This is a genomic window from Bradyrhizobium sp. C9, from assembly GCF_002532045.1.
Classification (GTDB): domain Bacteria; phylum Pseudomonadota; class Alphaproteobacteria; order Rhizobiales; family Xanthobacteraceae; genus Bradyrhizobium.
The window spans coordinates 1-56,357 of record NZ_NWTG01000021.1; the positions used below are offsets into that span (position 1 = coordinate 1).

Annotated in this window: 53 protein-coding genes and 1 pseudogene (1 of these 54 running past the window's edge); 25 read left to right on the forward strand and 29 right to left on the reverse strand. The window is 64.1% G+C overall.

What is annotated here, in order from left to right; translation table 11 throughout:
* Positions 1-124: 124 nt before the first annotated feature.
* Positions 125-601, reverse strand: a complete 477-nt coding sequence (locus CO675_RS30260; RefSeq protein ID WP_097675549.1) for a DUF3280 domain-containing protein — start codon at positions 599-601, stop codon at positions 125-127.
* 194 nt (positions 602-795) lie between these two features.
* Here CO675_RS30260 and CO675_RS30265 point away from each other — a divergent pair, with 194 nt between their 5' ends.
* The 6 genes from CO675_RS30265 (at position 796) to CO675_RS30290 (ending at position 5,628) form a co-directional block, all read left to right on the forward strand.
* Positions 796-1,977, forward strand: coding sequence for a lanthanide ABC transporter ABC transporter substrate-binding protein PedA1 (locus tag CO675_RS30265; RefSeq protein ID WP_097675439.1), 1,182 nt, complete (start codon positions 796-798; stop codon positions 1,975-1,977).
* A gap of 5 nt (positions 1,978-1,982) precedes the next feature.
* On the forward strand, positions 1,983-2,960 hold the full coding sequence (locus tag CO675_RS30270; RefSeq protein ID WP_097675440.1) for a YVTN family beta-propeller repeat protein: 978 nt from the start codon (positions 1,983-1,985) through the stop codon (positions 2,958-2,960).
* Entirely contained in the window at positions 2,957-3,772 is an 816-nt protein-coding gene (locus CO675_RS30275; protein WP_245452987.1) for a lanthanide ABC transporter ATP-binding protein PedB/LutE, read from the forward strand. Before CO675_RS30270 ends, CO675_RS30275 begins: the two co-directional genes overlap by 4 nt.
* Positions 3,769-4,617 (forward strand): lanthanide ABC transporter permease protein PedC, encoded by an 849-nt coding sequence (locus CO675_RS30280; protein WP_097675441.1) that lies wholly within the window; start codon positions 3,769-3,771, stop codon positions 4,615-4,617. Before CO675_RS30275 ends, CO675_RS30280 begins: the two co-directional genes overlap by 4 nt.
* Positions 4,614-5,231, forward strand: coding sequence for a hypothetical protein (locus CO675_RS30285; RefSeq protein ID WP_245452988.1), 618 nt, complete (start codon positions 4,614-4,616; stop codon positions 5,229-5,231). The genes CO675_RS30280 and CO675_RS30285 overlap by 4 nt, the downstream gene beginning before the upstream one ends.
* 100 nt (positions 5,232-5,331) lie before the next feature.
* Positions 5,332-5,628 carry a copper-binding protein gene (locus CO675_RS30290; RefSeq protein ID WP_097675443.1) on the forward strand — a complete coding sequence of 99 codons (297 nt, stop codon included), beginning with the start codon at positions 5,332-5,334 and terminating at the stop codon, positions 5,626-5,628.
* A gap of 36 nt (positions 5,629-5,664) precedes the next feature.
* Here the strand turns inward: CO675_RS30290 and CO675_RS30295 are convergent, their stop codons facing one another.
* Complete coding sequence (locus CO675_RS30295) at positions 5,665-6,219, reverse strand: PQQ-dependent catabolism-associated CXXCW motif protein (RefSeq protein WP_097675444.1); 555 nt, start codon at positions 6,217-6,219, stop codon at positions 5,665-5,667.
* A complete protein-coding gene (locus CO675_RS30300) occupies positions 6,216-7,097 on the reverse strand; it encodes a substrate-binding domain-containing protein (protein WP_097675445.1) in 882 nt (293 codons plus the stop codon). Before CO675_RS30300 ends, CO675_RS30295 begins: the two co-directional genes overlap by 4 nt.
* Positions 7,098-7,263: 166 nt before the next feature.
* On the opposite strand from CO675_RS30300, the gene CO675_RS30305 reads away from it, so the two are divergent.
* Together CO675_RS30305 and CO675_RS30310 are read left to right on the forward strand one after the other, a co-directional pair.
* A complete protein-coding gene (locus CO675_RS30305; protein ID WP_097675446.1) occupies positions 7,264-8,190 on the forward strand; it encodes a quinoprotein relay system zinc metallohydrolase 2 in 927 nt (308 codons plus the stop codon).
* A gap of 44 nt (positions 8,191-8,234) precedes the next feature.
* Complete coding sequence (locus CO675_RS30310) at positions 8,235-9,059, forward strand: quinoprotein dehydrogenase-associated SoxYZ-like carrier (RefSeq protein ID WP_097675447.1); 825 nt, start codon at positions 8,235-8,237, stop codon at positions 9,057-9,059.
* 25 nt (positions 9,060-9,084) lie between these two features.
* On the opposite strand, the gene CO675_RS30315 is transcribed toward CO675_RS30310, so the two are convergent.
* Positions 9,085-9,426: a hypothetical protein gene (locus CO675_RS30315; RefSeq protein ID WP_456665945.1), complete on the reverse strand. Its 342-nt coding sequence runs from the start codon at positions 9,424-9,426 to the stop codon at positions 9,085-9,087.
* 149 nt (positions 9,427-9,575) lie between these two features.
* Between CO675_RS30315 and CO675_RS30320 the strand changes: the two genes are divergently transcribed.
* The 4 genes from CO675_RS30320 to CO675_RS30335 are packed head-to-tail and all read left to right on the forward strand — an operon-like array spanning position 9,576 to position 12,343.
* Positions 9,576-10,508, forward strand: a complete 933-nt coding sequence (locus tag CO675_RS30320; protein WP_198964803.1) for an ABC transporter substrate-binding protein — start codon at positions 9,576-9,578, stop codon at positions 10,506-10,508.
* A gap of 2 nt (positions 10,509-10,510) precedes the next feature.
* A complete protein-coding gene (locus CO675_RS30325) occupies positions 10,511-11,248 on the forward strand; it encodes an ABC transporter permease (RefSeq protein ID WP_097675450.1) in 738 nt (245 codons plus the stop codon).
* Complete coding sequence (locus CO675_RS30330) at positions 11,238-11,948, forward strand: ABC transporter ATP-binding protein (protein WP_097675451.1); 711 nt, start codon at positions 11,238-11,240, stop codon at positions 11,946-11,948. The genes CO675_RS30325 and CO675_RS30330 overlap by 11 nt, the downstream gene beginning before the upstream one ends.
* 41 nt (positions 11,949-11,989) lie before the next feature.
* Entirely contained in the window at positions 11,990-12,343 is a 354-nt protein-coding gene (locus CO675_RS30335) for a hypothetical protein (RefSeq protein WP_097675452.1), read from the forward strand.
* A gap of 4 nt (positions 12,344-12,347) precedes the next feature.
* On the opposite strand, the gene CO675_RS30340 is transcribed toward CO675_RS30335, so the two are convergent.
* Positions 12,348-12,584 (reverse strand): hypothetical protein, encoded by a 237-nt coding sequence (locus CO675_RS30340; RefSeq protein WP_097675453.1) that lies wholly within the window; start codon positions 12,582-12,584, stop codon positions 12,348-12,350.
* Between the two features lie 211 nt (positions 12,585-12,795).
* On the opposite strand from CO675_RS30340, the gene CO675_RS30345 reads away from it, so the two are divergent.
* Positions 12,796-13,863 carry an efflux RND transporter periplasmic adaptor subunit gene (locus CO675_RS30345; protein WP_245452989.1) on the forward strand — a complete coding sequence of 356 codons (1,068 nt, stop codon included), beginning with the start codon at positions 12,796-12,798 and terminating at the stop codon, positions 13,861-13,863.
* Entirely contained in the window at positions 13,856-16,984 is a 3,129-nt protein-coding gene (locus CO675_RS30350; protein WP_097675454.1) for an efflux RND transporter permease subunit, read from the forward strand. Before CO675_RS30345 ends, CO675_RS30350 begins: the two co-directional genes overlap by 8 nt.
* 258 nt (positions 16,985-17,242) lie before the next feature.
* On the opposite strand, the gene pqqA is transcribed toward CO675_RS30350, so the two are convergent.
* Together pqqA and lanM are read right to left on the reverse strand one after the other, a co-directional pair.
* Positions 17,243-17,323 (reverse strand): pyrroloquinoline quinone precursor peptide PqqA, encoded by an 81-nt coding sequence (pqqA, locus tag CO675_RS30355; RefSeq protein WP_009031067.1) that lies wholly within the window; start codon positions 17,321-17,323, stop codon positions 17,243-17,245.
* A gap of 341 nt (positions 17,324-17,664) precedes the next feature.
* A complete protein-coding gene (lanM, locus tag CO675_RS30360; protein WP_097675455.1) occupies positions 17,665-18,063 on the reverse strand; it encodes a lanmodulin LanM in 399 nt (132 codons plus the stop codon).
* A gap of 179 nt (positions 18,064-18,242) precedes the next feature.
* Between lanM and CO675_RS30365 the strand changes: the two genes are divergently transcribed.
* From CO675_RS30365 to CO675_RS30380, 4 genes are all read left to right on the forward strand, one after another.
* Positions 18,243-18,488, forward strand: coding sequence for a hypothetical protein (locus CO675_RS30365; RefSeq protein WP_245452990.1), 246 nt, complete (start codon positions 18,243-18,245; stop codon positions 18,486-18,488).
* Between the two features lie 228 nt (positions 18,489-18,716).
* Entirely contained in the window at positions 18,717-20,381 is a 1,665-nt protein-coding gene (locus CO675_RS30370; protein WP_097675552.1) for a methanol/ethanol family PQQ-dependent dehydrogenase, read from the forward strand.
* A 13-nt stretch (positions 20,382-20,394) separates the two neighbouring features.
* Complete coding sequence (locus tag CO675_RS30375; protein ID WP_502693423.1) at positions 20,395-20,745, forward strand: c-type cytochrome; 351 nt, start codon at positions 20,395-20,397, stop codon at positions 20,743-20,745.
* Positions 20,742-21,677: a substrate-binding periplasmic protein gene (locus CO675_RS30380; RefSeq protein WP_097675457.1), complete on the forward strand. Its 936-nt coding sequence runs from the start codon at positions 20,742-20,744 to the stop codon at positions 21,675-21,677. The genes CO675_RS30375 and CO675_RS30380 overlap by 4 nt, the downstream gene beginning before the upstream one ends.
* 16 nt (positions 21,678-21,693) lie before the next feature.
* On the opposite strand, the gene CO675_RS30385 is transcribed toward CO675_RS30380, so the two are convergent.
* The 11 genes from CO675_RS30385 to CO675_RS30435 all read right to left on the reverse strand — a co-directional run bounded on the left by CO675_RS30385 (position 21,694) and on the right by CO675_RS30435 (position 31,847).
* Positions 21,694-22,602 carry a flagellin gene (locus CO675_RS30385; protein ID WP_097675458.1) on the reverse strand — a complete coding sequence of 303 codons (909 nt, stop codon included), beginning with the start codon at positions 22,600-22,602 and terminating at the stop codon, positions 21,694-21,696.
* Positions 22,603-22,618: 16 nt separating this feature from the next.
* A complete protein-coding gene (flgK, locus tag CO675_RS30390; protein WP_097675459.1) occupies positions 22,619-24,391 on the reverse strand; it encodes a flagellar hook-associated protein FlgK in 1,773 nt (590 codons plus the stop codon).
* Positions 24,392-24,418: 27 nt separating this feature from the next.
* Entirely contained in the window at positions 24,419-24,874 is a 456-nt protein-coding gene (locus CO675_RS30395; protein WP_097675553.1) for a flagellar protein FlgN, read from the reverse strand.
* Between the two features lie 19 nt (positions 24,875-24,893).
* A complete protein-coding gene (locus tag CO675_RS30400) occupies positions 24,894-25,145 on the reverse strand; it encodes a hypothetical protein (protein ID WP_349644042.1) in 252 nt (83 codons plus the stop codon).
* Positions 25,145-26,434, reverse strand: coding sequence for a flagellar hook protein FlgE (gene flgE, locus CO675_RS30405; protein ID WP_097675461.1), 1,290 nt, complete (start codon positions 26,432-26,434; stop codon positions 25,145-25,147). Before flgE ends, CO675_RS30400 begins: the two co-directional genes overlap by 1 nt.
* A 19-nt stretch (positions 26,435-26,453) precedes the next feature.
* Entirely contained in the window at positions 26,454-27,125 is a 672-nt protein-coding gene (locus CO675_RS30410) for a flagellar hook assembly protein FlgD (RefSeq protein WP_097675462.1), read from the reverse strand.
* 227 nt (positions 27,126-27,352) lie between these two features.
* Positions 27,353-27,874 carry a hypothetical protein gene (locus CO675_RS41900; protein WP_349644043.1) on the reverse strand — a complete coding sequence of 174 codons (522 nt, stop codon included), beginning with the start codon at positions 27,872-27,874 and terminating at the stop codon, positions 27,353-27,355.
* 93 nt (positions 27,875-27,967) lie between these two features.
* Positions 27,968-28,411, reverse strand: a complete 444-nt coding sequence (locus CO675_RS30420) for a flagellar export chaperone FliS (protein ID WP_097675463.1) — start codon at positions 28,409-28,411, stop codon at positions 27,968-27,970.
* Complete coding sequence (gene fliD, locus CO675_RS30425; protein WP_097675464.1) at positions 28,411-30,117, reverse strand: flagellar filament capping protein FliD; 1,707 nt, start codon at positions 30,115-30,117, stop codon at positions 28,411-28,413. Before fliD ends, CO675_RS30420 begins: the two co-directional genes overlap by 1 nt.
* Before the next feature lie 63 nt (positions 30,118-30,180).
* On the reverse strand, positions 30,181-31,005 hold the full coding sequence (locus CO675_RS30430; protein WP_050405219.1) for a flagellin: 825 nt from the start codon (positions 31,003-31,005) through the stop codon (positions 30,181-30,183).
* Between the two features lie 140 nt (positions 31,006-31,145).
* Positions 31,146-31,847 (reverse strand): RNA polymerase sigma factor, encoded by a 702-nt coding sequence (locus tag CO675_RS30435; RefSeq protein WP_097675465.1) that lies wholly within the window; start codon positions 31,845-31,847, stop codon positions 31,146-31,148.
* A 667-nt stretch (positions 31,848-32,514) separates the two neighbouring features.
* Between CO675_RS30435 and CO675_RS41650 the strand changes: the two genes are divergently transcribed.
* From CO675_RS41650 to CO675_RS30450, 4 genes are read left to right on the forward strand one after another with little or no spacing between them, the layout of a single operon-like run.
* Positions 32,515-33,504: a hypothetical protein gene (locus tag CO675_RS41650; RefSeq protein WP_245452991.1), complete on the forward strand. Its 990-nt coding sequence runs from the start codon at positions 32,515-32,517 to the stop codon at positions 33,502-33,504.
* Complete coding sequence (locus CO675_RS41655) at positions 33,461-34,861, forward strand: hypothetical protein (RefSeq protein WP_245452992.1); 1,401 nt, start codon at positions 33,461-33,463, stop codon at positions 34,859-34,861. Before CO675_RS41650 ends, CO675_RS41655 begins: the two co-directional genes overlap by 44 nt.
* 58 nt (positions 34,862-34,919) lie before the next feature.
* Positions 34,920-36,278: a hypothetical protein gene (locus CO675_RS30445; RefSeq protein WP_097675466.1), complete on the forward strand. Its 1,359-nt coding sequence runs from the start codon at positions 34,920-34,922 to the stop codon at positions 36,276-36,278.
* Positions 36,279-36,316: 38 nt separating this feature from the next.
* The gene (locus CO675_RS30450; RefSeq protein WP_198964804.1) at positions 36,317-37,042 is read left to right on the forward strand and encodes a formyltransferase family protein; all 726 of its coding nucleotides are present in this window, start codon (positions 36,317-36,319) and stop codon (positions 37,040-37,042) included.
* Here the strand turns inward: CO675_RS30450 and CO675_RS30455 are convergent.
* A complete protein-coding gene (locus CO675_RS30455) occupies positions 37,039-40,092 on the reverse strand; it encodes an ATP-binding protein (protein ID WP_097675468.1) in 3,054 nt (1,017 codons plus the stop codon). The two genes, CO675_RS30450 and CO675_RS30455, sit on opposite strands and share 4 nt — an antisense overlap.
* A 364-nt stretch (positions 40,093-40,456) precedes the next feature.
* On the opposite strand from CO675_RS30455, the gene CO675_RS30460 reads away from it, so the two are divergent.
* Complete coding sequence (locus CO675_RS30460) at positions 40,457-40,873, forward strand: hypothetical protein (RefSeq protein WP_245452993.1); 417 nt, start codon at positions 40,457-40,459, stop codon at positions 40,871-40,873.
* A gap of 105 nt (positions 40,874-40,978) precedes the next feature.
* Here the strand turns inward: CO675_RS30460 and CO675_RS30465 are convergent, their stop codons facing one another.
* From CO675_RS30465 to CO675_RS30475, 3 genes are all read right to left on the reverse strand, one after another.
* Positions 40,979-41,197 carry a hypothetical protein gene (locus CO675_RS30465; protein ID WP_097675470.1) on the reverse strand — a complete coding sequence of 73 codons (219 nt, stop codon included), beginning with the start codon at positions 41,195-41,197 and terminating at the stop codon, positions 40,979-40,981.
* A gap of 373 nt (positions 41,198-41,570) precedes the next feature.
* Positions 41,571-43,025, reverse strand: a complete 1,455-nt coding sequence (locus CO675_RS30470) for a short-chain fatty acid transporter (RefSeq protein ID WP_097675471.1) — start codon at positions 43,023-43,025, stop codon at positions 41,571-41,573.
* Positions 43,026-43,076: 51 nt separating this feature from the next.
* Positions 43,077-46,478, reverse strand: coding sequence for a molybdopterin-dependent oxidoreductase (locus CO675_RS30475; protein WP_097675472.1), 3,402 nt, complete (start codon positions 46,476-46,478; stop codon positions 43,077-43,079).
* A gap of 143 nt (positions 46,479-46,621) precedes the next feature.
* Between CO675_RS30475 and CO675_RS30480 the strand changes: the two genes are divergently transcribed.
* Positions 46,622-47,299 (forward strand): GntR family transcriptional regulator, encoded by a 678-nt coding sequence (locus CO675_RS30480; protein WP_097675473.1) that lies wholly within the window; start codon positions 46,622-46,624, stop codon positions 47,297-47,299.
* 38 nt (positions 47,300-47,337) lie between these two features.
* Here CO675_RS30480 and CO675_RS30485 read toward each other — a convergent pair whose 3' ends face one another.
* The 7 genes and pseudogenes from CO675_RS30485 to CO675_RS30515 form a co-directional block, all read right to left on the reverse strand.
* Positions 47,338-48,498, reverse strand: coding sequence for an acyl-CoA dehydrogenase family protein (locus CO675_RS30485; protein ID WP_097675554.1), 1,161 nt, complete (start codon positions 48,496-48,498; stop codon positions 47,338-47,340).
* 129 nt (positions 48,499-48,627) lie between these two features.
* Positions 48,628-49,395: a crotonase/enoyl-CoA hydratase family protein gene (locus CO675_RS30490; protein WP_097675555.1), complete on the reverse strand. Its 768-nt coding sequence runs from the start codon at positions 49,393-49,395 to the stop codon at positions 48,628-48,630.
* Between the two features lie 25 nt (positions 49,396-49,420).
* Complete coding sequence (locus tag CO675_RS30495) at positions 49,421-50,203, reverse strand: SDR family NAD(P)-dependent oxidoreductase (RefSeq protein ID WP_097675474.1); 783 nt, start codon at positions 50,201-50,203, stop codon at positions 49,421-49,423.
* 18 nt (positions 50,204-50,221) lie between these two features.
* Positions 50,222-51,472, reverse strand: a complete 1,251-nt coding sequence (locus CO675_RS30500) for an acetyl-CoA C-acetyltransferase (RefSeq protein WP_097675475.1) — start codon at positions 51,470-51,472, stop codon at positions 50,222-50,224.
* A 247-nt stretch (positions 51,473-51,719) separates the two neighbouring features.
* Positions 51,720-51,998, reverse strand: a pseudogene (locus CO675_RS41660) (helix-turn-helix domain-containing protein); the annotation flags it as partial.
* A gap of 1,234 nt (positions 51,999-53,232) precedes the next feature.
* Positions 53,233-54,030, reverse strand: coding sequence for a MetQ/NlpA family ABC transporter substrate-binding protein (locus CO675_RS30510; protein WP_097675556.1), 798 nt, complete (start codon positions 54,028-54,030; stop codon positions 53,233-53,235).
* A 34-nt stretch (positions 54,031-54,064) separates the two neighbouring features.
* Positions 54,065-55,390 (reverse strand): O-acetylhomoserine aminocarboxypropyltransferase/cysteine synthase family protein, encoded by a 1,326-nt coding sequence (locus CO675_RS30515; RefSeq protein WP_097675477.1) that lies wholly within the window; start codon positions 55,388-55,390, stop codon positions 54,065-54,067.
* Between the two features lie 402 nt (positions 55,391-55,792).
* Between CO675_RS30515 and CO675_RS30520 the strand changes: the two genes are divergently transcribed.
* A protein-coding gene (locus tag CO675_RS30520) for an LLM class flavin-dependent oxidoreductase (protein ID WP_097675478.1) crosses the window boundary here: on the forward strand, positions 55,793-56,357 show its start. It continues 839 nt past the right edge of the window; only the first 565 of its 1,404 coding nucleotides appear in the window; its start codon is at positions 55,793-55,795; the stop codon falls past the right edge of the window.

A 56,357-nucleotide genomic window follows, 5' to 3' on the forward strand; every position in this document is an offset into this window, starting at 1 on the left:
ACACGACACTTCACGAGCTACAAACAGGCGACAGATCACGAGCTACTGACACGTTCAACCAGACGAGTTGACACGTCAGGCAACTCAGGGTTATTCTTCTAATATTCCGAAATCATCCAAGCGCTCATCGCGCTTGCGGCGCGCCGTAGTTCGGCGCGAGCAGGCGGTTGCGCACGAGGTAATCGGTGGCGCGCGACCAAGATTCGTCGGTATTGCCGCGCATGTCGGCGCTCACTGCCGCCACCAATTGCCCGGAATGGACGTCGCGCAGATAGAGATTGATGTTGAGGATCAGGTTGGAGACCTTCTGCACCACACCGGTCATCGCAAGGTCAGCGCCCAGCTCGCCGGCCAGCTTCACGTCGCATCCGCCGCAGGCCTGAAGATTGCTGCCGTGCGCCGCAGCATTGACCGGCGCGATATCGAGCACGCGGAACTTGCCCGAGTCCGCGAGCTCCTTGCGCACCTGGTCGCCGGTCCGCAGCAGGCGCGCCTGCTCATCGGCCTGCGGCCCGTTCACCTCTCCCTGCAAGCTGGTGTCGATCATCTCGAGGTCGAACACCGCGAGCTTGGGCGGCTCGGCGCGCGCCGCAGCAGACATCAGCAGCAAGGACATGACGAAGGCGAACACTGATCTCATGATTGTGAACCAGTCGAATTTGTAATCTCGCAACGACAAAAAGCGGGGTTGCAAGCCGGGCCAATTCCGGCATCTTGCACGTCAACGCATGGCCAGAAAAGCGGTAGCTTCTCGAACAAGCCAATGCCGAATGAAGAAAGACTACGGGAGGAGTTATGTTCCGATGGCTGATCGGCACGATCGCGCTCAGCATGGTAGCGACCGGAGCGCTGGCGGCTGATCCCGTCGAAATCCATATCGGCTATCTCGGCCATGCCGGGGTCAGATCGACGCTCTCGCTGATCCAGCAACCGGCCGACAATGACGGCATCGCCGGCGCACGCCTGGCGATCGAAGACAACAACACGACCGGAAAATTCCTCAACCAGCGCTTCGTGCTCGACGACGTGAAGGTCAAGGACGGCGACGATGTCGCCAAGGTCGCGACCGATCTCGCCGGCCGCAACGATTATATCATCACCGACCTGCCCGCCGAAGCCCTGCTCACGGTCGCCGACGCGCTGCGCGACCGCGGCACCGTGCTGCTGAATGCAGGCGCGATCGACGATCGGCTGCGCGAGCAAGACTGCCGCGCCAATGTCATCCATGTCGCACCGACCCGCTCGATGCTGGCGGACGCGCTCGGCCAATACCTGGTGTGGAAGCAGTGGAAGCGCTGGCTGCTGGTGACCGGCTCGCACGATCAGGACAAGCTGTACGCCGACGCGCTGCGCCGCGCCGCCACGCGCTTCGGCGCCAAGATCGTGCAGGAACGGACATTCGAGGACACCGGCGGCGCGCGCCGCACCGACTCCGGCGTGACGCTGATCCAGCGTCAGATGCCGGTGTTCACGCAGCAGGCGCCGGCCTATGACGTGCTGGTCGCCGCCGACGAGAGCGAAGTGTTCGCGAACTATCTGCCCTACCGAACCTGGGACCCGCGCCCCGTGGCGGGCTCGGCGGGCCTGGTGCCGACCAGCTGGGATGCCGCGCATGACCAATGGGGGGCGGTCCAGATCCAGAACCGCTTCGTCAAGCTGAACATGCGCCGCATGACGGCGCTCGACATGCAGGCCTGGACAGCCGCACGCATGATCGGGGAAGCCACCTCCCGCACCAATTCGGGCGATCCCAGGAAGGTCATCGCCTTCCTCAAGGGCAAGGATTTCTCGATCGCCGCCTTCAAGGGCACGCGATTGACCCTGCGAGACTGGAATCTGCAGCTCCGCCAGCCGATCCTGCTGGCCGATGGTCGTATGGTCGTTTCGGTCTCGCCGCAGGAAGGTTTCCTGCATCAGGTCTCCGAACTCGACACGCTCGGTGTTGACCGGCCTGAAACGAAGTGCAAGCTGCAGTGAGGGAGATGAAACGCATGTGGCGCCGCTGTCTGTTGACCGGGATGCTCGTTTGGCTTGCCGCGACACCGGCGTCCGCCTTCGTTGCCTACGTCTCCAACGAGAAGGGCAACACCGTCACGGTCATCGACACCAACAGCTGGACGGTGACCAAAACCATCAAGGTCGGCCAGCGGCCGCGCGGCATCGAGTTCTCGCGCGACGGCAAGTTCGTGATGGTCGCGGTCGGCGACGACGACACGATCCAGGTGATCGATACCAAGACCCAGGAAATCGTCGACACCTTGCCCTCCGGCCCCGACCCGGAATTATTCACCCAGGATGCGGCCGGCAAGACCATGTATGTCGCCAACGAGAACGACAACACAGTCACCGTGATTGATCTGGAGAAGCGTGCCCGGCTCGGCGACATCCAGGTCGGCGTCGAGCCCGAGGGCATGACGATCAGCCCGGACGGCAAGATCCTGATCAACACCTCCGAAACCACGAACATGGCGCATTTCATCGACACCACGACGCGCCAGATCGTCGCCAATGTGCTGGTCGATTCGCGGCCGCGCTTCGCCCAATTCAAGCGTGACAGCTCCGAATTGTGGGTCTCTTCCGAGATCGGCGGCACGGTGTCGATCATCGATCCGGTCAAGCGCGAGGTAACCGGCAAGATCACCTTCGAAATTCCCGGCCTGCGCAACGAGGCGATCCAACCGGTCGGCATCGGCATGACCAAGGACGGCAAGACCGCGTTCATTGCGCTCGGCCCCGCCAACCGCGTCGCTGTCGTCGACGGCGCGACCCACAAGGTCCTCAAATATCTCCTGGTCGGCCAACGGGTCTGGCATATGGATTTCACGCCGGACGAAAAATATCTGATGGTTACCAACGGCGTCTCGAACGACGTCTCGGTGATCGACGTCGCGGCCCAGAAGGTGATCAAGACCATTCAGGTCGGCGAATTGCCCTGGGGGATCACGATCGCGCAGCCATGACCGCAACCGACGCCCATATCGCAAGCCAGCCCTCGCCGGATGCAGGCCCTGTAGCGGCCGTGCAGCCGGCGCTGTCGATCGGCAATGTCAGCCACAGCTACGGTCCGCGGCGCGCCCTGATCGATGTCAATTTCACGGTTCAGCCTGCGAGCTTCACCGCATTGCTGGGCCTCAACGGCGCCGGCAAGAGCACGTTGTTCTCGCTGGTGACGCGGCTGTTCGGGATCCAGAACGGCCAGATCAAGATCTTCGGTCACGACATCAGCCGGACGCCGGGTGAGGCGCTGCGGCTGATGGGCGTCGTATTCCAGCCGCGCACGCTCGATCTCGATCTGTCGCTGACACAGAACCTGCTCTATCACGCCGCGCTGCACGGCATCTCGCGGCGCGAGGCGCGGCTGCGCAGCGCCGAGGTGCTCGGCCGCATCGGCCTTGCCGACCGCGCCGCGAGCAAGGTGCGCGATCTCTCGGGCGGCCAGATGCGGCGGCTCGAGATCGCCCGGGCACTGCTGCACCGTCCCAGGCTGCTGCTGCTCGACGAGGCCACCGTCGGGCTCGACGTCAAGGCGCGCGCCGACATTCTCGATCATGTCCGCCAGCTCGTCACCGAACAGGGCATCGGCGTGCTCTGGGCAACGCATCTGTTCGACGAGATCATGCCGGGCGACGACCTCGTGGTGCTGCATCAGGGCCGGATGCTGGCGCACGGGCCGATGTCGCGCGTGATCGCGGACGCCGGCGCCCAGGACGTCAACACCGCGTTCATGCGCCTGACCGGAACGGCAACCCTCACCGGAAAACCGCCAACATGAGCAGCACGGCGGTCACGCCTGAGCGAAGCGGCTTCTCGGTGTCGGAATACATCGTCTGCCTGAACGGCATCGTATGGCGCGAGGCGCTGCGCTTCCTGCATCAGCGCGAGCGCTTCGTCTCGGCACTGGTTAGGCCGCTGGTCTGGCTGTTCATCTTCGCGGCCGGCTTCCGTCAGGTGCTCGGCATCTCGATCATCCCGCCCTACGAGACCTACATCCTCTACGAGGTCTATATCGCGCCCGGCCTGATGGCGATGATCCAGCTCTTCAACGGCATGCAATCGTCGCTGTCGATGGTCTATGACCGCGAGATGGGCAACATGCGCACGCTGCTGGTCAGCCCGCTGCCGCGCGGCTACCTGCTGTTTTGCAAGCTGCTCGCCGGCACCGCGGTGTCGCTGCTGCAGGTCTACGCCTTCCTGCTGATCGCGTGGTTCTGGGACATCACGCCGCCGACCATCGGCTACCTCACGGTGCTGCCGGCGCTGGTGCTGTCGGGCCTGATGCTCGGCGCATTGGGCATGCTGATCTCAGCCAGCATCAAGCAGCTGGAGAATTTCGCCGGCGTCATGAACTTTGTGATCTTTCCGATGTTCTTTGCCTCGTCGGCCCTCTACCCCCTCTGGCGCGTGCAGGAAGGCAGCCCGATGCTGTATTATGTCTGCCAGTGCAACCCGTTCACGCATGCGGTGGAGCTGATCCGGTTTGCTCTGTACGGCAAGATGAACTGGGTTTCGCTCGCAGTGGTCGGTGGCTGCACGGTGGTGTTCATGATCGGCGCGATCCTGGCCTACGATCCATCGCGCGGCCTGGTGCGCCGCGGACCCGGCGGAGGCGAGGCATGACAGATTGGCGGCCAGTACTCGGCGCGCTGCTCGCGATGGTTCTGTCGAATCAGGTCGCGTTCGCTGCCGACCCGCGTTACCCGGACTGGCCCTGCCAACAGGCCAAGGTGCCCGAGATCTCGCTCGCCGCGGTCTGGGCCGGGCCGCCGCTCGGCGATGCCGAGACCAAGTGGCGGGACAATCCGAAGATCAGCCAACTTGCGACCAAGCTCGCCGCGCGCCGCGTTCCGCTCGAGGATGCACAGAAGGAGATCACCGAGTTCCTGTCGGCCGCCGCGGCCGACAAGGCCAATGCGGGAAAACTGCTGTTCGCGGGCCTGTTCGATACGCTCAACGGCCAGCGGGCCTCGGTCATGAACGGGCTGGAGCGCGTGATGCGCAAGCAGCGCGAGGCCGCAGAAAAGATCCGCGACGACACGGTCAAGCTGCAGGCGCTGCAGGACGCCACGCCGCCGGACCAGGCCAAGGTGGACGAGCTCGGCAATCAGCTGGTCTGGGAGACCCGGATATTCGAGGACCGCGGACGCGTCGTAAAGTTCGTCTGTGAGGTGCCGACCATCATCGACCAGCGGCTGTTCGCGCTGGGCCGTACTATCCAGCAGGAACTGGATTGAGGCCTGCGGCCGATCGCCCCCGCGATCATTGACTTGCCGCCGGAACAAACTGCGCTGCCCGCTCGTTGTCTCCAACTATATCTGAAGTTGGGAGACCACGATGAGAGCAGCCAAGATCGTCATGACCAGCCTCGCCGCTGCGAGCCTGATCACCACAGCGGCTTTGGCCCAGCAATCCATGTCGGGAATGGTCACCAAGATTGACCGACTGAGTGGAACCATCTCGATCCAGCAGACGCAAAGCGGCACGGTGGGCGCGGCCGGCGGCGCTATACAGGAATACAAGGTGCCCAAGGGACAGTCGCTGGAGGAGCTTCACGCCGGTGACAAGGTGACGTTCACCACGTCGGACGGCGACGGCGGCAAGGCCATCAACAAGCTCGACAAGCAGAAGTAGTTCGCTGGAGCGTTTCGCAGCCGTGTGAGGACGCGCTCACTGCTCGCCCTCGCGTGGCTCGGGCTCCGCGTCCGCCAGCGGCAGATTCGCGCGCTCCCACCCGTCGGTTCCTTCCGGATACCACGCCACGTTGCGGTAACCGTAGGACAGCACGCGCTTGGCGGCGTTCCACGACATCCAGCAATTCTCCTGGCAGTAGATCACCAGCAATCTGGCCTTGTCGTCGCCGGAGGCGTGGGCCAGGCCGCGTCGCAGATAGTCCTCGGTCGACGCCGCGAGCTTGCCGTAGCCGGTGTCGGGCAGCCAGATGCTTCCGGGAACGTCGCGATGCGGCCGCTCGCGCCACACCGTGCCGGCCGGCAGATTAGGCTTCGGCGCGCGCGGCAGCACGTCGACGAAGGCGCCTGACTTGTCGCGCCAGATCGCTTCCGCTTCCGCGGTCGTGAGCACGCGTGCGCCGGCGAGCGTGATCGGCACCGGCGCGCGATAATCCTCGATTCGGTAACCGTCGGGCTCTGCAGGGTGGTCCTGTGCGCGGACAGGCGATGCGGCGAGCAATATCACCGCAAGCATGGCCGCGAGTCTGATCATGGCGATTTAGTTGCGGTCTCCGGCCCGATCGGACGGTCGTTCTCGTCGAGCAACGGAACGCCGAAGTCGAGCAGGATCTTGTTGATCGCCGGCTGGTTCTCCTGGATCAGGCGATTGAGCTGCCGCTTCCAGTTCTGGTCGGACGCCCGCACGCCCATGCCGATGCGATAGACCAGCTTGGGTCCTGTGGTCTCCTTGAGCAGCGGCGTGACATGCAGCGGCGGGTTCGCTTTCTTGGCATAGAAGCCGGCCATCGGCCCCCACAGGATGCCGGCGTCGATCTCGCCCTTTTCAAGGTCGTTCATCATCGCCTCGGCCGAGGAATCGTAGCGCGTGTCGATCATCAGCGGATAAGGCTTCGCATTGCTCATCAGGCCGTTGATGGCCATGTTGGTCGCGGGCGGCGTTCCGGCGACGATGCCGATATGCTTGCCCTTCAGCCGCTCATCCTCGAGCGTCGTGACCTCATCCAGTCCACTGCCCGGCCTGGCAACGATCGCATAGGCCGTGCGGTAATACGGATTGGTCCCCTGCGCGAGGTCGTCACCTTGCGGAAAGCCCATGATCACGTCGCAGCGATGCGAGCCGAGCGTGACCCGCACGAAGCCGGTCGCCTGCGGGAAATACATGTAATCGAGCTTCTTTTGCAGCTTCTCGGCGAACAGCTCGCCGATCTTGTTCTCAAAACCTTCGCCCTTGTCATTCGAGAACGGCAGGTTGCGCGGATCGGCGCAAATGCGCAGCACCTTGGGATCGACCAGCTCGATGGAGAGTTCGCCCTGCTCATTGACCTGCGCGCGCGCGACGTCGCGGCCGGCGAGACAGACGATGAAGCCGAAAAGCGCGAGCAGAACAGGACGGCATCCGATAACCTTCATTACGCGGTCTCCTCTTGATCGGGCAGATTGCCGCCATCCACCAATTGCCCGGCACACCATGACGTGCAACAGGGATAATGATCGCGACGGTGCCGCGTTGCTTGTTGCAGCGCAAACTGGAGCGCGGCGACATCGATCGCGCGTCCCGGAAAACTGAGGCGGAAACATGGCTCATGGCGGTTCGGTGCTTGCGCTGCTCCTGGTGCTTTGGGCACCGACCATAGCGCGGGCCCAACAGGCGGAATTGCCTGTGAGCGAAGTCGCCCCCGGAATATTCGTTCACAGCGGGGTCACTGCATTGATGACGCGCGACAACGAGGGCGCCATCGCCAATGTCGGCTTCGTGGTCGGCGACAGCGCCATTGCCGTCATCGACACCGGCGGCAGCGTCCGCGAAGGGCGGCAATTGCTCGCCGCGGTGCGCAGCCACAGCGACAAGCCGATCCGCTATGTGATCAACACCCACGCGCATCCGGATCATAGCTTCGGCAACGCGGCATTCGTCGCCGACGGGACCAGCTTCGTCGGCCACAAGGCCCTGCCCCAAGCGCTCGCGGCACGCGGGCAATTCTATCTCGACGGCTTTCGCCGGACCATGGGCGATGCGTTGATCGACGAGGTCCGGATCATTCCGCCGACCGTGCTGGTCGCGGACACGCTGAAGCTCGACCTCGGCGGACGAACCCTCACCTTGAAGGCATGGCCACCCGCCCACAGCGACAACGACCTCACGGTGTTCGATGAACGCACCGGCACCCTGTTCGCCGGCGATCTGGTGTTCCTCGACCATATTCCCGTGGTCGACGGCAGCCTCAAGGGCTGGTTGCGTGCGCTCGACAATCTCCAGGCTATTCCCGCCGAGCGCGTGGTTCCCGGTCACGGACCCGTGAGTGCGTGGCCCGCGGCGCTCGGCGACGAGCGGCGTTATCTTCAGACGCTGGCTGCGGACGTCCGCGCGCTGGTCGCAAGCGGCAAGCCGATCACGGCTGCGGCGGAGCACGCCGCGGCAGCCGAGCGGCCGCGTTGGCAATTGTTTGACGATTACAACGCCCGCAACGCAACTGCAGCATTCTCGGAAATTGAATGGGAGTAGCTGTTGGTCCTATAATGATGCGGCTGCATTAGGATCTCGCGAACATGACCGGACATCGCGCCCGCCTGCTTTGCATCGCCAGCCTTCTCACGGTCGCGCTGGGGACACCGGCTGCGCCCGCTGCCGAGACCTACGATCCCTGGCCGGGTCTCGTCCAGGACATCTTCAGCAATCGTCCGATGAATGACGGCAACGATGTCATCGGCATCGAGATGCCGGCGCGCGCGGAAGACGCCGCAATCGTTCCGGTGACGCTGCGCACCAAGCTGCAACCGGGCGACAGCCGCCGCGTCGTCGCCATCACGCTTGTGATCGACGAGAACCCGGCGCCGATGGCCGCGAAATTCACGCTCGGGCCGGACGCCAACGTCACCGAGATCTCGACCCGCGTCCGCGTCAACAACTACACCAACGTGCACGCCGTCGCAGAGCTCAGCGACGGCAAGCTCTATGTCAGCAAGGTGTATGTGAAAGCATCCGGCGGCTGCTCGGCGCCGGCCGGCAAGAACGTCGAGGAAGCGAAGAACCGGCTCGGCCAGATGCGCTACCGGCAATTCACGAAGTCCGAACAGGGGCCGGCGACGAGCACGCGGGAGGCCCAGATCATGATCGGGCATCCGAACAACTCAGGCCTGCAGATGGACCAGGTCACGCAGCTCTACATCCCGGCCTTCTTCGTCAATGAGCTGCACATCTGGCAGGACGACAGTCCGGTGCTCACGATGGAAGGCGGGATCTCGATTTCCGAGGACCCCAACATCCGCTTCACCTACGTCTCGAATGGCGCCAGGCACTTCCGCGCCGAGGCCAAGGACACCGACGGTCACGTCTTCGACCACGAATGGAAGGTCGAGAATCCCGGGACCTGACACGCCAGCGATCTCGCGCTCGACCCTAGAAACACCTCACCTCGGCCTCGGCCTGCGCCCGCCTGAGGTCGCTGAGCGCGTTGGCGGCCTGCTCGGACGAGCGGAACTGGCCGCCCAGATTGCCGCGCACCTGCGCCATGCTCAGCACGGTCTCGGCGGTGACGTAGCGGTCATAGGGGATGATCGAGGCGACCACGTCGATCGAGCAGGAACATTGTTCGATCGACTGTCGCGATTCGCCATTGGACTTCATGCAGCCGAACACATATTCGGCCCGCGCCGAGGTCGGATAGTCGTTGATCTCCTGGGCCCGCACGCTGATGGTCGTCCCGGCGAGCACCAAGACGGCGACAATCGGTCGTAGCATGCCAGCTCCTGCCATGGTCCTGCTTCCTCTTCTCTTTCGGCAAGCTATGCTATGGATGTTGATCAGAAAAGAAAACATTCGGGGAAGTGGCTCAACAAACGATGATCATCTCTGTACGCACGGTGTTGGCTGCGGCAGTCGTGGCGGTCATGCAGTTCGGCACCTCGTGCACCGCGGAGACTATCCGCGTTGCAGCGCAGAAGACCGGAACGCTGGCCTGGGAACTGGCCGTCATTCGCTCCCACGGTCTCGACAAGAAGGCCAATCTGTCGATCGATATCGTCGAGCTCGCCAGCCCCGAGGCCGGCAAGATCGCGCTGCGCTCCGGCTCGGCCGACGTGATGGTGTCGGACTGGCCCTGGGTGTCGCGCGAACGTTCGCTCGGCGCCAAGCTGCAGTTCTATCCCTATTCGAGTGCGCTGGGCGCCGTGATGGTCCCGGCCGCCTCACCGCTCAAGACCCTTGCCGACCTCAAGGGGCGCAAGCTTGCCGTCGCCGGCGGCGCGATCGACAAGAACTGGCTGCTGCTGCAGGCCGCATTGAAGCAGGACGGCGTCGACCTGAAATCGCAGGCGAGCATCGTCTACGGCGCGCCGCCGCTGCTCGCCGCCAAGGCCCTCGGCGGCGAGATGGACGCGACGCTCAATTACTGGAATTTCTGCGCGGCGCTTGAGGCCAAAGGCTTTCGCCGGCTTTCCGGCATGGAAGAGATCCTGCAAAAGCTCGGCAGCAAAGGTCGCATCGCGATGATCGGCTACGTGTTCGACGAGGCCTGGGCCAACGCCAACAAGGATCTGGTGGCCCGCTTCATCGCCGTGACGCGCGCCGCGAAAGAGATTCTGGCGACCTCGGATGCCGAGTGGGACACGATCGCGCCGCTCACCGGCGCGCAGGATACGGCGACGCTGCAGGCCTATCGCGACCGCTACCGCGAAGGCATCCCGCGCCGTCCGATCGCTGACGAAGAGGCGGATGCACGCGTGCTCTACCGGGTGCTGGCGCAGCTCGGCGGCCGCGATCTCGTCGGCACCGCGACCGAGCTCGATCCCGGCACGTTCTATCAAGCGATCCCGGGAGACTAGCGGTGCTGCGCCTCCTGTCATTCGCGCTGTTCATCGCAACCTGGTGGATTGCCTCGCTGTTGATCGGCGATGCGAAGCTGCCGGCGCCGCCGGCGGTGCTATCGGTCCTCGCCGCCGAGGCGCGATCGGGTGCGCTGTTCGTCAATCTCGGCGCAACGCTTGCGCGCGTCGCGCTGGCCTTCACCCTCGCCATGGCGCTCGGCTCGGCGATCGGCTACCTGATGGGCCGCGTGTCGCTTGCCGATCGCCTCGGCGATCCCTGGCTGATCCTGCTGCTCAACCTGCCGGCGTTGGTCGTCATCGTGCTGGCCTATATCTGGGCCGGGCTGACCGAGGTCGCCGCGATCACGGCCATCGCCATCAACAAGCTGCCGACCGCCGTGGTCACCCTGCGCGAGGGCGCCCGCGCGCTCGACCCTGCGCTCGACGAGATGGCAACGGCGTTTGCCTTGCCACGCGGCCGCGCCTTCCGGCATGTGGTCCTGCCGCAGCTTGCACCCTACATTGCGGCTGCTGCACGCTCCGGGCTGTCGCTGGTCTGGAAGATCGTGCTGGTCGCCGAGTATCTCGGCCGCCCCAACGGGGTCGGCTTCGAGATCGGGGTCGCCTTCCAACTGTTCGACATCCCGTTGCTGCTCGCCTACTCGCTGAGCTTTGCCGGAGTCGTGCTCGTCATCGAAACCGTGCTGGTGCAGCCGTTTGAAACCAGGCTAACGCGGTGGCGGCTCCGTGCAGCTTGAGGTCAATATCACAGGCAAGAGCTTTGCGAGCGCGGCCGGAAAGCGGCACGACGTGCTCGACAACGTCACCTTCACGTTGAACGCCGGCGAGGTTGGCGTGCTGTTCGGCCCATCGGGCTGCGGCAAGAGCACCCTGCTCCGGATTCTCGCCGGGCTCGACGCCAATTACCAGGGCCACGTCGCGCGCTCCCCCGGCATGCGGCTCGGCATGGTGTTCCAGGAGCCGCGGCTGTTGCCCTGGCGCACCGTGGAGGAGAATGTGCGGATCGCCGCACCTGACGTCGACGACGGCACGCTGTCGGCGCTGTTCGAGGTGCTCGAATTGAGCGTGCACCGCAACCACTTTCCCGGTGAGCTATCGCTCGGCCTCGCCCGCCGCGTCGCGCTCGCCCGCGCCTTCGCCATCGAACCGGATTTCCTCATTCTCGACGAGCCGCTGGCTTCGCTCGACAATGCACTTGCGGGACGGTTGCGCGACCAGGTCGCGACACTGGTCGCCAGCCGGAAGATGATGACGCTGCTGGTCACCCACGATCTCGACGACGCAGTCCGCCTCGGCGACCGCCTCTTTTTCCTGTCGCCGCGACCGGCCCGAATCCTTCACGTGGAAACCATCGCCGCGCCGCGCGCGACGCGAAGCGAGCCGGAGATCGGCGAAATCAAACGGCAGCTCTCACAGTTGGACCTTGCAAATATGTGAGACGCCGTCATCCTTGGACGAAAACGTGAGGGAGAGATTGGATGTCGCGTGCGTTGATCGCTGTTGGTGTTGCGTTGCTTGTGCTGCCGGCCACAGTGCTCGCCCAAAGCAAGGGCAAAGGCATCCGGCTGTGGAATCTGACCAGCGCCACGATTTCGAGCTTCGAGTTGTCGCCGGCGAGCAAGAACGAGTGGGGTCCGAACCAGACGCTCAACGACAAGGACAAGGAAGTCGAACACGACGAGCGCCTGCGGATCACCGGCGTCGAGCCCGGCCGCTACGATGCCAAGGTCGGCTACAGCGGCGCCAGGCAGTGCTTCGTTCGCGACATCGAGATCAAGGCCGATGCGGTGTTTTCGGTGTCCGACAAGGATCTGAAGGACTGCAATAAATGACGGGCTAGCCGGCCGGCGGCGCGCCACCGCTGCCGGCGCGATCGTTGGTGTGCGGATATTCGCAACGCCATCGCACCGCGGTCCATTTCGGATGCTCGCCGACCCATTGCGCGATGTAAGGCGGCGCGGCCATGGCGCATTGCTGCAGCGAACCATTCCAGTTGAACACCAGATGCTGCTCCTCGCAGGTGGCGGGCGACAGCACGGCACATACGGTGACGATCAGATCAATCGGGTTCATGCATGAAACCTCGCGGGCGTCGTCAAAAGATAACATAAGCGCTACGCCCGCAGCAGGCGGAAGTTTCAATTCGATGCGAGATCAAGCGGAACTTAGCGGTCACGGCCCGGCGAGGACGCCGACCTGACCCGAGCCGGCAGCTGTGAAACCGGCGCCTTGCCGTCAGTTCATTTCGTCAATAAGCTGGTTCCCCACAACTGCTAACAGGCTGATGGCTCTTACGGAAACCTCCCGGCGCGGCGTCGCGGTCGCTGTGTGCTTGCTGGCGCTCGCCGCGGGCGCTTGGCCTCTCACGGGCCAGGTCCGGCGCGCAGCTGCGGAGCCGCAGCCGGACAAATCGGATTCGGGCCGCACGGAGCCTTCCCGCACCGCAAACAACGACCAGGCAGCGGTCAAGTTGACGCCCAGCCAGCAGGGACAGATCGGACTCGAAACCGCGGTTGTGGAAGCCGCTCCGCATCCTGAGCAATTCCGCGCATACGGTGCGGTGCTGGACATATCCCGCATTACCGAGCTCGCCAACAGCTACGCCAATGCGCAGGCTCAGCTCCAGACAGCGCAAGCCAAGCTCGAAGTCGCAAAGAGCGCATTCGACCGGACCAAGAATCTCGTCGACTCCGCCGCGCTCCCGAGAAAGGAAGCCGAAACCGCCGAGGGAACGTTGCGGTCCGACAAGGCTACGCTTGCCGCGGCGGAATCGCAGCTCAGGACCCTCGCGGCGACGGCGCAGCAGGAATGGGGGCCGGTGATCGGCCGCGGAATCGTGGAGCGTTCGCCCGCCGTTGTCAGGCTGATCGAGCGCGATCAGTTTCTGGTTCAGGTCACGCTGCCGCCCGGCGTTTCTGTCACCGGGACTCCGGGAACGGCTCTGGCGCAAGCGCCGACGCGAAATGCGAACATCGATCTCCAGTACGTCTCTCCGGCAACACGCACCGACCCCCGTATTCAGGGATTGAGCTACTTCTTCTCGGCTCCCGGCGACAGCGGCCTGCTGCCCGGCATGAACACCACCGTCTATGTGCCGTCCGGCAACACTTACGAGGGCGTGTTCATTGAAGATACGGCGATCGTGCGATGGCAGGGCCGATCGTGGATCTACCTGCGCGTGAGCCCCGACAGCTTCCGACGGCATCCGATCAGCACGGATCAGCCGGTTTCGGATGACGACTACGTCGTCCGAGACATCCCATCGGGATCCGAGATCGTGATCCGGGGCGCACAGGTCTTGCTGTCCGAGGAGGCCAAGAGCCAGCTTCGGGGCGGCGACGACAATGACTGACGGCATCGGCTCCAACAGGCTCGGGCCGCAAGCCGCTCTCGTCGCGTTCGCCATCCGCTTCCGCGGCATCGTGCTCGCGCTTTCGTTCGCGCTGCTCGGCTATGGCCTGTTCACGCTCGGCGAAGCCAAATACGGCGTCTTCCCCGAATTTGCACCGCCGCAGGTCGCGATCCAGACCGAAGCGCCTGGGCTCAGCCCGGAGCATGTCGAACTTCTGGTCACACAACCGATCGAAACGTCGATCAACGGCTTGGCTGGCGTCGAAAGTCTGCGCTCGTCGTCGATCCAGGGCCTCTCCGTGGTGACGGTGGTCTTCCAGCCGGGTAGCGACATCTACCGGGCGCGCCAATTGGTGACGGAGCGTCTCGCGGTCGTGGCCACCCGACTGCCACAAGGTGTGCAGCCGCCGTCGATGACACCATTGACCCCGCTGGCCGGCACGGTGCTGGTCATTGGCCTGACGTCCGACCAGCGCTCGCTGATGGATTTGCGCACCGTTGCGGACTGGACCGTGGCAAGACGGCTTCTGGCCGTGCCGGGTGTGGCGCAAGTGTCCACTTACGGGAAGGATGTCAGGTCTCTGCAAGTGCAGGTCCGCCCGGATGACCTGATCCGCTTCCGGGTCGGCCTGAATGATGTGCTGGCCGCCGCGCGCAAGGCCACCGGCGTACGAGGCGCCGGCTTCATCGATACCGCCAATCAGCGCGTCACGCTGCAAACCCAGGGCCAGTCCTTGACGCCCGACCAGCTTGCCCGCACCGTTCTTCTGCACGAGGGCGGCGCAAGCGTGGTTCTCGGCGACGTCGCGACCGTCGTGACCGCTCCCGAGCCGCCGATCGGGGCCGCCCTCATCGACGGCGTGCCTGGCGTCATGCTGATGGTGAGCCAGCAATACGGCGCGAATACGCGAGAGGTCACCACGCGGGCGGAAGCCGCCCTGCAGGAACTGCGACCTGGCCTTGAAGCCGACGGAGTTCGGCTCCATGCGGACATATTCCGCCCCGCCAATTTCATCGACGCGGCGACCGAGAACGTGCTCAACGCCTTGTTGATCGGTGGAGTGCTCGTGGTCGTTGTTCTGTTTCTATTTCTGTTCGACTGGCGTACCTCGATCATCAGTTGCACTGCCATCCCCCTATCGTTGATAGCGGCCGTGCTCGCACTGCAATGGATGGGTGAAACGCTCAACACGATGACGCTCGGCGGCCTCGCAATCGCGATCGGCGAAGTCGTCGATGACGCCGTGATCGGCGTCGAGAATGTCGTACGTCGATTGCGCGAGAACCGCCGGGCAACGGTGCCGAGATCCGAGGCTCGCGTCGTGCTCGATGCGTTCCTCGAGGTGCGTACCGCCGTTGCCTATGCGACGTTTGCGGTGCTGCTGGTCTTCTTTCCGATCCTGGCGCTCTCCGGCATTGCCGGTCGTCTCTTCGGCCCCCTGGGCATCGCCTACATCTTCGCCGTGCTCGCCTCGCTCGCGGTCGCCCTTACCGTGACGCCGGCGCTCTCCATGCTGCTCCTCGTCGGAAGGACGGGCGGACAGCGCCAGCATGAACCTCCTGCGGTGCGGTGGTCGCGTCACCACTACCAGGCCTTGCTGCGTCGTATCGGCCGTTACCCGAAGCTGGTGATGACGGCGGCCGCGGCTTTGACGATCGCCGGCGCGGCGATGCTGCCTTTCTTCGGCGGGACCTTCCTGCCGGACCTGCGGGAAGGTCATCTGATTCTGCACGTCTCCGCGATCCCCGGCACCTCGCTCGACGAGTCGCTTCGTATCGGCAAACTGATGACCGATACGCTCCGACAGATCCCGGGTGTGCGGAGAGTGGCGCAGCATGCAGGCCGGGCCGAGGCCGGCATCGACACGGTTGGCCCGCATTCCAGCGAGTTCGAGGTCGACTTGGAGCCGGGGCTCTCGGGCCGGGCGCAATCCGCAGCAGAGGCCCGCATCAGGGCCGCACTTGCCGACTTCCCGGGGGTTTCCTTCTCGAGCAAGACCTACCTGACGGAACGCGTCGAGGAGACCGTCTCCGGCTTCAGCGCGGCAGTGGTCATCAATATCTACGGGCCCGATCTCGATTCACTCGAACGCGCTGCGCGCGACGTCGCGCGAGAACTGGATGAAGTCGCGGGCGCCGTCGACGTGCAGCAACGATCCCCGCCCGGAATGCCGCAGGTCAATGTGACGCTTCGCCCGACGGACCTGCAGCGCTGGGGGCTCGATGCGGTCGAAGTGCTCGAACTGATTCGTACCGCCTATCAGGGCGATGTCGTCGGCCAGGGGTATGAAGGCAATGCCGTCTTCAATGTCATCGTGATCCTCGACGCGCATGCCCGCGCCCGACTGACCCAGATCGGTGACCTGCCGGTGCGCACGCCGAGCGGCGCTTACATCCTGTTGAAGCAAATCGCCGACGTCTACGAGACCTCGGGCCGTTATCAGATCCAGCACCTGAATGCGCAGCGCGTGCAGACCGTAACGGCGAACGTCAGCGGGCGCGATCTCGATTCCTTCGTGGCCGCCGCCAAACGCAAGCTGGCCCGCGAGGTGACGCTGCCGCCCGGCGCTCGTGTCGAGTTTGCCGGAGCGGCCGAGGCCCAGGCCCGCTCGCGGCACGATCTCATCGTCAACACCTTGCTGGCCGGGACAGGAATCGTCGTCCTGCTTGCGATGGTTACCGGCCATTGGCGGAATCTGCTGCTGGTCATGATCAACCTGCCGTTTGCCTTTGTCGGTGGCGTGTTCGCCTTGGCATTGACCGGTGGCCTGCTTTCGCTCGGATCGATGGTCGGCTTCGTGACGCTGTTCGGCATCACGCTGCGCAACTCCATCCTCATGATCTCGCACTACGAGCACCTCGTCCTCGTCGACGGTCGCGTGTGGGGACTGGACACCGTGATCGAGGGCGCGGCCGACCGTCTCGTCCCGATCCTGATGACGTCTCTCGTGACCGGGCTGGGATTGCTGCCGCTCGCGATCGGTGCGGGAGAACCTGGACGTGAAATCGAGGGCCCGATGGCGATCGTCATTCTTGGGGGCCTGATGACTTCGATGGCGCTTAGCCTGCTGGTGCTGCCGACCCTCGCGCTTCGATATGCGCGTTTCAAGAACCGCCCCTAGGAACTCGCAGAGCGCGCGACGATCGGAACCGGGTTCGCTTCACAAGCGGCAGCAGCCCCGATCAATCATTGGCGCAGCACAATCCGGCAATGGACGGTTGGGATTTTGGGCGGAATGTCGAAGCCGATTGAGCTGCGGCTTTGCGCGACGAGGCCGAAGCCATAAAGTCGATAGGCGCCCAGAGATCGAAAGACCGGCCGACACTGCCACGGCTCCGACGGCGTTTGCCATGGAAGCCGCAGCAGGTCGTCAGGTGGATTACTTGCGCGCTGCGCAGGCGTACATGTTGATTTCCATGCCGACCGGCACTTCAACGATCTTCGGTGTTTTCCAGGCCATTTCCTTCTCCCAAGTATAAGTTGGCGCAAGCGTCGCGCCGCGCGGCAAGCTAGGGCTGGCTGTTCCAGGGCGCAAGCCGGCCGGGTAAGGACCCGACTTCGCTGCTGGACATGCCGAAACGGACGACGGCTCGCTGACGTCCGTCCGGCTTCGATACGGCTGGGAAACCCCGACACTGTTCTGTCAGGCATTTTCCGGCTGCCGGACGGCGACGCACCGATAAGCAGACCCGATCGCGCCTGCGGCGTCTTGCCCAAGAGCGAAATCGCAACTTTTTTTGTTGTGCGCCGAATCCAGCGTCACTGACCGGAATCCGCCCAGCGAGATGCGCAAGCACGGGCCTATTTGAGCAGGCGCAGCAGCGCCCGGCCGGCGCGCGACTGCAACTCCTTCGCATCCAGCGTTCCGTCATTGTCGGGATCGGCGGCCTTGAACCGCTGCTCGACGACCGCGAGATACTCGTCGAGCGTCAGGGTGCCGTCGTGATCCGGATCCGCCATCTTGAGCTCTTTCGCAGTCAGCCGTCCGCGCAATTCACGCACATCGAGCGTGCCGTCGTGATCGGGATCGAGCTTCGCGAACAGGTCGGCGGCAGCCTTCTTGGCTTCGGCAAGGTCGACCGTGCCGTCATTGTCGGGATCGAGCATCTTGAGCGCACTGCGACCGCCCGATGCGGCCAGAGCAGGACCAGACAGCACGGCCATGGTCAAAGTCAAAGCAAGCGATCGGCGCGAAATCATCGTTCATCTCCTTTGAGTGCCGCTCCGGCAAAGATAACGGCTCACCATAGCAGCTTCGACGAAGCTTCCCACAGCCAGTGCAACCCGCGAGACCTGTCGGGTTTCGGGTGGAAAGAAACTTCCTCACGGATCATCTGTGGCGTTCGGATGGCATTGCACCGGAACAAGCGAGGTGACCCATGAGCGACATTTGCAGGACCACGATGGGCTACCTCGTTGCGCTCGCTCTGGCCGCGCCCGCGTCCGCGCAGAACAAGGCCCCTGCCCCATCGACAGAGGGTGTCCGGCAGCGCACGCTCACCGGCAAGGAGCGGCTTGGACGCAAATGGACCGACGAGCAGCGCATCGACAATTGCAATGTGCCGCCGGACAAGCGGGGCACCAAGCCGCGTCCGAGTGCCTGCCCGCATGCGCCGTCGAGCTGATCGAACCATTCGCGCTGCGGCATAGCGGCGGGTCACACATGGCGTTGTGTATTCCACGTGACGGTAAGCTACGGGCGCATCAGCGAAAACCGGACGCTTTCGGCCGGCGTCTTGAGGCTGGCTGGGGTTCGTTCACGTTTTCGTATTGACCCGTTTTGGTTTCAGGGGGATGGTTCCATCGCAACGTCAGGAATAGGCGTGCGCGAAAAGGTTCATTGGGAGGATATGATGAGACGCATTGCGCTGGCCGCAAGCCTCGTGATTCTTGCATCTTATGGTGCAAGCGCTCAGACCAACGAGCAATTGGTCAAGGGTGCGACTGACACGTCGAACGTTCTCAATTATGGAATGGGCTACAATCTTCAGCGCTTCTCGACGCTGAACCAGATCAACAAGGACACGGTCAAGAATCTGGTCCCGGTCTGGAATTACAGCTTGAACGACGACCGCAGCGAGGAATCGCAGCCGCTCGTCTACCAGGGCGTCCTCTACGTCACTACGCACAACGCCACGATCGCGATCGACGCCAAGACCGGCAAGCAGATCTGGAAGACCAAGGTCGAGTATCCTGCCGAGACGCCGCGCATCGTCTGCTGCGGTATCATCAATCGCGGCGCGGCCCTGTATGACGGCAAATTGTTCCGCACCACCCTCGACGCCAATGTGATCGCGCTCGATGCCAAGACCGGCAAGGAGCTGTGGCGCGAGAAGGCTGCGGACATCAAGGAAGGCTACTCGATGACGGTGGCGCCGCTGGTCGCCGACGGCGTCGTGATCACCGGCATCTCCGGCGCCGAATTCGGCACCCGCGGCTTCATCGACGGCTGGGATCCGGCGACCGGCAAGAAGCTCTGGCGTACCTACACAATCCCGACTCCGGACGAGCCCGGCGGCGATACCTGGAAGGGCGACACCTGGAAGCTGGGCGGCGGATCGACCTGGATCACCGGCTCCTACGATGCCGAACTGAACACCGTGTATTGGGGCATCGGCAATCCCGGACCGTTCAACTCGGCGGTGCGGCCCGGCGACAACCTCTACACCTGCTCGGTGCTGGCGCTCGATCCGAAGACCGGCAAGATCAAGTGGCACTACCAGTTCTCGCCGAACAATCCGTTCGACTACGACTCGGTGGCCGAGATGGTGCTCGCCGACATGAATGTCGAGGGCAAGCCGACCAAGGTGCTGATGGATGCCAACCGCAACGGCTTCTTCTACGTGCTCGACCGCACCAACGGGAAGCTGCTCGCGGCCAATCCCTATGTGAACGTCAACTGGGCCACCGGAGTAGACCTGAAGACCGGACGGCCGATCGAGACCGACGTCGCCAAGGATGCGCGTGACGGCAAGAAGGTCACGGTCTACCCGTCGATCCTCGGCGGCAAGAACTGGGAGCCGATGTCGTTCAATCCGCAGACCGGCCTCGCCTACGCCAACACGCTCGCCTTCGGCGGCAAGTACAAGTCCGAACCGGTGACGTTCAAGCAGGGCGAATGGTATGTCGGCATGGACCTCACCGATCCCTGGGAATGGGGCACCGGACCGCGCGGCCATCTCAAGGCGATCGATCCGATGACCGGCAAGGCGAAGTGGGAAGCGCCGAGCGACATTCCCCGCTTCTCCGGCGTGCTCTCCACCGCCGGCGGCGTGGTGTTCTCCGGTCAGCTGACCGGCGAATTCGAGGCGTTCGACGCCGATACCGGCAAGAAGCTCTGGCAGTTCCAGACCGGCTCGGGCATCGAAGGACAACCCGTGACCTGGCAGCAGGACGGCGTGCAATATGTCGCCGTCACGTCGGGCTATGGCGGCGTCTATTCGCTGTTCTCGGGCGACGAGCGGCTCGCCAAGGTCCCACCCGGCGGCTCGCTGTGGGTGTTCGCGGTCAAGAACTGAGCGCGGAGCACACGTGACTGAACGAGTAACCCTGTTGACGGCGGCGATCTTCGCCGCCGTCGCGGCAACCTTGATCACGTTGATCCCGGCAGCCGCACAGCAAGCCAGTGCAATCGACCTTCAGGGTCAGGCCGACCAGGGCAAGGCCACCTACGCCAAGAACTGCTCGCATTGCCATGGGCCCAACATGGTCAACTCCGGCACCATCACGCCGGACCTGCGCGCGTTTCCCGACGACAAGACCCGCTTTGTGACCACCGTGAAGCAAGGCAAGAACGGCAAGATGCCGCCGTGGGCCGACATCCTGAGCGAGCAGGAGATCGCCGACGTCTGGGCCTTCCTGTCGAGCCGGAGGAGCCAATGAGAGCCCTGCTGGCGGGCGCCGCGGCAGCCCTGCTTCTCGCCGTCACGGCGGCGCATGCCGCCGACGCGCCGCTCAAAGTATGCCTCGACGAGGATCTGCCGCCGTTGTCGGCGCATCATCGCGGCAAGCCGGATGCCGGCTTCGATGTCGCGCTCGCGCAAGTGATCGCCGAGCGGCTCGGCCGACCGCTCAAGATCCAGTGGTTCGAGAGCAAGCTCGACGAGGATTCGAGCCCCGCGCTGGAGGCCAATGCGCTGCTGTCGGACGGCCGATGCTCGCTGGTCGGCGGCTACGCCCTCACCTTCGACTCGCTGAAGGCGCCGGGCGTTGCGACGGCCAAGCTGCCGGACTTCGACGGCGCCACCCGCGACGATCGCCGCCGGCGGATCCCGATCGGGGTGCTGGCGCCAACCCAGCCCTACATCTATTCGCCGATGACCGTCGTGCTCGGCCCCAAGGCCAAGGAGCGGCTCAAGGACCGCAAGATCATCGATATCGGCGACCTCACCGGCCTTCGCCTGACGATCGAAAGCGGCACGCTGGGCGATGCCATCCTGATGACCTTCGACAAGGGAAAGCTGATCGACGACATCACCCACCTCGTTCCCGGACGCAGCGACCTGTTGGGAGAGCTGGAGCGCGGTGAATTCGACGCCACCCTGCTCGACCTGCGCCGGTTCGACGCCTACCGCGCCGATCATCCCGACACCAGGATCACCGCCTCCGGCTATTACTATCCGATCGGCGCCAATCGCGGTTACGTCGCCCTCGAGACCGACAAGGCTCTGCTGGAGGCCGTCAACAAGGTGCTGTCCGACCTGCAAGCCAAAGGCGCCATCGCCGAGCTTGGCAAGGCCGCAGGCCTCACCTGGCTCGCTCCGCGCGAGCCGATCATCCTCGGCGATGTCTGGCTGAAGATCCTGAACCGATGACGCCGGCGACAGCCCGCTATCGCAGGTAGCTCGCCAGGTTCATGCTCTGGATCTTGGAGATCGCCGAATAGGACGCCGTCAGCTGCGCCTGATAGGTCGAGAGCTGCGCCGTCACCGCCGCGACGTCGACGCTGGTGAGGTTGGTCGACAGGGTCTTGGCGAAATTCTGGTAGTCGCTCTGGTCCGTGCTGGCGGTCTCGATCTGCGATGCAGCGGTCGAGAGCTTTGCCTGCACCGTCGACGTTGCATCCAGCGCAGTGCTGGCGAGGTTGAGCGCCTGCGAGATATCGCTCGACGACAGCGTCGTGCTGTTGCCGACGTATTTCAACAGCCGCATGACCTGCTCGAAGGCCGGATTGTCGGCGGTGACACCGTAGGAAACCGACTGGCTGTCCGAAACGCGCACCGACGCGATCTCGCTGTCGCCCTTGTAGTAGCTGGTGTCCGATGTCGTCAACGAGCCCGTGCCGGCGTCATAGCTCGACAGATCAACGGGCGCGGTGTCGGTGCGGGCGCCGCTGAAGACATACTCGCCGTCATACTGGGTGTTGAGCAGCCCCTGCATCTGCGAGATCGCCTGCTGGGCATAGTTGATCACCGACGCCGTCGCCGTGCTGCTGCCGGTCGTGGCGGCGCTGAGCTGGGTCCGAAGCTGCGTGATGATATCGGTCACCGAGCCGACCGCCGAATACATCGCCTGCACCTTGTTGTCGGCAAGATTGCTGGCATCGATGTAGGATTGGGCCCGCGTTACCGAGACCTGCAGATTGATCACGCGCCCGGCGCCGGAACCGTAGCCGCCGAAATCCTCGGATTGCAACCCGGAGGACTCCTGCACCTGCTCATTGGCCATCACCGACTGCACGCGCAGCGCGCCTGATATCATCTGCTCCGATTGCGCGAAGGTGGCAACACGCATCATCATGACAACGCCCTCACACTCAGGCTGTGCCCATCGCGGTCATCAGCGCCGAGAACATGGAATTGATGGTCGTAATGATCTGGGATGCGGCAGCGTATTTGTTCTGCAACGCACTCAGATTCGCGCTTTCCTGGTCGATGTTGACGCCCGACTGCGACGACAGCGAACTCGCATAGGTCGACTGCGCGGTTTGCCTGGACGTGTAGGTCGCCGATGCCTGGCTCGCCTTGCCGGCCACATTGGCAACGATCGCTGCCGCATAGTCGGTGAACGAGCCGGTGGTGGCGCCGAGCCCTCCCGCCATGGCAAAGTTGGTCGACCCCGTCAGCGCGCTCGAGAGCGCATTCACCACCGTGGCCGAGCCCGACGACAGCACCGAGTTTCCGACCGTGAGCGTAGATGACGCATCGAGCGTCGCTGTCGGCAGCGCCGCGGTACCGCTGAGAATGTCGCTGCGCACCCCGATGTTGGAAGCGCTGGTCCCCGTGATGAGGTCGTTGAGCCCGAAATACTGGGAAAATCCCTCGCCGCCGACCGAACTCGTCATCTGGTTGATGGCGATGCCATTGCCCGATCCGGTCGCCGAGATCGACAAATGTCCGTTGGCATCGACCGATGCCGATACGCCCGGGATGGTGTTGATCTTGGCGGCAAGAGCCCCCACCGTGGAATACGCCGATAGGTCGATATCCTGATATGATACGAGATTGCCGCTCTTGTCGGCAACTGCGATACGTACCGTGCCGGTGCCCGCGAACGATGTCGAATTGCTGACAGTCGCCGTACCGGTCAGGCTTGTCGGCGGCGGCACCGATGAGCCCTGGTTCGATACCGCATTCACGCTCGAGGCCAGCTGCTGGGCAAGCTCGTCAAGCTGCGACTGCGCGGCCGGCAAGGTCTGGTCGCGCAGGGTAATCAGGGCGCTGACCTTGCCGGAGGAGATCTGCGAGGTGATGTCGACCCCGTTGACGGTGATGCCGCTGAAGCCGCTCGTCGCCGATCCCGCGGTATACGTCGTCGACGCCGTGACGCTCTGCGCCGCCGTATAGCTCAGCGGGTGCGCCGTACTGTCGACCAGCGCCTGCCCGGAACCGGTATAGACCTGCAGATCGCCGCTCGACGTGGTGAAATAGCTCACATTCATCTGCGACGCGAGGTCCTGTAGCGCGCTGTTGCGCTGATCCTCGAGATCGGCGGTCGACTGGCCGGCAGCGGCTTCCTGCTTGATCTGCTTGTTGAGGTCGGAGATCTGCTGCAGGTCGGAGTTGACGTCGGTGACCGCCGAAGCGATATCCTGGTCGGCGTTGGAGCGCAGCTTCTGGATGCCGCTCGAGGTCTGCTGCAGCTGATTGGTGACCGCAGCGAGCGCACTGACGGCGTTCGATTGCAGCGAAGCGCTGCTTGGCGTGCTGGCGAGCGAGGACAGCGCCGACTCGAATGCCGCGATCGTATTGGCAAGCGATGTACCCGTCGTGGAGCTGTCGCCGCTCGAGGTGCTGCCGTAGAGCTGCTGGAGCTCGGTCAGATAGTTGTTGTTGGTGTCGGCGGCGCCGAGATCGGAATCGGCTCCGACCAGCGACTTCAGGAGCAGCTTGTCGACCGCGCTGGTAATCCCCGAGATCGTGACGCCGGTGCCGACACCGCTGGTGACGCTGCTGCTCTGGTTGGCGGTCTTCTCGGTATAGCCCTTGGTGTCGGCATTGGAGATATTGGCCGAGGCTACGCTGATCTGCACCTGCGTGGCAGACAGGCCGCTGAATGCGATGCTTCGTGCGATATCGAGCGACGACACGGCCAGCTCCCTCCGGCGACGGCCCGATCAGGCTCGCACGTTGGTTCCATAGGACATCGCGGATGTGACGCGACGGCCGCCGGCCCCATAAGGCGATACGTTGGCGATCTGCTCGCGGATCGCCTGCATGATCGCCTCGATCCGGCGGTTGCTGGCATCGATCGCCGCACGCAGCCGCATCACGTTCTCGTCCATCGCGACCCGGAGCTTCAGGATCCGGTCCATCAGCTGCTCGCGCAGCACGCGATCCTGGACGTTGAGGTTGGCGGCCTTGCCGACGGCCTCCGCCACGCACTGCTCGAACAGCATGGCGAGGCGGTTCTTCTCGTCGACCTGCTTCAGCCGCGAGGCTGGCAGGCCCTTGGCGAGCTCGACGTTCTCTTCGTTCACGATCTCGATCAGATTGTCGATCAGCGCGATCAACGACCTGGCGCGCTCGTCATTGCCCGCGGGATTGATCTTGATGTTGCGTTCCGGTGTCATGTCATCGCTCCCGTTCAAGCTAGTGTCCGCGACGCAGGGCGCGAACCGATTGTGCGCTGCGCCCATACGCGGTGATTGCCGTTACCCGGACCGAGGCCCGGTTGAGTTCCTGGTCGATCCGCGCGCATTCGCGCATCAGCAGGTCACGCAATGCTCCGACGTCGTCGAGCAACGCGGTGAGTTGCGCCCGATCGTTCGGCTGAACCGAGGTAGCCCTCGCCTTCAGCCGCTGAAGCCTGACCAGCAGGCGGTCATTCTTCTTTTCGGTCATCATCGCGACACCGCCGAAATCAGCGTATCGAACATCTTGTTGACGGTGGTGATCACCTGTGACGCCGCTGAGTAAGCCTGCTGCGCCGAGATCATGTTGGAGAACTGGCCGCTGGTGTCGGTGGTGCTCGATTCCAGCTCGCTGCCGTAGATCGTGCCGGCGCCGTTGGCCCCCGAGGTCTGCAGCGTGGCGTTGCCGGAGGCTGCCGTCGCGGAGTACAGGCCGTCGCTGGCCGCGCTCAATCCGTTGGGGTCGCTGAAAGTCGCGACCGCGATCTTGTAGATCGCGATCGTCTGCCCGTTGGAGTAGGTCGCATCGACCACACCACCCTTGCCGATCGCGATGCTGCTCAGCTTGCCGTAAGGCAGGCCGTCCGACGTGATGCTGGTGAGGTCGACGGAGGGCGTGGTCTGCCCCGACGAATATTGCGTCAGGCCGTCGGTCTTGCCGGCCGTACCGAGATTGAGCGTGATGGCCGTACCGTTGGCGGTAGAGCTGTCGGCCGCACCGTCCTTCCAGCCCGTCACCGAGATGGTCGGCGGACTCGGCACCGTCGAGGCGAGCGAGCCGTCGGGATTGAAGGTGATCGCCACCGTATCGGTGATCGCGTTGGCGCTGGCCGTGCTGGAGTCCGACGCAAGCTTCGGCTGCTCGAAGCTGGCCTGCCACGCATTGTCGGCGGTCTTTTTCCAATCGATCTGGATCGTGCTCGCCGTACCAAGCGAGTCGTAGACCGTCATCGAGCTGTTGAACGTCGCGCCGATGGCTGCATCGGCCGGCAGGTTCGCCGCGACGGTGGTCTTGGTGGTGGCACTGCCGCTGGTGGAGGCGACCTGCGTGTTGATCGGACCAAGACTTGCGGCCGACGCATTGCCGAGGATGTTTCCTTGCGCGTCGGTGCGCCAGCCCTCGAGGTAATTGCCGTTGTTGACGAGATAGCCTGCGTTGTCGGTGGTGAATGCACCGTTGCGCGTATAGGAGGTGGTGCCGCCGGTCGTCGCATTGGTGGTGACGAAGAAGCCGCTGCCCTGGATCGCAACGTCGGTGGCGTTGGTGGTCGCGGCCAGCAATCCCTGCTGGCTGATGTTGGCGCGGCCGGACACATTGACGCCGCCGGACGTGTACGAGGTGGCACTGTTCGACGCCGTCACCAGATCTTCGAACATCGCCGACGTGGTCTTGTAGCCCGTGGTATCGGCGTTCGAGATGTTGTCGGAAATCATTGCCAGCGACTGGCTCTGCGAATTGAGCGCCGAGATCGCCGAGGAAAGTGCACCAGTAAGACTCATGATAATACTCCGGAAGCAATCAGGACGTGACGCCGATGATGTTGGCCGCGCTGACGGGGACACCGTTCACGAGCAGCGAAGGTGTCGAGCCGGACGCATCGATCCCGGTCACCGTTCCCGTCATCGTCGTGTAGCTGAGCAGCGAGTTTCCGGCGGAGTCGGTCGCGGTCACCTGGATCGTGTACTGGCCGCCATTGCTGAGCTGGGTGCCGTTCGTGGTCTGGCCGTTCCAGGTGAACGTGTTCGAGCCGGCGGTTCCGGTCCCCTTGCCGCTCCACACCGTGTTGCCCGAGGAGTCCTGGATCGCGATTGCGACGTTGGACGCAGCCGAAGTGAGCGAGTAGCCGAAGGTCGCCGAGCCGTTGGTCAGCTCCGCCGTGTTGGTCTTCGCCTCGACGGTGTGGCCGATATAGTTGACCGAGTTGAGCGTCACGAGGCTCGAGAACGAGCTCGCGAGCGATGTCATGCTGGCGTTGGTCGATTGCTGCTCGGTGAAGTTGGCGTAGGAGGTGAGCTGATTGATGAAGTCGGTGGTGCTGGTGGCGTTCAGCGGATCCTGGTTCTGCAGTTCGCTGACGAGCAGGTTGAGGAAATCGGTCGAGCTCATCCCCATCGACGCGCTGGTTGACGAACTCGACGACGAGCTCGAGGCGGCGGAGGCTGCAGCAGAGGTTGCCGAGGAAACGGTCATGACAAGGCTCTCTTCGTCGCGGGCTAGGCGACGGAACGCGGTGGAACATCGGGATCGTGAAGTCGTTCGCAGATAAAACGGATGACGCGGCGATTTCAGGCGCGGATTCATCCGCGCGGAATCATTTGATTAATCGGCAGAATTTGCCGATCGGCCGCGGCCCGGCGGCACGCAAATATGCCCGCCGCGGCCAAGGCGCGGTGCGCTGCAAATGCAATACGGAGAACTTACAGCGAGAGGCTGATTGGCAGATCCGGCTCGCCGAGCATCAATGCCGGTGGCGCCAGCGCGGGCAGCAGGCAGAGGGCCAGCAGCAGCGCAGGCAGCACCTTGCCTTGCTGAGCGGAATCGCCCTGAGCCTGCGCATCGTTCGGCTGCTCCTCGGATGCGGCCGGCTCCGAGGCCGGCTGTTGGGGCAGTTCCTGCTGGGGCAGTTTCGCCGCCGCGGTCACGATGCGGTCGAGAAGGCCCTTGGGTGCGCGAACCGGCGGCGCCGCGAGCGCCCGGCGGACCGCGCTCGCCTCTTCATAGAGCGTCCGCGCCTCAGCCGAGGATGCGAGCAGCTGGACGGCCGCAAGACGTTGATCATCGGGCCAGCGGGACAGATCCTCCCCCAGCCGGTCGATCAGGTCTTCGAATGTCGCAACGTCCATCCCGCGCGCAGGTCCCGCCTCGTCCCCAAGGCTGTCATAAAGCATTCGCGGGACGGCGGAAATCAATTTCCGCCGCCGTAGCGTCAGGTCCAGCATGGTGCTCACCGAGCGGCCTTTTTCCCCAACAGGACGCCCGCCGGGCGCCCTGCCCCTCCCGGCGAAACGGGGTTCGCCGGCCGATTCGCCCGCTCAGCGGCCGGTGGCTGATTCGAGCGTCTTGTCGAGCGTCTTGGCCTTGGCGGCCTTGCCGGCCGTCGCCTCGACGAACTTCCAGGCGTCGCGGAGTTCGGTCAGGCTGGCAATGATGCGCCGGAAATTCTCCCTGGCGTGCGGCCGGCCGTAGGACCGCAGGCACGCCATGATCAGCGCGTTGTAGGTCCGGAACAGGCGGTCGGCCATCGCGCCGCCACGGGTGACGTCGAGATGGTGGCTCAGTCCCCGCAGGATCGCGGTCGCCCGCGTCAGATAGGTGTGCCCTTCCTCGAAGCGCTTCGCCTCGTGCGCGTCCAGCGCCTTCTGCAGCAACGTGATGGCGCCGTCGCACAGCATCACCACCGCCTTCAGCGGCGGAACCGCCACCGCGGCGGATCGATAGGCATTGTTGGCGAGGTAGGCCGTAGCATTCTGGGTCATTATTTACTCGATGATGCGTTCAGGAGGGCACTCAGGTAGCCCAGCGTGTTGTTCGCGCTTTCGATGGCGGCCTGATAATTGGCGTATTGAAGCTGCAGCTGCGCCTTGAACGTCGCCGCATTGCTCTGGATGTCACTGACCTGGGACTGCAGATCGGTATCGCGCGATTGCAGGTTGGTGATCATGGTCTGTAGCTGACCGCTGGTCCCGGAGTTGGTTTGTGCGAGCTGATAAAGCTGTGCCGCAAGCCCGGACGACGACGTCACGGTGATCGATTGCGAGGTCGATCCGGTGTAGGTGAATGCCATGCCGGCGTAGATCGTGCCCGAATTGCCGATGATGGAGTCGCCGACCACCGAAAAGCCGGAACTGTCGCCGCCGACCGAGGCGCCGGTCAGCGTGCCGGTCGAATCCACTGTCACATCGAGCGTGAACGATTGCGGCGACGTGCCGGTGTTGACGACGTTGAGCTGGCTGGACGAGGCCGTCGTCTGCGCGGACAGCAGCTTGGTCACGCCGGTCAGGTTTTGCGTCAGCACGGTCGATAGCGTACCGGTATCGAGCTGCAGCTCGTTGTTCTCGTTGAACGACAGGCCGAGGTCGGCCATCGTCATGCCGCCGACCGATCCGCTGAGCACCTGCTGAAGCTGGGTCATGATATCGCGCATCGTGCTGTCGCCGAACAGCACCGCGCTCGATGACGCCGTGCCGTCGGAATTCTGCGCCGACTGCGCGATCACCTGGTCGCGAAACGCGTTGTAATTGGTGACGAAGGTCTGCAGCGCCGACGTGATCTGGCTGGTGTCGGTCGAGATGCTGATATTCAGGCTGGTGCCGCTGGGCGTCGGCTGCAGCAGGTCGAACGTGACGCCTGACAGCACGTCGGAAATATCGTTGGTGTTGCGGGTGAGCGCGATGCCGTCGAGGGTGAATTCCGCGGATTGCGCCTTCTGCAACACGTCGGTGAAAGCCCCCGATGTGTCGGTGACGCCGAGCTTGTTCAGAATGTCGTCGCCGGATGTCGACGAATAGGCGATGTTTGCGGCGTCCTGGGTCCCCGTCAGCACCATCTCATAGGACCCGCTCGACACCTGGACGATGGAGGCCTGGACATTGGTGCTCGAGGTCTGGGCGTTGATGGTGTCGACGATGTCCTGCATCGACATGCCGCTGGTGATCGAGATCGCCGTGCTGCTGCCGCCGGCGAGGCCCAGCGAAAACGTTCCGGAGTAACCGAGCGCGGTCGAGCTGCTCGACTGCGAAGTGCCGATCACCTTCTGCGCGGTTGCGAGCTGGGTGATCTCGAGCGTGTGATCGCCGGTCGCCGAGCCGCTGTTGACGCTCATCGACAGCGCCGAGGAGGCACTGACGTCGCCGGTCGAAGAAATCGTCGCCGCACGTGTGGCGAACGCGTTGGTGGCGATCGAGTTGATGATCGACGTGCTGAGCGACGACAAGCCGGTTGCCAGTGTCGACAGCTCGGTCTGCAAGGATTGGTAGGCCGTGACCTTGGCCTGGTTCGCGGTAATTTTGGTGGTGATCGTGGTCGCCGCCGCGAGCTTGGCGTTGACCTCGGCATCGATCAGGGCAGTCCAGTCGATACTTGCCGAATTGGTCGTGCCGGTCGTGGTCACCGTGCTGGCCGAGCTGGCGGAACTCGACGATGTCGTTCCTGATGTGCTCGAGGTGGCGCTGCTAACCGTCATGTCGACACCTCCGCCGTCGTGAGAATCGGGCCGGCAAGATGCCGGCCCGACCTATCGTTCGAATTAGCCGAGCAGCTTGAGCAGGTACTGCGGCATCTGGTTGGCGGCGGTTTCCGCCGACACCGCGGCCTGGGTCTTCACTTCGGCTGACGACAGCGTCGCCTGCTCGGACGCGATATCGACGTCCTTGATCGCCGAGTTGGCGGACTGCAGGTTCTGGGTCTGGGTCGAGATCGAGTCGGCGCTGAAGTTGAAGCGCGATTCCTGGGCACCGATCTCGGCGCGGGCGGACGACACGGTGTCGATCGCGCTGTCGAGGGCCGACATTGCGCTGGTGGCGCTCGACAGGCTGGAGACGTCGAGCGAGGTCACGCCGAGCGAGGATGCCGTCAGGCTGGTCAGGGTGATCGTGATGGTGTCGGCCGAGGTCGAGCCGACCAGCACCGAGACGCCCGAGGAGAACACGCTCGAACCGTCGAGCAGGCTCTGGCTGCTGTAGCGGGTGCCGGAGGCGATCGAATCGATTTCGCCCTTGAGCTGCGTGAATTCCGAGTTGATGTAGGCGCGGCTGGAGTCAGCCACGGTGCCGGAGGCGGACTCGGAGGCCAGCGACTTCATGCGGGCCAGGATGTCCGAGATGTTGGACGCGCCGCCGTCGGCGGTCTGCAGGATCGAGGTCGCCTGCGCCGCGTTGGTGGCAGCCTGCTGCAGCGTCGTGATGTCGGAGGAGATGCGGGTCGAGATCGCGAGGCCGGCCGCGTCGTCGGAAGCGGAAGTGATGCGCGAGCCGCTCGACAGCTTCGAGAGCGCGCTGGTTTCCTGCATCGAGTTGATGTTGAGGTAACGGACCGCGGAGTTGGCGGCTGTGTTGGTGGAAATTGCGGGCATGATTAGCTCCTGTGCTGATGGGGCATGGCATGCCGCATCGTGAGAAAGTGAGGTGACGCGGATCCAGCCCCCGTCCGACCGATCAAACGGGTCGGCCGCTGGTGGTCAGGCGCGAAATCTTCAGAAGCCGAAATTTATGGTTAACAGTCGGTGAACGCACCGCGCAGGTCGCGCTCGTGCCGCTTGAGCATCTCGCGCAGCTGTTGCCGCCCGCGCTTCAACAGCGACTCGACCGCGGCCACGGTCGTATCCATCACCTCGGCGATCTCGCCGTTGCTCATATTCTCGTGGTACGAAAGGATCACCGCGACGCGCTGCTGCTCGGGCAGACGCTGCATCGCAAGCTCCAGAAGATTGCCGATCTCGTTGCGCTCGATGACGGTTGAGGCATCGAGCTGCGTGTCGGCTACCTCGGGCACGACATCGACATTCTCGGTGCGCGGCTTGCGGCGCAGATCGATGCAACGGTTGCTGACGACGCGATAGAGCCAGGTCGAGAACTTGGCGCGGCCATGCTGCCAGCGGCCGCGATGCGTCCAGACCTTCAGCATGGTGTCCTGCACCACGTCCTCGGCATCTGCGGCGTTGCCGACGATACGCAACGCGATCGCATAGGCGCGATCGACATGGCGTTCGACGAGGGCGCGAAACGCCACCTCGTCGCCGGCGGCGAGGCGGTCGAGCATCTCCTTGTCCTCGTCCTGGATCTCGACGGTGTCGAGCGGGCCTGCATCGGCAACCGTGGGGACGTCGCTCCAGGCAGCAGTCGCTTCGGCCGGCGCAGCCGTGGCCGCCGTGGCTTCCACTTCGACCGCTGCCATCACATCAAGCGCGTAACTCATCCGCCGCTCTCCAACCAACGCCGCAAGCACACATCGCATGCGGCTTCTGAGCGTTGAACGGAGAGGTCAGACAAACCAGGCGAACTTTTTTCGTTATTTTTCAAATGCTTAGCCGGATTTTTTTGCCGACCGCCCGGCAAAAGCTGCCGCCGCGCGAAGGCGCGGGCCGCAATTCTACGGAGTCTGGAGCAGTCGTTCAGCATCGCCTCGCATGCCCGCGGAAAATTTCGTCGCGCCGGAAAACGCTGTTGTCACATCAACTAACGCCACGCGAACACATGCATGCGCGGAGCATGCGAATGATCCATCGCCGTTGGTCGCCATCTTGCATTCGACGATTGCGACTAGGCAATTTTTTCCGAATCACCATTTCGACGTTATCGGATTTTTTGAATCTGTCAGTCGCGAAGCACGCGTTTTCGAATCCCGCATCAACTTTTTTGAATCATCGCGCCTGATTTGTCTCACGCAGGCGTTCAACGCATGAGGACTGGCGGGAATTTTGCGCATGACGATCATGACGGTCGACGCAACGCGTCGAGCGCAGAATGTTTCTGCATGTTCGTTCGATGTTTTCGATACATTTCTGTTGCGTGCCTGCGCGACGCCGGATGGCGTATTTGAAAGGGTTTTTCAGCTTTCTCGCATTGCTGAAAAATTTCCGAATATGTCCGTCAGTTTCGTTCAGCATCGAATCCAGGCGGAGGCGCGCGCGCGCAAGCTGGCGCAAGAGCGCAACGGCTCCACTGAAGTGCGCATCGCCGACATCTACAAGTTCTTTCCGTTCAGGCTGTTCGGCTTGACCCGCGATGCATTGGGCAATCTCGCGCAGATCGAATTCGAAGCCGAGCTCGAGCTGTGCCGCGCCAATCCGGAAATGCTCGAGCAATATCTGGACATGAAGCGCGGCGGCTTTCGCGTCGGCTTCATTTCCGACACCTACTGGAACAGCGACCAGCTCGCGCAGCTGCTGCGCGCCTGCAGCCCGGGACTGAGCTGGGATTTCCTCTACGCATCCTGCGATCACGGCTCCGGCAAGAGCGAAGCGCTGTTCGAAACCTATCTCGCCGAGCAAGGCATCGATGCGGCGAGCTCGTTCCATGTCGGCGACAATCACAACGCCGATGTCAAGGGCGCCCGCCGTCACGGCATCCGACCGCGCTACTATCCGCAGGCCAGCGCGCCGCTGGCGTCGAAGTTTCAGCGCGAGACATCGATCTTCGAACTGCTGTGTCCCGACCAACCGTCGCGGCTCGATTGCGGCGCACGCACGCTGCGGCGCGCGGTGACGGCGCGCAGTGCTGAGCACTCTCCCGCTTTCAACCTCGGCGTGACCGTGCTCGGCCCGGTGATGGCGGCGTTCGACGCCTTCATCGAAGCCCGGCGCGCGGTGCTGGCGCGCGATGGCGCGCGCGTCGCGATCGGATTCCTCGGCCGCGATGGTCTGCTGCCGTATCGCATCTGGCAGGCCAGCCATGGCGAGACCGGCGCCTATGTCGAGATCAATCGTCGCGTCAGCCTGGTAGGGTCCGCTGATACGCTCGAACCTCTCAGCGAGCTACTGAGCCGGGTCGTCAAGATCGACGCGGCGACCTTTTGTCGATATCGTCAAGGTGCAGCCGCCGGCGGTGATGAAGTTCTTCGCGCAGTACCCTGACGGCATTGCGAGCGGCCGCGAACTCGCCGACGCCCTGCCCGATCTGATGGATCCGCGCGAGATCACCGACATCGCTGCCGGCGTCCGCGCGCGCCTGCTGGCTTATCTTCGGGCGAAGATCGCGGATTTCGACGGCTGCACCGACCTCATCCTCGTCGATCTCGGCTATTCCGCCAGCGTGCAGAAGTCGCTGCGGCGCATCTTCGATCGCGAGGGCATTCGCATCCGCCTGCATGGCGCCTATCTGCTGACGCTTGACGATGCCTTCGATGACATCGCCGATGACGACACCGCGGAGGGCCTGATCTCGGATCGCATCGTCACGCCGCACGTCAAGCGCATGTTGATCCGCAATGTCGCCTTGCTGGAGCAACTGTGCTGTTCCGATGAAGGATCGGCGCGCGACTATCGGGGCGGCGAGGTGCTGCGCGAGGGCGATCAGCGCCCGGCCGCTCAGCTGGCGCTGGCGAACGAGGTGCAATCCGGAACGCTGGCCTATGCGTCGCGCGCCCGCGAGCTGGCGCCCCACTATGCACTGCAGCCCGACGCCGATCCCGTCGTTGCGGCACGCTGGGCCGCCGCCGTGCTCGGACGCCTCCTGCTGCTGCCCGACGATGATGAACTCGTGCTGCTCGGCGGCATCAAGCATGACGTCAACCTCGGCACCCAGGCACTGGCGCCGCTGCTCGACGCCGGCTTCATCGATGATTGCATCGTCGCCCGCGGCCTCTCGGCCGCCTGCACGGCGCCGGCGCCGCCGATGTGGCTGGCCGGCAGCTTTGCCGCGTTGTCTCCGTCGCACGCCTACCTCTACACATTGTTCGGCGCCAATCGCCTGCCCGCGAATGTGTTCGGCGAGGCGCAATGCGGGACGCTGCAAGTCGGCCTGTTCGGGCCGGACGGCCAGGCGTCGCTGGAAGCCGTCAGCGTCTATCACACCGGGCTCGGCGACCTCCGCCTGCGGATTCCATTGTCGCGCCGCATGGCGGTTGCGACCATCGCGCTGCCGCTGGCGAAGCTCAGCCGCGCCGGGATGCTCCACGGCATCACGGTCCAGTACGGCGAGAGCGCCGCGAAGGCGGCGGAGAGTTCGAACGTGAAGGCGATCGCCGAGGGACGGCTGATCGATGCCGGCCTGGAGCGGAACGGCCGCCAGTTCCGTGCCGCCACCGGGGACGGCATGCTGCTGATCCCGGTCGACGGTTTCGAGGACGATGTTGCGATCTACACCGTCGCGCTGACCGCCTTCGACCATGACCGCATCCTGGCGGTCGAGGACCGCGACGGTAACCGGGCCCCCTCGGCCACGCTGACCTGGCGCAACGCTAGCGGTGCGCAGGCATCCAACGGCCACTGATTTGTCCGCCTGATCTGGCCGCCCCGCTCGTAGAAGGTTAACGAGGGGTAGTGCGGGCATGATTTCGGCTGACACGGTGCAAGCGGACGGCTTGCAGGCGAATTTCGACCAATTACTGGCGACCAACAACATCCGGATGAGCGCTGCGCAGCGCCGGAGGCTCGCGTGGCTGTGCGAACGGCTCGGACCTGCGACCGTCCACCAGGCCGGTTCGGTGCCGGCGCGGGACCATGGCGTCGTCATCCTCGTCGAGCCGCCGAGCGGCCCCGCCGCTGAAATGCTCTATCGGTCGCTTCGCGCCGATTGTGCGGTCGTGATCCCGTTCGGCGAAAATCCCGCGTTCGATTTCCTGAAGTCCAAGCTGACCGACTTCGGAACCATCGGGCCGAGCTTCGATGGCCCGCACGAGATGTGGTGGGGCGGCCTCAACTGGCGGCCGATCGCGCCCGCCGAAGGCTCCCGATCCGACGCAGCGCTGCGCGTGGTCTCCTGCTATCCCCGCGCCTGCGGCGAGGATCATGCCCACGTGCTCCGGGAGAAGCTCGCCGAATTCGAGATCGCCTGCGACGTCGTACCGATCGATACCGCTGACGACGAGCGCATGCGCGCATCCGAGAAATCCGCCTTCATGCTGCGGATGTGGCAGGAGCATCGCGAGCCGCTGCTCTTCATCGAGGCCGATGCAACGCTCAGCGAGCCGCCACTGCTGCCGTCGTCCCTCGCATGCGACATCGCGCTCCACAAGTGGAACCGGTGGGAGATGTCGGCCCGCACGTTATACCTCGGCCGCACCCCGGCCGCCGAAGCGCTGCTGCGCAACTGGCATCACATCGCGACCGCCTATCCCGCGGTCTGGGAGGGCTACCTGCTCGACCAGGCCTGGAGCCTGACGTCTTCGCAGATGGCGCTCGACACCGCCTGGCTGCCGCGCTCATACCATGCGCCTGCCGAAGATGCCGGTACGCCCCGCCACACCACGGTCGTCCACAATCTGCCGACCGACAACAGCGACCTCGGCCCCGATGCCGAATTCGGCATCACGATGCGGGCGGCGCGGCGCGCCAGCCGCAGCGGCGGCCGCGACGCCATGATCGTGATCAAGTCGCCGGCAGCCTCGAACGACGCGATCACCGTGATCATGCGCGACATCGCGACCAGCGACGCGCGCGAGATGGCGGCCAGCATCGAGGCGGTCACCGGCGCGTTCGCCGCCGATTGCGGCGGGTTCGGCCGGCTCGAGCTCGCGCTCTGCCCCTGGCAGGATGATATCCGCGCGGCGAAATCGGCAGCCGCGAGCACGAACAACCGGATCATCGAGATTGCGCCCTGGCAAGCATTGCCGGCCGATCTGTTCCGCACCGTGGGTCGATCCCGCGATGCCGGCAGCGTCCTCGTCATGGCCGGGCAGCGCGGCTGATCAACGGCATAATCACCAAGCAAGAGAAGGACATCGACATCATGAAGACCATCATCCTTCTCACCGGCGTCGCCAACCAGCAATTCGCGCTCACCGAGCTGTTGAAGGCGCACAATCCGGCGCTGTCGTTCCGCTGCGCGGTGACGGCCGAGGACCTCGCGGCGATCGAGCCCGAAGTGTTGCGTGAGGCCCGGCTGCTGGCGTTCACCACCAGCGTCATCGTGCCCGAAACCATCCTGGCGGCGCTCGGCCATGGCGCCTACAATTTCCACCCCGGCCCGCCGCAATATCCCGGCTGGGCGCCGGCGCATTTCGCGCTCTATGACGGGGCGCGTACGTTCGGCGCGACGGCTCATGTGATGGCCGCGCGCGTCGATTCCGGTCCGATCGTCGGGGTCGAGTCCTTCATCATTCCCGACAAGATCGGCGTGCGCGGGCTCGAGCAGATCGCCTATGTGCGGCTTGCCCATCTGTTCTGGCGGATGTCGCGCGATCTCGCATGCGATCCCTCGCCGCTGCAGGAACTGGAGATCGCCTGGTGCGGCATCAAGAGCACCCGGCAGATGTACCGCGACATGTGCGAGCTTCCCGCCGGCATCAGCGCCGGCGAGCTGGCCCGCCGGATCCGCGCCTTCCACGACGACTTCCGCGCCATCCCGCTGACCGTCTCCGTGCACGGCATCCGCTTCGAGCTGGCGACGATCGCCACGCAGGCCCCCGAGGCACCGCAGGTGATCTCGCCGCCGCTCGCAGCTGCGTCCTAGTGGCGCCAGACGCTTCCCTGGGGATCGGCGAGCATTCCATTCAGGAGCGCTTCGGCCCGATGCAGCAGTGGCTTCGTTCCACTGCTCGACGCGATCGCAATCGCTGCGCGCAACTTATGCAGAATGGAAGTCCTGTCGTTCTCATTTGACGCCGGCGACACCGTCGCCTCTCCGAACAGCGCCTCGGCTTCCAGGCCGGAAAAGCCCTGCTGCCGCGCGGTATTCCGAGCCTCTCGCAGCATGTTCAGCGCAGCCTGCACATCCCCGAGCCGGCTAAGAGCGAGTGCCAAATAGATCGAGGTACGTATCACGATCGAGGTGTAGCTCACCGACCTGGCGACCTCTCGGGCTTCGACGAGCGTAATCCGCGCGTCAGCGAGACGTCCCTGTTCCAGATAGGCAATACCGAGATGGCAGGTGATGACCGGCACAAAGAGACGAATTCCATACTTTTGTGTAATGGCAAAAGCGTCTTCCAGGATCGCCGCTGCTTCTCCAGGATTGCCCCGCCCGAGCGCCAGACATCCAGCACTATAGCCCGCGCCAACGCGATCAAATGGCCTGTTGCTCTCATTGGCGATTGCTGACGCGCGTTGATGAAACTCGGCCGCCGTATCAATCTCTCCCAAGGTCGTGTGGGTCACGCTCTTCATCATGCAGGACAGCAGCTCCAGGGTTTTCGGCGTCGTCCCGGGCGGCGCGCTGGCGTCCGGCCCGGACAGGTGGAGGCACGCCTGTCCCAGCATCTGCTCTGCGTCGCGATAACGCCCGGCAATGAAATAGGCCTGGCCAAGGCTGTATTGTGCAAGGTTGAGCCAACCGGGATTGCCCCACTCTCCCGCCAAGCGAGCAACTTCCTCGCCGGTTTCGATGGCCTCGATCGGCGTGCCGTAGAAGTTCTGGGCCCCCGACCTGACAGCCATCGCCGCGACCTTCCGCCCGATATCATCAATCGCATTGGCGCGTCCCTCCGCGTCCCTTCCAAGGTCGAACCATTCGGCGACCTTGCCTGCGCTCATGAAGGCTGTGCGCGCCTCGATGCGGAGGTCGACCGCATCCGCTTCGCGCGAGCGAGCGAACGGCGTCTTGTCGAGTGCGGTCATCGCGATCTCGAAGTAGTTGGTTGCGTCGGCAAATGCCGATCGTGCCAGACTCTTCCGCGCGGCAGTTCTGCCGTAAGCGAAGGCTTTTTGCCAATCCTTGGCCCGGGTTGCATGGTAACAGAGCCTGTTGGGCTCATCATGCGAACTCCCATTGGCCTCCAGCGCCGCAAGAATGCGCGCATGGACGCTTTCCCTTAGCTTCTCGACCATCGAGTCATAGGTCACTTGGCGAACCATCTCGTGCGGGAACTCGAGCAAGCCATCCTGCTCGGCATCGATCCTCACCAGAAACTCCGCGCGATCGAGCGCGATCAGGCAGCGCTGAAGCGCCTCCGGCGACAGACCGGCCACCGCGCGCAGCATGGATTCCATCGACTGTGGTCCCAACGCCGCTGCGATCTGCAACAGCGAACGCTCCTCCTTCGAGATGCGGTCCAGACGCGTGGCGATCACGCCCTGGATGCTGCTTGGAATTCCGAGATCGCCAACCGGACGCGCCAGCGCCAGATCGCCCCAATGCCCGCGGAGAACGCCGCTGTCCTTGAGGCTGCGGCAGACCTCTTCGATGAAGAGCGGCACGCTGGCGGTATGAAGAACCACGCGGCTCTTCAGATCGGCCATGTTCGCGGATGAGCCCAGGATATCGTCCAGCATCTCCCGTCCCGCATTCTCGCCGAGCGAGCGCAACGCCGCGACTTCAGCGTTGCAGCGCGCGACCCAATCCGGAACTCCATTCGGCCTGCTGGTCAGCAGCACCAGAAGCCCGGGCACCTGCAGCGAAGCAAGTGACGCCATGACGGTCTCGCTCGCGCGATCGATCCAGTGCAGATCCTCGATCAGGATCACCGCACGCCGGCGAACAACCACGCCTTCGAGAATCGCGCAGCACGCCTCGCTGATCGCTCGGCCGCGCGCATGCGGCTCCAACTCGCTCCATTCCGGATCCGAGATCGGACGGTCCAGCACCGCGTCGATGGCCGAACGCTGAAGTCCTATCAGGCGCGTTGGGCCATCGGTGTCGGCCGCGGCTCCCTCCAGGATCGAGAGCATCAGGGCCTTCAGCGTACTGAACGGCGCGCCTTGAAGATTCGGGCTGCACTCGGCGTGAAACGGGAGCCAGCCGTCGCGGGTGAGTTCGTCGACGAACTCATGCACCAGCCGCGATTTCCCGATACCTGGATCACCAATCAAGAGCGCCGTTTGTCGGTTCGGGCCGGCGTCCTGCGCCAACCTCCTGAGCAGCGCAGTCTCATTCGACCGGTTGACGAACCGCGCAACGCTGCGTGCCCTGCGCACCCGCCAACTGGAGACATCGGTCGCACCCGTTACGCGGTAGATCGGCAGAGCCTCACTGAACCCCTTGAGCTGCCTGCGTCCGAGAAACTCGAACTGAACGTTACCTTCAGCGAGTTTCTGACAGGCTTCGGATGCGTAGACCTGGTTCGGTTCGGCAGCCGCTTCGAGCCGCGCCGCCAGATGCTGCGCGGCGCCGCCGATCTCATAAACCTTGGAATACTCGCTGGCGACCATGTAGGCCACGACACGCCCCGAATGGAGCCCGACCCGAACCTGGAGCCCCGAGTCGCCCAAAGCGGCGACGCGTCGAACGAGTTCGATCGCAGCATGGCAAGCAAGCGGCGCGTGGTTGTCATCAGCTATCGGGGCGCCAAATACCGCGGCGAGCCCATCACCCAATTCCTTGCTGACGATTCCGCCAAACTGGCGCACAGCGCCGCGCATGGCGGCCAGGGCCGGCTCCAGACGGGAGACCGCCTCTTCCGGATCGAGATCCGCCACGAGCCCCGTGGAATCAACCACGTCGGCGCGAAGGATCGTCACAAATCGCTGTTCGCTGTCGGGATCGACGCGCTTGGCTACGGCGGCACCACATTGGGCGCACCAATTGTCGTTCGCTCCGATCGTCGATTGGCATGCAAAGCAAAGCATTCCTGCTCTCAAAGGCTGCTGCGGTCTCGCCAGCTCAGCATCCCGGTGAGCAGCTTAGAGTAGAGATTACCCATCGGGACATGCTTATCAATCCGGACGTGCAATCCGCCCGCAACGGCGCCAACCCGAGAGGTTGCTCAACTGGACGAAATACAGTCTTGAGTGGTAGGTCGAGGCGCGAGAAATCAAACGGCGCAACTGGAGCCGTGCGACCGATTTCGTTCGACGTCCCCGCGTTGCATAACTTATGTATAGCCAGAGCAAGCCAAAGTTGTAATGAAAGGGAAATCCTATGGGCGGAAGAGTATTCAATAACCAGCAGTTCAAAGATCATATCAACGCGCACTACTATCCTTTGGACAACATGATCAAGAGCGTCACTATACTTAAGGCGTCGGATCTCATCGACATCGAGACGCTGGAATATGGCCAATACCAGCCGATCCTGTCGCCCAGGCACCAGTGGCCGGGCGGGAGCGGCAAGCTGTGGCAGAAGGAGATGGGCAAGGCGCGCCTGGACCTCGCCACTCAAGCAAGCACCGCGGCCCTCTCCAAGGACGAGGCCGGCGTCGTACCGCTGACGAAATGCGCGCTGCTGGATACCGCCGTCCGCAAGTGCTTCAACTCCCAACCGCCGATCCCGATGAAGATCGATGTGAAGGAGAAGGACAAGAATGCGCCGAACGCCGATCGGCACGACATTCTGCTGACCTGGGAGCATGCCAATGGCGACAATCAGCCGCCAACGCTCCTGCTGCTGACGATGGTCTGCCCGGCCTGATCCCCGATCGCAGCCAACACTTTCCGCACGACGGTATTGCACTCACGCGGCTGCCTGCTGGCAGCCGCATCAACCTTGGCCCACCGCCGATGCCGTGGGCGTGATCTATGACGCGGGGCGGCGCTGCTGCAACAACGCCCTCACCGCACGCTCTGCGGCGCGAGCGGAGCCGAAATGGCCGCCGTCGAGGCCATCAAAGGCGCGATCCGAGGAGAAGAAGCAGAAGCCTCCGGCGTCGCTGACGACGATACCCGCGGTTCGATCCGATACTTCGATGACGTAAGCTTGAGACGTTTTGGCTTGGGAGGTTTGGGCCTGGGACATGCGTGCGCGATCGCCGGATGACGGCGCTCCTGTCTGATTGTCGGGTGCTTGGGTTCTTTCTTAAGCGATCAACAACAGACGCCGGTCGCCGCCGAGACGCAGCGATGCTGCATGCGGCTTTGCATGTCGCACATCAAGCTGCGGTGGTAATGTCTCATGGCAGTGACCTTGAACGACGCGGGTTAGCGCGGATCAATATCCGGCCGAATCGCGCGGCGGTCAATGAAATGACCGACCAAAGATGACCGCCCGGCGCGATGCCTCATTCGCGCCAGCCTGGAAAACAGCATGGTTTTGGTGATGACGGTTGCGGTCCGCTGAATTGACTGACCTTGGCCGGGCACCGCGTGTCCTGGTGCCCGACCGCGCGTGCTCACGGCAGGATCGGCGGATGATAGGTGAAGGTCGCCATCAGGATCGCCGCCAGCAGCATCACGATCGGGAAGTGGATGAAGAACTGCACCGACGTATAGCCGATCAGGTCCTTCGACTTCAGGCCGAGGATGCCGAGCAGCGGCAGCATCCAGAACGGGTTGATGAAGTTCGGCAGCGTTTCGGCGATGTTGTAGACCATCACCGTCCAGCCGAGATGCGCGCCGATATCATTGGCTGCCTTCATGATGTAGGGCGCCTCGATGATCCACTTTCCGCCGGCCGACGGCACGAAGAAGCCGAGCAGCGCCGAATAGATTCCGACCAGGAATGAGAACACGGTGGAATTGCTGGAGGCGCCGACGAACCAGTGCGCGATCGTATCCGACAGCGTGGTGCCGCTGCTGTTCGGCACCTTGGTCAGGATCTGCGCGATGCCGGCGTAAAACGGAAACTGCAGCAGCACGCCGGAGACGCTCGGCATCGCCTTGGAAAAGGATTCGATCAGGCTGCGCGGCCGCCAGTGCAGCACGATGCCGAGAATGAGAAAGACGAAATTGTAGGTGTTGAGCCCCGACAGCGTGATCAGCGGATTGCCCGACTGGAAGGTCTGCCACAGCCAGCCGGCGGCAAGCAGCGCGATCAGGATCGTCAGCAGCGGACTGAACTCCAGCCAATCGCCCGGACGGGCCGGCTTCCTGGCCTCGATGCGATCATCGCCGAGCGCAACACCGAGATCTTCCGCCGTCTTGGCCTGTTCGGGCGCGGGGGTGGTGAAATAGCAGATCGTCGCCGACACCACGCTCACCATCGCGACAGTGACCATGTTCTGCCAGGTCAGGATGGTTTCCGAGAAGCCGATCACGCCGGTGATCGGCAGAAGCGATGCCGGAATGCTGCCGGCATTGGCCTGGAGCTGCGCGGCCGACGACGTGATGCCGAGCGTGAAGCCGCAACCGAGCCCGAGATAGCCGGCCGCGCCGGCGGCGCGATAATCGAGCCGGATATCCGTGCGCCGCGCGATCTCCCGCACCAAGAGGCCGGAGAAGATCAGGCTGAGGCCCCAGTTCAGCAGCGAGAGGAAGATGCTGAGCATCCCGACGAACACCACCGCGCCGCGCCCGGTCTTCGGCACGCTCGCGAGCCGCGCCAGCACGGCCGCGACCGGCGGCGACATCGCCACGACGTAGCCGCCGATCGCAACCAGCGCCATCTGCATCGTGAACGGAATCAGATTCCAGAACCCGTCGCCGAATGCGCGGCTGACGGCGAGCGGCGAGCCGCCATGCAGGATCGCGCCTGCGGCAACCGCGATCACGGCGATCAGGACGAAGACATACGCATCCGGAAACCAGCGCTCGGCGAACGCCACCAGGGCCTGCGAAAAGCGCGCCATGATGTTGTCAGCGACAGGTTTTCGCAGGCTCATGGTCTGGTCGTGCGTTGCATTCGTCATCAATCTGATCCCCTTCCGGTGATGCGGTTGGCCTTCAATCGTGGTTGGTCATCAAAGCGCGAGCGTGAGGTCGGTAAGCGGCACGGCCTGGCAGGCAAGGCACTGACCCCCGCTCGCATCGACTGGGCCGAGATGGGTGAATTCCCCATCGACCACCTCGACCGCGCAGCTTTCGCATTGCCCGACACGGCAGCCGTTCGGCAGCGCGATGCCCGCCGCGCTTGCGGCGTCGAGCAGCGTCCCCTGCTCCGGTCCCCATGTGAAGCTCTGCTTGCTACCCGCAAGCCGGATGGTTCGCGGCGCAAGGTCGCTCGGCACCGACGGCGGCGACACGAAGCTTTCGGCAAAGACGTCGAACCGCGGGACGCCGAGCGCCACGGCGGCCTCGATCTGGGCCGTGACGAAATCCGGCGAGCCGCAGATGTAGACCAGCGGACGGCGTGCCAGCAGCGGCTTGACCTGTTCGAGAACGACCCGCCCCCTGCGTAGCGACTGCGAACCGACCGGGTCCTGCGCGAGCGGGGCCGAATAGAACGTCACTCGCGTCAGCTCCGGCATAGAGACTTCCAGCTCGGCGAGCCGTTGCGCGAACGGATGCTCGCGGCTGCTGCGGCAGCCGTGCAGCAGCAGCACATCGGCAACGCGATCCTGTTGCGCCACCTGTTGCAAAGTCTCGAGATGGCTGATGAACGGCGTGATGCCGATGCCGGCAGCGAGGAAGACCAGCGGCCGCGGCCCCTTCAACGGTGGTGTGAAGATGCCACCCGGTGGCTCCAGCAGAATCTCGTCTCCAACCGCGAGACCATGCAGCCGATCCGGCATGAAGAACGGTGCACCGCTGCTCCGAACCTCATTGAAGAAACGCCCCTTCACCGCGATCGACAGCGCGTGCGGCTGATCGCCCGATCCGGTCAGCGAATAGGCACGCGCCTCAGCGGCGCCGGGCAGTGCTGTCATCACGTGTTGCCCCGGCAGGAAGTCGGGAAGCGGACCACCGTCCAGCGGCCGCAGGCTGAGGGCGATGACGTTATCGGCCTCGGCCCGGCGCTCGCCGACCACGAACCGTCGCCGGCCGCTCCAGACGCCGCGGCTGGCCGCCTCGTCCCGCCTGATGTCGCAGACGATCGCGCGCAGCGGGACGGAGCCGCTGACGGGATCGCGCGCATCGTCGTGCAGCACCGCGTTGATGTTGCGCGTGAGGCTGCCTGACGTCTCGGAACGATCGCGACCGAGCGGCGGACAATCCTCCCACCAGCCGAATTCGGCAACGACGACACGATCATCGAGAGCCGCATTGAGGTGCACTTTCAGGCGCACGGCTCCGCCTTGTGTCTCCACCACGGCCCAGTCGCCCTCCACAAGTCCGCGCCGCTCGGCGAGCTGCGGGCTGATCTCGACGGCCGGATCGGGTGACTTTCGCCGCAGCGAGGCGACATGCCGCCAGGAGGAGTGAACGAACCAGCCGCTCTTGGCGGTGGAGAGCACCAGCGGAAAGCGTTCGTCCGGTGCTGTCGTGAGCGGGCTGCCGACCGGTTCGACATGATCGGGCAACGGGTCGTGCCCGTGTCCGAGCATCAGCTCTGAATAGAGCTCGACACGGCGTGTCGGTGTCGCAAAGCCCGCCACTGTGCCGTCCTCACGCGCGACGGCGTATTTTTCATCGCGGAAGACCTGCGGGAAGCGGCGTCCTTCGGGATGGTCGCGCAGATCCTCGATACCAATGTTGAGCGGCGCCAGCTGGTAATTCCAGCCGGCCTTGATGTCGCCGCCGAAGAACAGATTGCCCATGCCGAGCTTGAGCGCGAGCGCCGCGGCGATCTCGTAATCGGCCTTCACTTCCCCGATCGGCTCGACCATGCGCGGGCGAAACTGCACGGTCTCGACGGCTTCCTGCGTGATCTCGAATCCGATCTTGAGCGCGTCGCGCTCCCATGGCGTGCTGGCCGGCAGCACGAAATCGGCGCTCTCCGCGGTCGGGTTCATGAACATGTCGATATGAACCTGGAATTCCAGCGCGTTCAGCGCCGCACGGTTGCGCTCCGAATGGCCCTGCGAAACCACGAAGTTGGTGCCGAAGGCGACCAGTGCGCGTACCCGGTAAGGCTCGCCCTCGAGCACGGCGCGGCTGAAATCGCGCGCCGTGATCCAGCCCTTCGCCGGGGGGCCGAGCGGCAGTTCGGCGATGCCGAGCGCCTTGGCCTGCTGCTCCAGCGGCAGGATGTTGTAATCGTTGAGCGGACGTGTCGGCGGCGGCACCGGCCAGCGATTGCCGCCTGGCCGATCGCAGGCGCCGGTCAACGCGTAGAGCGAGGCGATCGCGCGCTCGATCGCGGTGGCGTTGGTGTGCTGGCCGACGCCGGTCCAGGAATGATAGGCGAGCCGCGGCCGGGCGGAGAGCAGCGCATTGAACGCGTCGATGTCTTCGACGCGCAGCCAGGTCAGCTCCGCCACGCGCTCCGGCGTATAGGGCGCGGCGCGCTCGGCCAGCAATTCGAACGCGGTTGCTGCCGGGATCGTCTGGCCGTCGCGCGCGCGGACCGACAGTGCGCCGCGCAACCGGCCACCGCGCTTCGGCGCGTAACTTGTGTCGCAAGCCACCGGCGCGCCAGACGCATCGAGACGCACGAAAGCCTCAGGCGCGCCATCCGGCCACAACGCGTCGGCGCGCAGGAAGCGCCCGGTCGCGCGATCGACCAGCAGCGATCCATTGGTCCATTGGTCGACGAAGTCAGCATCGAAGCTGCCGGTCGCGATGAGATGACGGATCGCACCCATCGCGAGCGCGCCATCGGCGCCCGGGCGAATGCGCAGCCAGAGATCGGCCTGCTGACCCGAGCCGTTCGGCTTGGGATCGACGACGACGACCTTGGCGCCGCGGCGCCGCGCATCGGCGATCCGCGTCGCCTGGGCGAGCCAGGTGCGCGCAGGATTGTGGCCCCAGAGGATGATCGCGTCGGCATTGTCGTAGTCGGGAAAGCCAATGCCGCGGCCGAAGGTCAGCGCGTGCGCATAGTCCTTGTGCCAGCCGCAGATCTCGACCGCGTAGATCAAATTGGGACTGCCGAAGCCGCGGATGAAGCGCTCGACCCACTCAAAGCTGTCGACCATCGGCGTGCCGCTCGGCGTGGTAACGCCGAACGCAACCGCCTCGGCGCCGCTCTCGGTGCGGATCCTGCGGAGCCGATCGGCGATCTCGGTCAGAGCCTCATCCCACGGCACCTCGACCCAGCCGGGATCGGCGGCATCCCGCGGCCGGGTCCGCCTCAAGGGCACGGTCAGGCGGCGCGGGCTGGCGACGATTTCGGGTGCGGCCCGGCCCTTGGCGCACAGCGCGCCGCCGGTCGGGTGGTTATTTAGTACCTCCACGCCGACAAGGCGCCCGTCCTCGACCACGGTGACAGCACCGCAGCGCGAGCGACAAAGCGTGCAATAGCCGGGTAGCCGCTGTTTCACCGCCGTCTCATCTCTAAGTCAACCCTTATGACGCATTTTTGTAGCGCGTTACACATTTACGTCATACGCTACCGCCCTCGTCAAGGCTAAGTAATAATCAGGGACGAATCGGAGTTTGCAGCGAGAGGCGACGCGACCACCCCATGGACCAGAATTTGCGCGAACAGGTGCTGCAGCGGGTGCGCGCCGAGATCATTTCCGGGCAGAGCCTTCCCGGCACGATGTATTCGGTGCCGTCGCTCGCGGCGAGCCTCGGCGTCTCCTCGACGCCGGTGCGCGAAGCACTGCTCGAGCTCAGCCGCGGCGGCCTGGTCGAACCGATGCGCAACCGCGGCTTCAAGGTGGTGGAGCCGTCGCTGACCGAGCTGCGCAATTTGTTCGACATGCGCGAGGTGCTGGAGCTGCACGCCGCGATGCTGGTCGCCGCCAATCCTCCAAGGGATCTACCGGTCGTGCGTGGCTGGGCCGATGAGATCGCCAAGGCCGTCGAGACCGACGACGTCCAGCTCTATCTGGAAGCCGACCGCAATTATCATCGCGAGTTCATCGCCGCCGCCGGCAACGAGCTCTTGACCGACATGGTGATGGGCCTGCGCGACAAGATGCGGCTCTATGGCATCAGCTCACGCGCCGGCCTCGAACGGCAGCAGGCCTCGGTGCCCGAGCACTACCGGCTGATCGAGCTCGCGCTCGCTGGCGAGACCGAGGCGCTGCCGACCTTGCTGCGCAGCCACATCCGCTCCTGGGAGCCGATCTTCGTTGACGCCTTGATGCGCTCGAAGGAATACGCGCGCGAGCCGCTGCGGCAGGCGCGCGGATAACGCGCGGCCGGAGCTAGATTGCCTGCTGCGCTGAAGAGCTAGTCCAGAATACTCTTGTAGTGCTCCGAGAACACATCGCGGCCGATGATCAGCCGCATCACTTCGGAGCTTCCCGCCAGGATCCGATTGACGCGCGCGTCGGTAAACATTCGGCTGATCGGATACTCATCCATGTAGCCCGCGCCGCCGTGCAGTTGCACGCCGAGGTCGAGCATCTTCCACTCGACTTCCGACGACATCATCTTGGCCTTGGCGCCCATATTGCTGGTCAGGCGTCCCGCATTGTGCTCGGCCACGCAGTGATCGACGTAGACCTGCACGAGATCGATCTCGGCATCCATCTCGGCCATCCGGAACTGGGTGTTCTGCTGTTCGGCAAGCGGCTTTCCGAACAGCTTGCGATCCATCACGTATGCGCGCGTGATGTCGAACGCCTTGCGGCCGTTGGCGATCGATCCGACCGCGGAGATCAGCCGCTCCTCGGCGAGACCTTCCATCAGATAGTAGAAGCCCCTGCCCGGCTCGCCCAGCACGTTGGCCTTGGGCACCTTCACGTTCTGGAAGAACAGTTCGGCGGTGTCCTGCGCCGGCATGCCCATCTTCTTGAGATTGCGGCCGCGCTCGAACCCCTCCATGCCGCGCTCGACGATCAAGAGCACCATGGCGTGCTTCTTCTCGGCGCCTGCGAGCCTGGCCGCCACGATCACCACGTCGGAATTGATGCCGTTGGAGATGTAGGTCTTCGAGCCGTTGAGCAGGAAATGATCGCCCTTGTCTTCCGCCGTCGTCCGCATGCCCGCGAGGTCCGACCCCGCGCCGGGCTCGGTCATCGCGATCGCCAGGATCGTCTCGCCGCTGACGCATTTGGGCAGGAAGCGGTCGCGCTGCTCCTCGGTGCCAAAGCGCTTGAAATAGGAACCGACCAGGCGGCTGTGCAGCGTATTGAACCAGCCCTTGCAGCCGGAGCGCGCGGTCTCCTCGATGATGATCTGCTCATACCGGAAGTCTTCATCGCCCATCCCGCCATATTTTTCCTCGGGCCAGATCATCAGGAAGCCGAGGTCGCCGGCCTTCTTGAACGCGCTGCGGTCGACGATGCCGGCCTCCCGCCACGCCTCCATATGGGGCGCGATCTCGCTGGCGAGGAACTTGCGATAGGAGTCGCGGAAGATGGCCTGATCTTCGGTAAAGCTACGCATCATTCACCCAATGGCGCTCTCAAGCGGCGTGGAAACCAGCCGGCGTGCCGCGCGGCACTCACAAAAAAATCGGAGCGCCGGTTCTGTTTCAACCAAAACCGGCGCTCCGTTGTCGAAACAGTCGCTGCCTTACTTGCCCTTCCAATTCGGTGCGCGCTTTTCCGCGAAGGCAGCGGCGCCCTCGCGGGCATCCTCGGACACGAAGACAGGACCGACGATCTCCTGCTGCTTCTTCCACATCTGGTCTTCCGGCCAGAGCCTGGATTCGACGATCACCTGCTTGGATGCCTTGACCGCGAGCGGACCATTGGCGCCGATCGCGGCTGCAAGCTCGAGCGCGGCGTCGAGCGCCGGACCATCGGTGACGCGGTTGATGATGCCGAGTTGATAGGCGCGCTCGGCGCCGAAGAACTCGCCCGTCAACGCGAACTCCATCGCCACGCGGACCGGCATCTGGCGCGGCATGCGGATCAGCCCGCCGGCCGCGGCCGCCAGCCCGCGCTTCACCTCGGGGATACCGAACTTGGCGTTGCGGTTGGCGACGATCATGTCGCACGACAGCGCGATCTCCATCCCGCCGGCGAGTGCGTAGCCGTCGACCGCCGCGATCAGCGGCTTCTTCGGCGGCGCCTCGGTGAGGCCGGCGAAGCCGCGGCCGGGGATCGACGGCCGCTCGCCCTTCAGGAACCCCTTGAGGTCCATGCCCGAGCAGAACGTGCCCCCGGCGCCGGTGATGATGCCGACGCTGAGGGCATCGTCGGCGTCGAGCCGGTCGATCGCCGCGGCCACGCCCTTGGAAAGGGCGAGGTTGGCCGCGTTCTTGGCTTCGGGCCGGTTCAGCGTGATGATCAGTATCGGTCCGCGGACTTCAGTGAGGACCGGAGTTTCTTCGGACATCGCTTTCGTCTCCTGTTGCCGTAGCTCAGCGCGGGGCCATGCGGATGGCGCCATCGAGGCGAACGTCTTCACCGTTGAAATAGCCGTTGGTGATCATGGTCAGCGCCAGATGCGCATACTCCTCCGGCATGCCGAGACGCTTCGGGAACGGCACCGACGCGCTGAGCGCGGCCTTGACGTTCTCCGGGGCGCCCTGCAGCAGCGGCGTGTTGAAGATGCCCGGCAGGATGGTGTTGACGCGGATGCCCTCGGCCATCAGGTCACGTGCGATCGGCAGCGTCATGCCGACGACACCGGCCTTCGAGGCCGAATACGCCGCCTGCCCCATCTGGCCGTCCTCGGCCGCGACCGATGCCGTGTTGACGACCGCGCCGCGCTCACCGTGCTCCAGCGGGGACAGTGACAGCATGCCCTGCGCCGACTTGGCGATGCAGCGGAAGGTGCCGACGAGGTTGATCTGGATGATGCGGTTGAAGGCATCGATCGGGAAGTGGGTGGGCTCGCCGGTCTTCTTGTCCCGGCCGGCGGTCTTCACCGCGTTGCCGGTGCCTGCGCAGTTCACCAGGATGCGCTCCTGGCCATGCGCCGCGCGGGCCTTGGCGAAGCCCGCATCGACCTGCTCGTCGGAAGTAACGTCGACCTTGCAGAACACGCCGCCGACTTCCTTGGCGATGGCTTCGCCCTTCTCCTCGTTGAAATCGAAGATCGCGACCTTCACGCCTTGCGCCGCGAGCGCCCGCGAGGTGGCCGCGCCGAGGCCCGACGCGCCGCCGGTGACGACGGCGGCGACCGATGAATCGAGTTTCATGGCAAAATCCTTTCCCGATCAGATGCGTTCGATGATGATGGCCGGTGCCATGCCGCCGGCGGCACACATGGTGACGAGACCATAACGCCCGCCGCTGCGCTCGAGCTCGTCGAGCGCCGTGCCGATCAGGATCGATCCGGTCGCGCCGATCGGGTGGCCGAGCGCGATCGAGCCGCCATTGATGTTGACCTTCTCGCGATTGAGGTCGAGGTCGCGGATGAACTTCTCGGCGACGACCGCGAAGGCCTCGTTGATCTCCCAGACGTCGATGTCGTCCTTGGTCAGGCCGGCCTTGGCGAGAACCTTCTTGGCCGCCGGAACCGGCGCGTTGAGCATCAACGTCGGATCATCACCCTGATTGGCATAGGCCACGATCCGGCCGCGCGGCTTGAGGCCGTGCTTCTCGGCATATTGCTTCGACGTGATCAGCACCGCGGCGGCGCCGTCCACCACGCCCGAGCTGTTGCCGGCATGGTGCACGCCCTTCCACTCGAGGCCTGGGTAACGGCGCTGGATCTGCTTCTTGAACGTCGTGCCGTTGCCGAGGTCGAAATCGGCAAGCTGCTCGAAGCTCGGCTTCAGCGAAGCAAGGCCTTCGGCCGTGGTCTCGGGGCGCGGGAATTCCTCACGACCGAGGGCGACACTGCCGTCGTCGTTGAGGACCGGGATTACCGACTTGGCGAAGCGGCCTTCATCGATCGCCCGCTTGGCGCGCTGCTGGCTGACCAGCGCCAGCGCATCGCAGGCTTCCCGGCTGATCCCCTCGCGCGTGGCGATCGCGTCGCCGCACACGCCCTGGTGCGACTGCGGGTGAATCTCGTCAAGCGCCGGGTTGCCCGAACCCATCATCCGCGCCGGCTGCCCCGCCTTGGAGCGCTCGGCTGCGAGGGTCTGCTGATAGCTCATCATCTCGGTGCCGCCGGCGATGACGCAATCCTCCATCCCCGACATCACCGATGCTGCCGCGAGGTTCACCGACGTGATGCCGCCGCCGCAGAAACGATCCAGCGTCGTGCCGCTGGCATTGATGTCGTAGCCGGCGGCGAGTGCCGACATGCGTCCGAGATCGCCGCCCTGCTTGCCTTCCTGGGTCGAGGTCGACCAGATGATGTCATCGACGGTCGACGTATCGAGCTTGTTGCGCTCCTTGAGCGCGCCGAGCACCGTCGCCGCCAGTTGCTGCGGATGCAGATGCGACAGCGCACCCTTGCCCGGCTTGCCGATGCCGCGCGGCGTGCGGACCGCGTCAATGATGTATGCTTCAGACATGCGTTTCCCTTTACTTTGGATGTTTCTTGACTGTGAGCTGGTGCCGATGGTCCCGACCGTTTCCGCTGGGTCTTCTGCCCCGGAACAAGCCGAGGTGTCAGCGGTGTGGCGTGACCGAAAGCGGCGCGGCAACCGGCTTGCGCTGATCTTCGAAATACTCGAAGCGCGAGTTGATCAGCATCGACGGTTGCGCCGTGTCGCGCTCCCGCTCGTCGGCACAGACGGGCTTGTCGCAACCCTCCGCGAACAACGGGACGCTAGGCGCGGCGGCGTGCGGACCGAGAGCATATTTCTGCTCTTGTGGCAGGTAAATCAGTTGACCGATCTGGGTGAGGGTCAAGGTGAGACGGGAGACCGTCGATCGGGGAAGGCCGCAGCGATCGGCGATGTCGCGATTGCCCAGGCGTATGCTTCGACCTTCGAAGCAACGCACGATGTCGAATGCGCGCGATACCACCTGTATCACGCGCCGGTTGTCCGTGCCGGCGGTGTCTTGCGCCATCAGTACCTCAGATCGACGTCCCATCGTTTACGCCTCACTCCTCATTTGTCGTACGGGTGAATGAAGCCCACCCTGGTTCGGGCAGGCCGCGCCGATCCGCGACATCGCAGTCGAGCGCGTGAACGGATCTGCATGCGGGATCTGACGGCGGCGATAGGCGCACGCCGTGTCGCCGCCCTTGAGGACCGGGCCGACGCTGCTCGGCAAACGAATTCGGTGCCGGAAAAGCCATTCCCAGCCTGTTCGAGATCGGTCTGCACGGCGCCGACGGCCGCCTGGTCGTCCAGCCCCGGCGAAGCCGCGACCGCGCGGGGTATGCAGCTTCGGATAACGACGGCCGGCCGGCATCAGGCGGATTCTTTCCCTAGGGTTTCAGACCTTAATTAATTGATTAATTAGTCAGGTGATTAAAGTGGGCGCTCCCCCCTGTCAACCGTCCTCGCCGCAGGGCGCCCCGCGCCCGGGTCGCACCTCACGCATCACTCAAGCCGCTCTGGGCCGGTTTATCGGACAGTAGCTGCCGATCCGTCGTGACGAATGTCGGACCGGTGTTGGGCAGTGATTGAACGAGGTGCGCGACACGAGAGCCCACCCGCAATCGCCGAGATGCAGCGATGGGGCAAGCGGTTTCCTAGTCGCGCATCAGCTTTCGTCGTCGGTACGACACGCGCTCACGCTGCTCTCGCCCTGCAAGCACCACTCAGATCTCGAAATGCGATCGCTGATCGGCGATCGCTCCGAGAATGAATTTCCTTTGTCAGTTCGGCGGGCGAAGTGACCGTTCCACAGAACCAACATCGTTCGATTCATTCATTACCAATTGGACGCGTCGATCATGGTTCGCGTTCGAGCAGGGCAAAGACGTGCTATTTAAGAGGGACGACTATTCGACGGAGGTTTTATGCGTCTCGCATCCTCTTGGTTTCACACCCTCGGTCGCATGACCCGACAACTGCAGCGCTGGCGCGGGAAGCTCGCCCGCGCCGCAAATCCTGATGGACAGCGCGATCTACACGAGCTCTTCCTGTTCGGGCCACATGGCTAGCTGAACCGGTCGCACGCAGCGCGTGCTGCGGTTTTGGCTGGCCCGAAACAGTTGCCCAAGGCAGTTGCTGAAGACACGCGCGGCCAACGTTCTCGCCGTGGCGGCCTGTCCACGTTTCCCCGACATCCGCAATCAGTGCGCCGAACTCGCTGCCCTGCTCTCCCGCACTGAAGAAACAGGGCAGCACCCGCTCCGCCGTGAACTGACGCGCGTTTAGCTGCTGAAGCCGGCCGGAATGAACGCCGGCAGCTTGTCCTCGATGAATTTCTTCACCTCGGGCGAGTCGAAGACCTGGATGAAGGCCTTGAGGCGCGGATCATCCTTCTTGTCCGGCCGTGCCGTGAAGCGCAGGACCAGTCCGTCATCCACCGTGCGATCGATCAGCAGCGCCGATTTCGGATCGCCGCCCGCGGGGATCAAATAGGTGATGTTGACGAGTGCGAGCGTGACGTCGTCGAGCGAGCGATAGGTCTGCGCCGGATCGAGCTCGACGATCTTCAGATTCCTGGGGTTCTCAATGATGTCGAACCGGCTCACCGCGAAGCCCTTGCCCGGCGTCAGCTTGATCAGGCCAGCCCGCTCGAGCAAGATCAATCCACGCGCGCCGTTGAGCGGCTCGTTCGGGATCGCGACGCTGTCGCCTGACTTGATCTCGTCAAGGGACTTGATCTTCTTCGAGAACAGCCCGACCGGTGCGATCACGCCGACCTTGTCGACCTGGACCAGATTGAAGCCGCGCTGCTTGTTCTGGATCGCAAGATAAGTGCCGTGCTGGAACAGGTTGGCGTCGACGTCGCCGCTGTTGACCACCTCGTTCAAGGCGACCCAATCGGACAGCTCGACGACCTTGACGTCCTGTCCCTTGTCCTTGGCCAGCTTGGCGGCGAACGCTGCGAGCTGGCCGACCGGACCGGCGCTGGTCGCGATCTTGAGGGGTTCGTCGGCAACGGCACTCGCCGTCAGGGCAAGTAGAACGCCTGCCGCGTGCGCCAGGCGCAACAATGTCTTCATCATCTCAATCCTGCTTTGATTTTACCAAATGCGATCACGCCGCTTTGCGGGCGCTGCTGCCTGCCTCGGCCTGGGCCAATGCCTGAACGAGGTCGGCGATGATGTCGTCAGGGTGCTCGATCCCGACCGCAAGCCGCACATAGCCGGGTGTGACGCCGGCCGCGATTTGCTCCGCACCGGTCAGCTGCTGGTGGGTGGTCGAGGCCGGATGGATCGCGAGCGACCGCGCATCGTCGATGTTGGCGACGTGATAGAACAGCTTCAGCGCATCGATGAAGCGGCGACCGGCCTCGACACCACCTTTCAGCTCGAAGCCGACCAGCGCGCCATAGCCGCCTTTCAGGTAGGTGTCGGCGCGGCGGCGATTCTCGCCGTCCTGCAATCCCGGGAAGATCACATGGGAAACGCTGGGGTGCCTGGCCAGGAACTCCGCCACCTTGATGGCATTCTCGTTATGCTGGCGAAGCCGCAGCGGCAATGTTTCGAGCCCCTGGATGAACTGGAAGGCGTTCTGCGGCGCGATCGCGGCGCCGAGATCGCGCAACAGCTTGACGCGCGCCCGCAGGATGTAGGCGATCGGGCCGAGCGGTTTGGCGGCCTCCGTCCAGATCGCACCGTGATAGGCGGCGTCCGGCTGCGTCAGCAGCGGAAAACGCTCGGCATGCGCCGCCCAGTCGAAATTGCCGCCATCGATGATCGCGCCGCCGATCGACGTGCCATGGCCGCCGATATACTTCGTCGCCGAATAGACCACGATCGCGGCACCATGCTCGAACGGACGTGCCATCAACGGCACCGCCGTGTTGTCGAGGATCAGCGGCACGCCGAGCGAGCGACCGATATCGGCCACTTCCCTGATCGGAAACACATTGAGCTTGGGATTGGGCAGAGTTTCGGCAAAATAGGCCCGGGTCTTCGCATCGGTGGCACGACGGAAATTCTCCGGATCGGCCGGATCGACGAACCGCACCTCGATGCCGAACTGCTTCAGGGTCTGCGACAGCAGCGTCCAGGTGCCACCATAGAGATCGGTCGACGAGACGATGTTGTCGCCGGCCTGGGCGATGTTGAAGATGGCAAAGGCCGAGGCGGTCTGGCCCGACGCCACGGCGAGCGCGCCGACGCCGCCCTCCAGCGCCGCCAGCCGTTCCTCGAAGGCGTCCGTCGTCGGGTTCTTGATCCTCGTGTAGATCTGCCCGATCGCTTCCAGCGCGAACAACCGCGAGGCATGGTCGGTGTTCTCGAACTGGAACGAGGTGGTCTGATAGATCGGAACCGCCACCGCACCGGTCGCGGGATCGGACCGGTAGGACCCGCCATGAAGGGCGAGCGTCTCGAGATTCTTCGTTTCGACCGGCATTTCGAACTCTCCTGGGATCGGTGGACCACGCGCTGCAAGTCGCGAAATGATGCGCAGCGACTTTGCCGCTGTCGAGATGTCCAGAAAAATAGCGATGGACGTGCTGACGTCTCGCGGAACGGCATCTTGAATTTTTCAGGCGGAATATCCGGCACGACGCATTTGTTTCGTAGGCCGGTGGTCAGTGCCGACGCGTGAGATCTCGGCTCACACAGTGCGGCAATGATCCGCGGGCCGTGTTGCATGAACGCGTCCGGCCCGCCCACGCGCGTCAAGGGGCGTAACGTGCTGTCGGGCAATTCCGCTGCAGCAGGATTGTTTCGCAGGCCGTTCGAATAGAAAACAAAGTCGCACAGGCAAACTGTTACGTTGTCCCGACACGATCACTGTCGGAACAGGTCGATGCCAAAATCGAGAGAGCTTCGCTTCAACGCATTCAACATGATGGCGCCGAGCCACAACTGGGCCGGCCTGTGGTCGCATCCGCGCGACACCTCGCTCGACTACAACTCGCTCGATTACTGGGTCAATTATGCCAAGACCGCCGAACGGGGACTGCTCGACGGCATCTTCCTGGCCGACGTGTTCGGCATCTATGACGTCTACGGCAGCAATCCGGACACCGCGCTCCGTCACGCCGTCCAATTGCCGAATGCAGAGCCGACCCTGCTGGTCTCCGCCATGGCGCTGCTCACCAGGCATCTCGGCTTCGGCATCACGTCCAACCTCACCTATGAACACCCTTACCAGCTCGCGCGACGCTTCTCGACGCTCGACCATCTCACCAACGGGCGGATCGGCTGGAACATCGTGACCGGCTATCTCGACAGCGGTGCCCGCGGCATGGGCCTCGACGCCAACCGCGCCCATGACGAACGCTACGAGGCGGCCGAAGAATTCCTCGCTGCGAGCTACAAATTATGGGAGGGCAGCTGGGAGGATGACGCGGTGCGACGGGATCGTGCGG

Bases quoted from the DNA above. Each gene is read 5' to 3' on its own strand.
- CO675_RS30430 (WP_050405219.1), bottom strand. From the start codon at position 31,005: ATGCCCGCAATTTCCACCAACACAGCCGCCAACTCCGCGGTCCGTTAC.
- CO675_RS30485 (WP_097675554.1), bottom strand. From the start codon at position 48,498: ATGCGTAGCTTTACCGAAGATCAGGCCATCTTCCGCGACTCCTATCGC.
- pqqA (WP_009031067.1), bottom strand. From the start codon at position 17,323: ATGGCCTGGAAAACACCGAAGATCGTTGAAGTGCCGGTCGGCATGGAA.
- CO675_RS30365 (WP_245452990.1), top strand. From the start codon at position 18,243: ATGAGCGACATTTGCAGGACCACGATGGGCTACCTCGTTGCGCTCGCT.
- CO675_RS30295 (WP_097675444.1), bottom strand. From the start codon at position 6,219: ATGATCAGACTCGCGGCCATGCTTGCGGTGATATTGCTCGCCGCATCG.
- CO675_RS30380 (WP_097675457.1), top strand. From the start codon at position 20,742: ATGAGAGCCCTGCTGGCGGGCGCCGCGGCAGCCCTGCTTCTCGCCGTC.
- flgE (WP_097675461.1), bottom strand. From the start codon at position 26,434: ATGAGTCTTACTGGTGCACTTTCCTCGGCGATCTCGGCGCTCAATTCG.
- CO675_RS30510 (WP_097675556.1), bottom strand. From the start codon at position 54,030: ATGAAGACATTGTTGCGCCTGGCGCACGCGGCAGGCGTTCTACTTGCC.
- CO675_RS30515 (WP_097675477.1), bottom strand. From the start codon at position 55,390: ATGCCGGTCGAAACGAAGAATCTCGAGACGCTCGCCCTTCATGGCGGG.
- CO675_RS30455 (WP_097675468.1), bottom strand. From the start codon at position 40,092: ATGCTTTGCTTTGCATGCCAATCGACGATCGGAGCGAACGACAATTGG.
- CO675_RS41900 (WP_349644043.1), bottom strand. From the start codon at position 27,874: ATGCTGGACCTGACGCTACGGCGGCGGAAATTGATTTCCGCCGTCCCG.
- CO675_RS30320 (WP_198964803.1), top strand. From the start codon at position 9,576: ATGCAGTTCGGCACCTCGTGCACCGCGGAGACTATCCGCGTTGCAGCG.
- CO675_RS30370 (WP_097675552.1), top strand. From the start codon at position 18,717: ATGAGACGCATTGCGCTGGCCGCAAGCCTCGTGATTCTTGCATCTTAT.
- CO675_RS30265 (WP_097675439.1), top strand. From the start codon at position 796: ATGTTCCGATGGCTGATCGGCACGATCGCGCTCAGCATGGTAGCGACC.
- lanM (WP_097675455.1), bottom strand. From the start codon at position 18,063: ATGATTTCGCGCCGATCGCTTGCTTTGACTTTGACCATGGCCGTGCTG.
- CO675_RS30420 (WP_097675463.1), bottom strand. From the start codon at position 28,411: ATGACCCAGAATGCTACGGCCTACCTCGCCAACAATGCCTATCGATCC.
- CO675_RS30345 (WP_245452989.1), top strand. From the start codon at position 12,796: ATGGCTCTTACGGAAACCTCCCGGCGCGGCGTCGCGGTCGCTGTGTGC.
- CO675_RS30500 (WP_097675475.1), bottom strand. From the start codon at position 51,472: ATGTCTGAAGCATACATCATTGACGCGGTCCGCACGCCGCGCGGCATC.
- CO675_RS30395 (WP_097675553.1), bottom strand. From the start codon at position 24,874: ATGACACCGGAACGCAACATCAAGATCAATCCCGCGGGCAATGACGAG.
- CO675_RS30490 (WP_097675555.1), bottom strand. From the start codon at position 49,395: ATGTCCGAAGAAACTCCGGTCCTCACTGAAGTCCGCGGACCGATACTG.
- CO675_RS30335 (WP_097675452.1), top strand. From the start codon at position 11,990: ATGTCGCGTGCGTTGATCGCTGTTGGTGTTGCGTTGCTTGTGCTGCCG.
- CO675_RS30435 (WP_097675465.1), bottom strand. From the start codon at position 31,847: ATGAGTTACGCGCTTGATGTGATGGCAGCGGTCGAAGTGGAAGCCACG.
- CO675_RS30460 (WP_245452993.1), top strand. From the start codon at position 40,457: ATGATCAAGAGCGTCACTATACTTAAGGCGTCGGATCTCATCGACATC.
- CO675_RS30385 (WP_097675458.1), bottom strand. From the start codon at position 22,602: ATGATGATGCGTGTTGCCACCTTCGCGCAATCGGAGCAGATGATATCA.
- CO675_RS30310 (WP_097675447.1), top strand. From the start codon at position 8,235: ATGACCGGACATCGCGCCCGCCTGCTTTGCATCGCCAGCCTTCTCACG.
- CO675_RS30480 (WP_097675473.1), top strand. From the start codon at position 46,622: ATGGACCAGAATTTGCGCGAACAGGTGCTGCAGCGGGTGCGCGCCGAG.
- CO675_RS30340 (WP_097675453.1), bottom strand. From the start codon at position 12,584: ATGAACCCGATTGATCTGATCGTCACCGTATGTGCCGTGCTGTCGCCC.
- CO675_RS30270 (WP_097675440.1), top strand. From the start codon at position 1,983: ATGAAACGCATGTGGCGCCGCTGTCTGTTGACCGGGATGCTCGTTTGG.
- CO675_RS30315 (WP_456665945.1), bottom strand. From the start codon at position 9,426: ATGCTACGACCGATTGTCGCCGTCTTGGTGCTCGCCGGGACGACCATC.
- CO675_RS30470 (WP_097675471.1), bottom strand. From the start codon at position 43,025: ATGACGAATGCAACGCACGACCAGACCATGAGCCTGCGAAAACCTGTC.
- CO675_RS30285 (WP_245452988.1), top strand. From the start codon at position 4,614: ATGACAGATTGGCGGCCAGTACTCGGCGCGCTGCTCGCGATGGTTCTG.
- CO675_RS30275 (WP_245452987.1), top strand. From the start codon at position 2,957: ATGACCGCAACCGACGCCCATATCGCAAGCCAGCCCTCGCCGGATGCA.
- CO675_RS30465 (WP_097675470.1), bottom strand. From the start codon at position 41,197: ATGTCCCAGGCCCAAACCTCCCAAGCCAAAACGTCTCAAGCTTACGTC.
- CO675_RS41650 (WP_245452991.1), top strand. From the start codon at position 32,515: ATGTCCGTCAGTTTCGTTCAGCATCGAATCCAGGCGGAGGCGCGCGCG.
- CO675_RS30410 (WP_097675462.1), bottom strand. From the start codon at position 27,125: ATGACCGTTTCCTCGGCAACCTCTGCTGCAGCCTCCGCCGCCTCGAGC.
- CO675_RS30445 (WP_097675466.1), top strand. From the start codon at position 34,920: ATGATTTCGGCTGACACGGTGCAAGCGGACGGCTTGCAGGCGAATTTC.
- CO675_RS30260 (WP_097675549.1), bottom strand. From the start codon at position 601: ATGTCTGCTGCGGCGCGCGCCGAGCCGCCCAAGCTCGCGGTGTTCGAC.
- CO675_RS30305 (WP_097675446.1), top strand. From the start codon at position 7,264: ATGGCTCATGGCGGTTCGGTGCTTGCGCTGCTCCTGGTGCTTTGGGCA.
- CO675_RS30290 (WP_097675443.1), top strand. From the start codon at position 5,332: ATGAGAGCAGCCAAGATCGTCATGACCAGCCTCGCCGCTGCGAGCCTG.
- CO675_RS30280 (WP_097675441.1), top strand. From the start codon at position 3,769: ATGAGCAGCACGGCGGTCACGCCTGAGCGAAGCGGCTTCTCGGTGTCG.
- CO675_RS30495 (WP_097675474.1), bottom strand. From the start codon at position 50,203: ATGAAACTCGATTCATCGGTCGCCGCCGTCGTCACCGGCGGCGCGTCG.
- CO675_RS30400 (WP_349644042.1), bottom strand. From the start codon at position 25,145: ATGACCGAAAAGAAGAATGACCGCCTGCTGGTCAGGCTTCAGCGGCTG.
- CO675_RS30300 (WP_097675445.1), bottom strand. From the start codon at position 7,097: ATGAAGGTTATCGGATGCCGTCCTGTTCTGCTCGCGCTTTTCGGCTTC.
- fliD (WP_097675464.1), bottom strand. From the start codon at position 30,117: ATGACGGTTAGCAGCGCCACCTCGAGCACATCAGGAACGACATCGTCG.
- CO675_RS30350 (WP_097675454.1), top strand. From the start codon at position 13,856: ATGACTGACGGCATCGGCTCCAACAGGCTCGGGCCGCAAGCCGCTCTC.